The organism is Stenotrophomonas sp. K-6, from assembly GCF_056861555.1.
Map to the genome: position 1 here is coordinate 914254 of NZ_JBSPUC010000001.1, position 57671 is coordinate 971924.

Below are 57671 nucleotides of genomic sequence, written 5' to 3' on the forward strand. Positions count from 1 at the left end.
GGCGGGGGGGGGGGCGGGGGGCCGGCGCGTGTGGCCCTGGGGGGGCGCGGCGCCGGCCAGCGGCCGGCACTACCGGGGCGCGGATCGCGCCCTTTTTGCCGCATAATCGCGGGATGACCGACGACCGCATCATCGCTGCCGGTGCCACCCGCGAAGACGAGGGCACCGACGCCAGCATCCGCCCCAAGCGCATGGCCGATTACCTCGGTCAGGCCCCTGTGCGCGAGCAGTTGTCGATCTACATCGAGGCGACCAAGGCCCGTGGCGATGCGCTGGACCACGTATTGATCTTCGGGCCGCCGGGCCTGGGCAAGACCACGTTGAGCCATGTGATCGCCAATGAGCTGGGGGTCGCGCTGCGCGTCACCTCCGGCCCGGTGATCGAAAAGGCCGGTGATCTGGCCGCGCTGCTGACCAATCTGCAGCCGCACGATGTGCTGTTCATCGATGAAATCCACCGCCTGTCGCCGGTCGTGGAAGAGGTGCTGTACCCGGCGATGGAAGATTTCCAGATCGACATCATGATCGGCGAGGGCCCGGCGGCCCGCTCGATCAAGATCGACCTGCCGCCGTTCACCCTGATCGGCGCGACCACCCGCGCGGGCCTGCTGACCGCGCCGCTGCGCGACCGCTTCGGCATCGTGCACCGGCTGGAGTTCTATACGCCGGAAGAGCTCACCAAGATCGTCCGGCGCTCGGCCAGCATCCTCAATATCGACTGCACTGCCGAAGGCGCCGCCGAGATCGCACGGCGCTCGCGTGGCACCCCGCGTATCGCCAACCGGCTGCTGCGCCGCGTGCGCGACTTCGCCCAGGTGAAGGCCGCCGGCCACATCGACCAGGATGTCGCCCAGGCGGCGATGCAGATGCTGAAGGTCGATCCGGAGGGCTTCGACGAGCTCGATCGTCGCCTGCTGCGGACCATGGTCGACTATTTCGACGGTGGTCCGGTCGGCATCGAGTCGCTGGCGGCCGCGCTGTCCGAGGAGCGCGGCACGCTGGAAGACGTGGTCGAGCCGTATCTGATCCAGCAGGGCTTCCTGATCCGCACCGCGCGGGGCCGCATGTGCACGCACAAGGCCTACCGGCACATGGGGTTGAAGCCGAAAAACCCGCCGGCCGACCTGTTCGCGGAGATTCCGGATGTCGGTTGATCCCCGATTCAGTTGGCCGACACGCATTTACTGGGAAGATACCGACGCTGGCGGGGTCGTGTACCACGCTCGCTACGTCGCCTTCATGGAGCGGGCGCGCACCGAATGGATGCGGGCATTGGGGTATGGTCAGGAGCGCATGCGCTGCGACCACGGCCTGGTGTTCGCGGTGCGCAGCATGACCATGGATTTCCTCAAGCCGGCGCGCCTGGATGATGCGTTGGCGGTCACCGCCACGCTGGTGCAGTGCAAGCGCGCCAGCATGGTGTTCGCCCAGGCGGTCCATCGGGGCGATCAGACACTGCTGACGGCGCAGGTGAAGATCGCCGCGCTCGATGCAACCACCTTCAAACCGCGTGGCATGGACGATGCACTGCATGCCGCGCTGAAACACCTCGAATTTCCAGAATCCGCATACTGAGGAACAACGGATGATCGCAATGCTCCTGGCCCTGCAGGCCACGGTGACCGAAGCGCTGCCGCAGGAAGTCACCAGCGCCGCGGCACAGACTGTCGCCCAAGCCGCGCATGGCGGTGGCATCAATTACCTGGACCTGATGATCAAGGCCAGCATCCCGGTGAAGATCATCGTGCTGCTGTTGCTGGCCGGCTCGTTCATCAGCTGGGTGATCATCTTCCGCAAGGCGCGCGTGTTCAACGCCGCCAACCGTGAGGCCGATGAGTTCGAAAGCCGCTTCTGGTCCGGCGCGGACCTGGGCAAGCTGTACAGCTCGGCGACCGATCGCAACCGCAAGGTCGGCGGCCTGGAGGCCATCTTCGAAGCCGGCTTCCGCGAGTTCACCCGCCTGCGCGACAAGCGCCGCCTGGATGGCCGCGCCCAGCTGGAAGGTGCCCAGCGCGCCATGCGCACCACCTATACCCGTGAAGTGGACCAGATGGAGCGCAGCCTGGAGCTGCTGGCCAATATCGGCTCGACCGCCCCGTACGTGGGCCTGGTCGGTACCGTGTTCGGCATCATGGTGACCATGCACGACATGATCAACAGCGGTGAGCAGGCCGGTATCGCCTCGGTCGCCCCGGGTATCTCCGAAGCCCTGTTCGCCACCGCGATCGGCCTGTTCGTGGCGATTCCGGCGGTGTGGGCCTACAACCGCTTCACCACCCGCGTGGAGCGCATGTCGGTGCGCTTTGAAACCTTCGCAGAAGAGTTCAGCTCGATCCTGCAGCGTCAGACCGCGGGCGACGAGTAAGCGCCCAGCACAGGAGTCCTGCCATGACCGCAGCCATTGGCCGCCGCAAGCGCCGAAAGCTCAAATCCGAAATCAACGTCGTGCCGTACATCGACGTCATGCTGGTGCTGCTCATCATCTTCATGGTGACCGCGCCGCTGCTCACGCTGAGCTTTGAAGTGGATCTGCCGACCTCCCAGGCCAAGGCGCTGGAGAGCAAGCAGGATCCGGTGATCGTGTCCGTCCGCCTGGATGGCCAGCTCAGCCTCAAGCTGCCCGAGGCCAAGGACCCCGAACCGATGGATGCCGCCCGGCTGCAGGCGCAGTTGTCCGCACTGGCCTCGCAGGACAAGAACCTGCGCGTGATCGTGGCGGCCGACAAGGCCGTCGCCTATGAAAAGGTGGTCGCGGCCATGGACGTGATCAAGCGCGCCAACGTGGAAAAGGTGGGCCTGGCGACCGATGCACACTGAAGCCCTGCCACCGCAGCGCGCACGGGATGAGGAGTGGGGCCTGCCGGTCGCGTTGGCGCTCGGCGTCCACCTGCTGCTGGCACTGATCTTCATCGCCGCCTGGTTGTGGTCGCCGCAGCGCACGACGGAAGCGGCCGCCGGCGATCCGGCCATCGAAGCCAGCCTGGAATTGTCCGCGTCCGAAGCCTCGGCCGCGCGCCAGGCGCTGCGTGCCTCCGAATCGCTGCCGGACCTGCCCGAGCCGGTCGCCGAGCCCGAGCCCATTCCGGAAGACACCGTGCCGCCGCCCCAGCCGTTGCCGGAGCCGCGTCCCCAGGACGCGCCGACGCCGCAGCAATCGCAGGCCCAGGAGCGTATCGCCCAGCCCGACACGGTCGACCAGGAAGCGGTCAACGCGATGTCGATTTCGGCGGAAAAAGCCAAGCAGGAACAGGAAGCCAAGCGCCGCCAGGAACAGATCGACCTGACCGAGCGCAAGCGCCAGGAACAGGCCGAACAGAAGCTGCGCCTGGCCAAGCAGCAGGAAGAAGCCGAGAAGAAGAAGCTGGCCGAGCAGGAACAGAAGGCCAACGACGCCAAGGCCGACGCCGAGCGTGACAAGAAGCTCGCTGAAATCCGCCGCAAGCGCGCCCAGGCCGAGAACGAAGCCAAGCTGGCGGAGCAGAAGCTGCGCCAGGTATCGGCTGCGCGCGCGGCCAACGCGTCGGCATCGACCTCCGGCGCCACCGGTGCAGCCAAGCCGGCCGCCGGCGCTGGCGGCACCAGTGACGATCTCAGCGCCAAGTACGCCGCGGCCATCCAGCAGAAGGTCTCGGCGCAGTGGACCCGTCCGGATTCGGTCCCGCTGGGCCAGCGCTGCCAGGTCTCAATCACCCAGATCCCGGGTGGGCAGGTGATCCAGGCCAAGGTCAGCGGGAGCTGCCCGTTCGATGAGGCCGGCCGCCGCTCGATCGAAGCCGCGGTCCTGAACGCCCAGCCGTTGCCGTACCGCGGCTTCGAGTCGGTGTTCGCGCGCACGATCAACTTCACCTTTACCGCCCAGGACTGATCCCGGGCGGCTCGGCGACGCGGGTTCAGCACCATCCGAGGATGGGACAGGCGCATCGCGCGCCTGGAAATGGGGCCTCGTCGTTAACGGCCTGTGAGTTTTGCGCAGTCAGTGACTCGGAATTCACACGGCCTTGGTTCATGATTGCGAAACTGTTCACCGCCATCCTGTTATCCCTCGTTCCGGTTTCCCCCCTATTGAGCGCTCCATGAAAAAAATGCCTCGCTGGCTTGCCGTTGTTGCGGCCCTGTTGTTGCCCTTCGCTGCCGTGGCGCAGCAGAAGGGGCTGGATATCGACATCATCGGCGGCAACGCCTCCGCCACGCCGATCACCGTTGTTCCCATGCCGTACCAGGGCTCGGCCGGCGCACCGCAGACCGATGTGGCCGCCGTGGTTCGTGCCGATCTGGACCGCTCGGGCCAGTTCCGCAATCTGCCCGAAGCCCAGATCGTCGAAAAGCCGACCCGTGGCAGCGAGATCCAGTTCGCGACCTGGCGTGCGCTGAAGCAGAATTACATCGTGGTCGGCCGGGTCATGGACGCCGGTGCCGGCGCTTACCGGGTGGAGTACGAGCTGTATGACGTGCCCAAGGGCGAGCGCCTGCTCGGCCTGGCGATGACCGCCCGTGGCAACGCCATGCGCGATGTCGCCCACCAGATGGCCGATGCCATTTACGAGAAGATCACCGGTGTGCGCGGCGCCTTCTGGACCCGCATCGCCTATGTCACCGCCAGCGGCAAGGGCGATGCTATGCGCTATGCGCTGATGGTGGCCGATTCGGACGGCTTCAACCCGCAGACCATCGTGCGCTCTGCCGAGCCGTTGCTGTCGCCGAGCTGGAGCCCGGACGGCAACAAGCTGGCGTATGTCAGCTTCGAGCGTGGCAATTCGGCGATCTACATCCAGAACATCTCCAGCGGTGCCCGTGAGCTGGTGACCAGCTTCCGCGGCATCAACAGCGCGCCCTCGTTCTCCCCGGACGGTCGTCGCCTGGCCCTGTCGCTGTCGCGCAGCGGCAATCCGGAAATCTACGTGATGGACCTGGGCAGCAAGCAGCTGACCCAGCTGACCAACCACTTCGCCATCGATACCGAGCCGACCTGGAGTGCGGACGGTTCCAGCGTGTACTTCACCTCCGACCGTGGTGGCCGCCCGCAGATCTACCAGGTCGCCTCCAGTGGTGGCAGCGCCTCGCGTGTAACCTTCCAGGGCAACTACAACGCCACCCCGAGCCTGTCCTACGACGGCAAGAAGCTGGTGGTCGCCCAGGGCAGCGGCAACACCTACAAGATCGCGATGATGGACAGCAGCACGGGTTCGGCCCGCTGGAGCACGCTGTCGCCAGGGTCGCTGGATGAATCGCCGAGCTTCGCGCCCAACGCAAGCATGGTGTTGTACGCCGCCCGTGAGGGTGGTCGTGGCGTGTTGTATGCCGTATCGGCCGATGCGCGCGTGCGCCAGCGGCTGGTTCTGGCCGACGGTGATGTTCGTGAGCCTTCTTGGTCGCCATACCGTACAAAGCGCTAACAGAGTGTTAAGATTTCTCCGTATTCATCCCTCATCCGGCTTTAGGAGCCTCAAAGGTATCGCCATGAACAAGACCACCCGCGTTCTGCTTGTCTCCCTGTTGTCCGTGGCCGCCCTGGCCGGTTGTTCCAAGAAGGTCAAGGAAGTGCCGGCTGCCCCGGTTGATACCGGCAGCACCACCGCTCCGACCGGCCCGTCCACCTCGGGTCTGTATGGTCCGGGTGATCTGGATACCGATTCCTGCCTGCGCCAGCGCGTGGTGTACTTCGATCTGGACCAGGACAGCGTCAAGCCGGAGTTCCAGGCCATCATGGCGTGCCACGCCAAGTACCTGCGTGACCGTCCGTCCTCGCGCATGACCCTGCAGGGCCACACCGATGAGCGCGGTTCGCGCGCTTACAACCAGGCCCTGGGCGAGCGTCGTGGCAACGGCGTGTCCTCGGCACTGCAGGCCAACGGTGGCTCGGCTTCGCAGCTGACCGTCGTCTCCTACGGTGAAGAGCGTCCGGTCTGCACCGAGTCGGGCGAGTCCTGCTGGTCGCAGAACCGTCGCGTCGAGATCGTGTACACGGCTCAGTAATAGATGCGCTTTCGATTTCTATCGATGATCGTTGCGGCAGCCCTCGTGGCTGCCGCACCGGCCAATGCGCAGCGGCAGAGTCTGGCCGACCGCGTCGGCGCGCTTGAGCAGCAGGCCAACAACAACCAGTCCAACATGGACATGCTCAACCAGCTGAATCAGCTGCGTACCCAGTTGCAGGCCCTGCAGTCGCAGGTCGAGCAGCTGCAGCACGACAATGAGCAGCTCAAGCAGTCCGCTAAAGACCAGTATCTGGATCTGGACAGCCGCCTGAACCGCCTGGAAGGTGGAGCCCCCGTGCTTCCCGCCGCCCCGGCCGCCGCCGCGCCTGCCCCCGCAGCACCCCCGAAACCGGCAACGGCCGCTTCCGAGCGGCCGCCTACCGTGCACGGCGATGCCGGCAGCCTGGCTGCCAGTGGCGACGAACGCACCGCCTACAACGTCGCTTTCGATTCGCTCAAGGCCGGCAAGTACGACGACTCGGCGCAGCTGTTCCTGAGCTTCCTCGAGTTGTACCCCAACGGCGTCTATACCCCCAACGCGCTGTACTGGTTGGGCGAGAGCTATTACGCCACCCGCAATTTCCCGCTGGCTGAGGCGCAGTTCCGCGACCTCATCTCGCGCTACCCGACCCACGACAAGGCGTCCGGTGGCCTGCTCAAGATCGGCCTTTCCCAGTATGGCGAAGGCAAGGTCGACCAGGCCCAGGCGACCCTCGAACAGGTCGTGTCCACGTATCCCGGCTCCGACGCCGCGCGCACCGCGCAGGACCGTCTGCAGTCGATCCGGCTGGGTCAGCAGATCCGCTGAACCCGCCCCCGGCCGCTGTCGCGGCCGGGCCCGGTATACTGATGGATTGCCAACCGGGCGCAGCCCGGTCCTCCGTGCCGGGCCATGCCCGGCTGTTGTCGTTTCCGAAGCCGTCCCCCAAGAATCACCGCCATGACCACGACCCTGTCCGCTGCCGCCGCACTCCCCAGTGAGATCGTGCAGTCCCCGCTGCCGCGACTGAAGATCACCGAGATCTTCCTGTCCCTGCAGGGCGAAGCCGATACCGCCGGCTGGCCGACCGTGTTCGTACGCCTGACCGGCTGCCCGCTGCGCTGCACCTATTGCGATACCGCCTACGCGTTCCACGGCGGCACCTGGTGGGACATCGACGCGATTGTGGACGAGGTGCTTGCCCAGGGCGTCCACCACGTCTGCGTGACCGGTGGCGAGCCGCTGGCGCAGAAACGCTGCCTGGTGCTGTTGGAGAAGCTCTGCGACGCGGGCCTGGACGTCTCGCTGGAAACCTCCGGCGCGCTGGATGTCAGCGCGGTCGATCCGCGTGTGTCGCGCGTGGTCGACCTGAAAACGCCCGGCTCCGGCGAAATGGCCCGCAACCGCCTGGAGAACCTGCCGCTGCTGACCAAGCGCGACCAGATCAAGTTCGTCCTGTGCAGCCGCGAGGATTACGAATGGGCCCGTGGCATGGTCCGCGAGCACCGGCTCAACGAGCGCAGCATGGTGCTGTTCTCGCCGAGCAAGAGCGAGGTCAGCCCGCGTGAGTTGGCCGACTGGATCGTGGCCGATCGGCTGCCGGTGCGCTTCCAGATGCAGCTGCACAAGCTGTTGTGGAATGACGAACCCGGGCGGTAACGCCGGCCGCAGTGCTACGGCGCTGCGCTTGCCATCGACCTCGCCTCACCATCAGTAAAGACGTCCGGCGCGGGACAGCGTGCTGGTTCCCCGTAAACCACCGGAAACACCCCCATGAAAAAAGCAGTCGTCCTCCTGTCCGGCGGCATGGACTCCGCCGCCGTCGTTGCCATCGCCCGCGAGCAGGGGTTTGCCGTCCACGCCCTGAGCGTGCGCTACGGCCAGCGCCACACCTCCGAACTCGATGCCGCTGCCGCCGTCGCCAGCGCGCTGGGTGCGGTCGCCCACAAGACCGCCAATGTCGACCTGCGCAGTATCGGCGGCTCGGCCCTGACCGATGACATCGACGTCCCGGAAGCGGGCGGCGAGGGCATCCCGGTCACGTACGTGCCGGCACGCAACACGATCATGCTGTCCGTCGCGCTGGGCTGGGCCGAAGTGCTGGGCGCCAACGACATCTTCTGCGGCGTCAACGCGGTGGACTACTCCGGCTACCCGGATTGCCGCCCCGAGTTCATCCAGGCCTTCCAGGCGCTGGCCAACCTGGCCACCAAGGCTGGCGTGGAAGGGGCGGGGATCCAGGTCCATGCACCGCTGCAGTTCCTGAGCAAAGCCGACATCGTGCGTGAAGGCGTCCGCCTGGGCGTGGACTTCGGTCTGACCGTGTCCTGCTACAACGCCGATGACCAGGGCCGCGCCTGCGGCCACTGCGATGCCTGCCGCCTGCGTGCGCAGGGCTTCACCGATGCCGGCGTGCCGGACCCGACCCATTACGTGTAATGCCGGACGGGTACGCATGAGCGCCAAGATGCGTTAGAATGCGCACCCCCGGCGTCATGTCGGGGATGCAATGGGCCGTTAGCTCAGTTGGTAGAGCAGAAGACTTTTAATCTTTTGGTCGATGGTTCGAATCCATCACGGCCCACCATTTGCATCATGATCGAGGCGACCGCGAGGTCGCCTTTTTCATGTCTCCGGCGCTGCCCGGATTGCATGATTGCCCGCCCCTTCCGCGTGGAACGCGCCATGAGCAAGAACGTCTCCCCTCCACAACCTGCACCGCGAAGCCGCGCGATCGTGCGTGGCGGTGCATTGGCCCTTGCCCTGATCGCCCTGGATGCGGGCGCCGCGCAGGATCTGACGATCACCTACTACGACGTGCAGGGCGGCAACCTGCAGGAGCTGCGCACGTCATTGACCGCGCACGGGCCCGTCGGCAAGGACGGCGCGCGCCATCATGGCCACGTGGACTGGCACGTTGGCTGGAACTACGACTACGCCCCGCGAGGGGTCGGCTGCAGAATCGGCAAACTGCGCGTGGACGTGAAAGCCACCATGGTGCTGCCGCGCTGGACCGGCCTAGATACAGCGCCTGCGTCGCTGCAACAGGAGTGGGCGCGCTACAGCCAGGCGCTGCGGGTGCACGAAGACGGCCATGCAGCGCATGCCGACCAAGCTGCCGAGGAAATCCAGCGACGGTTTGCGGCTGTTGGCGGCGGGATGCGCTGCACGCAGTTCGGTGAGGAACTCAACCGCATCGGGCAAGCGGTTCTCGACGAATACGCCGCACGCGACAAACAATACGACGACACCACCGAGCATGGTGCCACGCAGGGTGCGCGTCTCTAGCCCGTAGGAGTTCTCACAGCCTCATGCGCGTTTCCCCGATGCGCAGCGAGGAAGTGACCGATGTCCGAGGATGGCACCCACGCGCACTCTACCCCTCCAGACCTTGAGCGCCGCAGGCCCGTTCCCGTGTGACGCGGTGGGCACACGGCGGGTCGATGCGGGGCGGCGGCATGGCACTGGTAATGGATGTTCTGCAGACGGCACTCGTCTTCGCGACGGTGCTGACCGCTTTCACCGGGTTGCAGTCCGCGTGGCGGTACGTATCGAGCGCAGCAACCAAACCGCCGAGACCAGACAGGCGAGAATGACCGCCATCTGCACGGCGTTGCGTTGAAGGGATCAGTGCCGCGTGATGTCCTCGGCAACGGTCTCCATCAGTCGCTGCGCACGTGCGCGTGTTCCTTCGCCGGCGCGTGGTGTGAGCGGCAGATCCGGGGTGATGCCGGCGACTTCATCGGTACCGTCGGCACGCAACCGGACGCAGTCCGGAATGCGCATGCGCAGGTGTGAATGGGGCAGCTGGCGCAGTGGCCCGGCACTCATGAAGCCGCAGCCGTAGCCACCACTCGGGGTGCCGATGATGCGCGCGATGTGGTTGTCCTGCATGCGCGCGGCAAACATCTCGGCCGAGGACGCGGTGTTGCTGTTGGTGAGGACATACACCGGGCCGCGCCAGGCGCCCCAGTGGTGACGAAAATCCTGTGCCCAGTCGAGACGGTGGGCGATCAGGAAATCGTCCAGCGTGTCCACGGCCGGGCTTGGCAGTGGGCCACCCGAGGTGCCCGCCGGGACCAGACGCCGGCATTGGCCGCCGTTCCATGCCTGCTGTGTCTGCCATACCCAGGACAGGTCGCAGGCCGGAAGGCTCAGGGCACGGCGCGATGCCTCAAACCTGGCGCGCTCCGCGGCAAGCAGGCGGTGGGCAGTGGCGGCAGGATGATGGTGGCGCAAGGCATCGTCGAGTCGCTCGAACTGTTCGTCGAGATAGGGCCTGCCTGCGGCGGACTGACTGACCAGCAGCGCGGCCGAGGTGACCGGCCGCAGGGTGAACAGTCGCGAAAGCGTGTCGCCGCTGTCATCCCCACCGGGGTTGTCGCCAACATCCACCAGCACGGCATCGACCCCATCCTGCTGGAACCGGCGCAGGCTGCCGGCGATCACGGCCACCCAGCCGTTCACCAGCAGGGCGCGCATGTCATCGATGGAATCGGCATGGCGGAGCTGGGGCCACAGCGCGTGACACAGGCCGGGGTAGCGCAGCGCGTCGAACTCGTGCAGCCGAAGCACGCCCACCTTGCGCCCCTCCGGCAATGCGAGGATGCCGGCGCGCAGTGCAGGGTCTGCTTCGCTGTTCAATGGCGTATAGCCGGGCAGGGTTTCCAGCGGGAGGCTGAAGTCATGTCTGCCTTCATCCGCGACACCGAGCGCGCTGCACCCGGCGCCCGGCCCCAGCGCGCGCGGATCAGCAGCCGGCGGCGGCGGGGCAGTGCCGCCTGCATCCAGCCGGTCGAGCAGGGCAAGGTGGCCATCATGGAAGCCCGCCAGAAAGCTGCGCAGCGCCTGGGTGGCCTGGGCATCATTGCGTGCCTCGGCAAGGTCGCGCTGCGCCCGAGCATCAAGGGCTGGCAGATCCACGCCACTCCCGTGCGAGGCCATCCAGGCCAGGTGCGCGTAGTCGTCCTGCAAGGCTGCTTTGAGCACGGCGTAGTCTGCCTGCCAGGCGTCCCGGTCCACCGCCGCCGCCGCGCTTGTGCTACCGGCCCAGAGCATGCCCGTCGCCATCAGCAGGCCCGCCATCCATCGCATCGTTGCCACCACGTCCTCCCTGAGTCGGGCCGGAACATCCGGCTTCCGCGTGACTGTTCATTCCGATCGTAGTCAATGGGACGCGTCGGAGATAGTGGCCGCGGCCGTCGATGTATCAGGATTGGCAGAGTGTCCCGCAATGGTCGCTGATGAACCCGGCAATGGCCTGCTGCAGGAGCGGAACGTCGCTTGGGTCCACCTCTTCCAGCGCTTCCTTCAACGCGTCGCGCACCGGCTGCCGTTGCGCGGGCTGCAGCATCTGCGCGTAAGGCGCTGCCGTCTCCGCCAGCGCACGGACCAGGGTCCGCTTCAGCGTGCTGCCCGCCGGCTGGGCACGCATCACCTCCAGCATCTCCAGATACTGGCGCTGCGCATTGCTGCGAAGGGTGTCGGTGCCGCCCGGTCCCAGACCGGCGAGCTCTGCGGGCGTTGCAACGGTCAGCCACGCATCCACCAGTGGCTGCATCCGTGCACCGCACTGCAGCAGGTACGGCAGCAGCAGGCCCAGCTGTGCCTGGAAGCGCTCGGCGTTGTGGTGGCCTTGGCGGGCCTGCTCGCCGGAATGGAGAAGCACGGCGGCTGGCATCGCACCCATGCCGAACTGCATCAACCGGGTGGACAGCGTTACGCCGTACTGGCACGCGTTGGTCAGCAGACCCAGGTCCGCCGTCGCGTAGTCCGGGGCCAGGACGTCGGTCCTGTTGGTCACCGCCGCCAGCAGTTGCATGGCGCGTGGGCTGTCGAGCTGCTCCGGTGCCTTGTCGGCGTCGGCTTGCTGCAGCAGTTGCAGGTAGTCGCGGGTGGCTTCGTACTGCGCCATGAACTGCGGCGGTATGTCATCGGCACGTGCGGGTGAGGCGACCAGCCACATCACGAGGAGGGCCGCGCCCAGCGGTGTGTGGGCAGGCGCACGCGCCGGCCATGCCAGTCGTCGCGTGAGAGAAGAAAACGGGCTGCCACTCATCCGGGGCATGGTCCTTGGATCGAATCGGGCATGGAGCGTAGGTGACCCGGGGCAGGGCGGCAACCCGGTGCGCAGCATGCATCGCCGGGCATCCTGCGGGTGCCCGGCGATCGGTTTTCCTCGAATCACGGTGAGCGGAGATACAGGCGTGGCCCAACAGCGATCTGCCTGTGCACACCTCAGAACCGCTTGCGGGGGCACAATAGCCAGTCATTCGTTGATCGATGTTGGAGGTGCCATGAACCGTTTCGTCCTGCTGGGTGTGGGGGCGCTTGCGCTCGCGGCCTGTTCCAAACCGGCGCCGTCCGATACCGCGACTCCGGCGGAGCCTGCCGCGCCGGCCACGTCGGCCCCCGCTGCCAGCGCGCCCGCCGCCTCCGCCAGCCCGACCCTGCAGCCGCCCTCGTTCGATTGCGCCAAGGCGCAGTCCCAGGCGGAGACGCTGGTGTGTGGCGACGCGCGCCTGGCCGCGCTGGACCGCCAGCTTGCCGCGCTCTACAAGCGGGTGCAGACCAGCCCGGATGAGCTGGACATCGCGGCCGAGCAGCGCGGCTGGATCAAGGGCCGCGATGCCTGTTCGCGCGCCGTGGATCCGCATCGCTGCCTGGTGGAGTCCTACCAGACGCGGCTGGTCGAGCTGACCATCAATGGCGGCGGCATCCCGGTGCCGGCGACCGTCGAGTACCGCTGCGACGACAACAGCAAGCCGGTGACGGCCGTGTTCTACAACGACATCGACCCGACCGCCGCCGTAGTCAGCTGGGGCAGGGATCAGGCCATCGTCTTCCCGGTGCCGGTCACCAAGGACGACAACAACGGCGGCCGCTGGGGGCGCGAAGGCGTCGACCTTCGGACCCACAACGACCAGACCACGCTGGAGTTCTACGGCACCACCCTGCAGTGCCAAGTTGCCAGCTAAGAGCAGCCACCGCCGCGTCGCTCAGCGCACGCGGCGGTAGCGCACCTCGTTCTGCCGGTCGCCTACCTCAGTGGTGACGAAGCCGTCGCGGCTCTGGCTGATGTCGAACACGCTGCTGCCGACGTTGAGCTGCCCGCCGTTGACCCAGCCGTTCAATGTCTGCCCGCGGGCCTGCGCGCTCATGCGACCGTCGCTGTCGATCCGCATGCGGATGTCGGCGTTGAAGTTGGGGTTGTAGCCCTCGAACTCGCCGATCATCCAGCCGGGCACATAGGAAGTGTGCCGGGCTCCCTGGTAGTTGTCATCGTCGTAGCGCGCGTCATCCTTGTTGGCGTTGTGCGCCAATGCGCCGAGGAGGGCAGCCCCGATCAGTACGCCGGCGGCGACCTTGGCGTCATGATTGTCATTGTCATGGCGGTCATCGCGATCGCTGCCGCCATGCACGCGGAACGAGGCGCGGCAGCCATCATCGACCCAGACCTCACGACGGTCGTAGTCCCAATTGCGCCCTTGGCGGCAGTCCGCCCCGGACAGCTTGCGGTCCAGCGTGACGTAGCCAGCGCGGGGCAGTGAACAGGATTGGTAGCGGTTGTCCCGGCTTTCGCAGGTGACGAAGTCATCGGCACGCGCGTCATCGAACGGGAGCAGCAACAGCAACGGCGTGGACAGCAGCATACGGAAGAGCATGGCGTCGATTCCGGCAAGGAAAGGAGAGCGTTGCATCGTCGTCCGGGCAGCGGGAAACTCCCGTTCCCTGGCGCCGACGATGGGCACGCTGACATGAAATCCGGATGAAGATCGCTGAGCTGCGTCTACTGTCAGGTGCGACGGCGTGGTGTCGTGGTCCGCAGGCGATCAGACAGCCGCCGCTCGCCGCAGGTGCTTCGCCTCAGGCGCAGGCGGCCAGCGGTTGCTGGAAGCAGGCGCGGATGGCGTCGAGCAGCTCGCTCATGGTGTAGGGCTTGGGCAGGAAATGCATGCCCGGCCCGAGCTGCGGCACCACCACGGAGGGCTCCAGGCCCGAGGTGACCAGCACCGGCAGCCCCGGCTGTTCCTGCTTGACCCGGTGCGCCGCTTCGATGCCACTCACAGCACCAAGGCAGACATCGGTGAACACCAGATCGAATCGCTCGCCGGCCTGCAGCAGGCCCAGCGCGGCTTCGGCGGAACTGACCGCGACGACTTCGCACGCCTGGCTTTCCAGCGCCATGCGACTCAGTTCACGGGTGTCCTCGGTGTCTTCGATCAACAGCACGCGGGGTTCGGGATGGTGCTTGGACAACAACATGGAGCGTGGTTCCTGCTTACCCCCGGACAGGGGCGCGCAAGTATCGCGAGGCGCTGGTGAGGACATCGTCGACGCCGCCGAAATCCCGGGTGAAGCCGCCGTGGCGCCTGCGTTCGCGCAGCTCAGGCAAAGGCCAGGGACCGCCTGCGGCGGCGGCGCCAGACCCACAGCAGGGTGACCGCCAGGCCTGCCGCAGACAGCCGTAGGATCGTCGCCGGCCAACCGACGGCAGTCGCCTCGCTGATGACGAAGACGTTCCAGGCCAGGTTGAGCGAGACGTGCAGGGCCAACCCGCTCCACAGGGTGTAATCGTCCAGCGTGTTGAGCCCGGCGAACACCAGGCCACCGATGCCGGTGAAGGCGAAGACCTGCAGCGCCATGCCGCCGCCGCCGCCGAACGACCACCAGTGGACCGCGCCAAAGATCACCGCCTGTACGAGCGCAGCGGCCAGCCAGGGCCAGCGCTGCTGGCGGTGCGCGAAGATGAAGCCGAAGCCGCGGAAGGTGATTTCCTCGGCCAACGGAAACAGCACGCCGAGCATCAGCAGGGCCAGCAGATCCTGGCTGGGGTTGAACCCGCCCAGCCACCACAGGCCGAGCCAGCAGGGCAGTGTGGCCAACAGCGCCAGCGCGGGCCCCTGCCAGCCGTTCCAACGTAGTCCGAGCAGCGCGGGCAGGCGCTGCCCGGGGCGCAGCAGCAGTGCGGCCACGGCCAGCACCAGCATCACGCCCAGGCCGTTATCGAGGATGGCGCCGCCATAGGGGATCGGCAGCTTCGGAATCGGGCTGCCCAGCCACGCGGCGATGTCGCGCAGATTGATCGACGCGGCCAAGGTCAGCACGACCACGCAGGCGGCCAGCCAGCCGGGCAGGCGAAGGGACGGCATGGAGCGCTCCACATCCAGGGACTGTGCGCAGTGTCGGGCGGGACCGTGGCGCCGGCATGGGGCATTGGTCGGGGGGCCATCGGTCATGGCTGTGTTGCACCACGGTCAGGTGGGACCGGCTAGAGTGCGGCTTTGCCCCTTGGAAGACCGCCCATGCAATGCCCCGTATGCAAGACCCAAGCGCTGCAGATGTCCGAGCGCCAGGGCATCGAGATCGACTATTGCCCGCAGTGCCGTGGCGTGTGGCTGGACCGTGGTGAACTGGACAAGATCATCGAGCGCTCGGCCGGTGCAGCAGCGCCTGCGCCCGCGCCGGTACGCGCCGCCGCACCGCCGCCGGCTGCCGTGCAGCACCGTGATACCCGTCATCTGGGCCAGCAGCAGTACAGCGACCAGCACGGCTACCGCAAGAAGAAGAAAGAGAGCTTCCTGTCGGACCTGTTCGACTTCTGATGCATGTCTGCGCTGCGCTCAGGCGCGGCGCAGGATGAATTCCCGGTCGACGCTGTCGCCGACCGGGAAATCGTATTCGCCCACCTTGCTGCAGCCATACCGTGCGTAGAAGCGTTGCGCGCCGAGGTTCTCCGACCACACGCCGACCCACAGCGTGCGCCGCTGCGGTTGATCGAGCCACGCCAGGAATGCATCCATCAGGCGCGCCCCGTGTCCGCCACGCTGGTGGCTGGCGAGCAGGTACAGCCGCTTGAGTTCGATATCGCCCTCGCTGGCCTCGGCATGGGGCAGGCTGTTCGGGCCTGCGGCGAGATAGCCCACCACACGTTCGCCGTCGTCCAGCAGCCACGCCGCGTTGCGGGGATCGGCGAGCTCGCGCTGTTGCGGCTCGAACGAGTAATGGCTGTCCAGAAAATCGCGCAGGTCCTGCGGCGGGTAGGAATCTCCGAAGGTTTCGGTATAGGTGGCGATGGCGATCGCCGACAGCACAGCGGCATCGGCAACGGTGGCACGGCGGACGGTAGACATCAGGGGGCAAGGCAGCCAGGTGAGGCCCGCAGCTTACGCCATCGCCCAGGCCAGCCGGGTTCCGGGTACGTCGGTACCCGGAACCCGTCATCGCCGCGGGATCAGAACCAGAAGCGCACGCCCGCCACCCAGCGGGTATCGCGTGCGTGTTCGCCGGCCGCTTCGTGGTAGTCGGCGGTATCGCCGAACAGTCGCTCGTGACTGATGCCGATATACGGTGCGAAGCGGCGGCTGAACTCGTAGCGCAGGCGCAGCCCGGCCTCGAGTTTGTTGAGGCCGGCGCCGTTGCCATATTCGGGCTCATCCTTGGCCGAGAAGGTGGCTTCCACCAGCGGCTGCAGGATCAAGCGGTTGGTCAGCAGCAGCTCGTACTCCACTTCCACCGTGGCCGCGAGCTGGCCGCCTTCGCCGACATAGGCCGTGGCCGAGGTTTCGAACTTGTACGGCGCCAGCCCCTGGATGCCGAACGCCGCCCAGGTGCGCGAATCGGCCGGCCGGAAATCCTGCTTCACGCCAACCAGTACGTCCCACCACGGTGACACGCTGCGGCCGTACATCACTTCCAGATCGGCCGAGCCGGTGCGGCCGTCACTGCGCTCGCCTTCGCTGCGCAGCCACAGCCGGTTGATGTTGCCACCCACCCAGCCGCTGGCCTCCCAGGCCTGGCCCGTACCGTGCTGGCCGTCCCAGTGCTCAAGGCGGTTGACCAGCAGCAGGCTGTGAATCTCCGGCGCATGCTCCATCGCGCCGTGGTCGATCGGCGGAAACGCGGCAAGCCGGTCGGCGGCGGTCACAGCCGGAATCGGTTCGAGCGGCTCGGTGGGCGCAGGCGGCTTCGGTGGGACATGGCCCATCGCGGCGTGGTCCATCGTTGGATGGTCCATCGTTGAATGGTCCATCGTCGAGTGGTCCATCTTGGTGTGATCCATGCTGCCGTGATCCATGCTGCAGTGATCCATCGGGCGGTCATCCACCGGTGGTGCATCGGTCGTGGTCGTGGTCGTGGCCGGCGCCGTGACATGGCCGGCATGCGACTGCGCCCAGGCGGGCGCGGCCAGCGCCAGCAGTAGGCCAGCACTCAGTGCGGACAGCATGGTGAAAGGCGAGCGGCTCATTCTTCGATCCTCACTTCGCGCATCATCCCTGCTTCCATGTGGTACAGCAGGTGGCAGTGGTACGCCCATCGGCCAAGGGCGTCGGCACGGACGCGGTAGGTGCGGCGGGTGCCGGGCGGCATGTCGACGGTGTGCTTGCGCAGGTGGAACTCGCCGTCCGCGTTTTCCAGGTCGCTCCACACGCCGTGCAGATGGATCGGGTGCTGCATCATCGTGTCGTTGACCAGCACGATGCGCATGCGCTCACCGTAGGTCAGGCGCAGCGGTTCGGCGCTGGCAAAGGGGATGCCGTCGAAGGACCAGCTGAATTTCTCCATGTGTCCGGTCAGGTGCAGCTCCACCTCGCGGCCCGGATCACGCCCATCCGGATCATCGAACAGGCTGCGCATCGCGCCGTAGGTGAGCACGTGGCGGCCGTTGTCGCGCAGGCCGATACCGGGGTCATCCAGCTTGGGCTCGGTCGCCATGCTCTGCATGTCCACCAGTGGATTGCCCTTCTCGCTGGCGGGGTGGCGCGGCGCCTTGGGATCGGCACCGTGCGCGCCATGGCCCATGCTGGCACCGCAGCCGCCCTCCATGCCCTTCATGTCATGGCCCGCCATCCCGTTGGCGGCATGGCCCATGTCGTGGCCCATGTCACTCATGGTCAGCAGTGGGCGCGGGTCGCGCGCGGGAATCGGCGCCTGCAGGCCGTGGCGCACCGCCAGGGTGCCGGCAGCGTAGCCGGTACGGCCCATGTCCTGGCAGAAGATCGTGTAGGCGTCCTGGCCGCTGGGTTCGACGATCACATCGAAGGTCTCGGCCGGCGCGATGCGGAATTCATCGATGCTGACCGGGTGGATGTACTGGCCATCGGCGGCGACCACGGTCATCTTCAGGCCGGGGATGCGCACGTCGAAGTAGGTCATCGAGCCGCCGTTGATGAAGCGCAGCAGCACTTTCTCGCCGCTGCGGAACAGCCCGGTCCAGTTGCCGGCCGGGGCGGTGCCGTTGAGCAGGTAGGTATAGGTGTGGGCGTTGATGTCGGAGATGTCGGTTGGCGTCATCCGCATCCGGCCCCACATGCCGCGGTCGGCGGTGGCCGCGGCCCAGCCGTCCTTGCGCACATCGCGCAGGAAGTCGGGCAGGGTGCGCTTGTAGTAGTTGTCGTGCTCGGCCAGCTTCTTCATGCGCCGGAACAGCGCGCCGGGGTCCAGGTCGGTCCAGTCCGAGAGCAGGATCACGTGCTCGCGATCGGCGTGATACGGCGCCGGTTCCAGCGGGTCGATGATCAGCGCGCCGTACAGGCCGGCCTGTTCCTGGAACATGGAATGGCTGTGGTACCAGTACGTGCCGGACTGCTTGAGGGTGAAGCGGTACTGGTAGGCCTCGCCTGGGGCGATGCCGTTGAAGCTCAGGCCGGGCACGCCGTCCATGTTGGCCGGCAGCAGCAGGCCGTGCCAGTGGATGGAGGTGGGGTGGGCCTGCAGCGTATTGGCTACGCGGATGTTGACCGTCTGACCTTCGCGCCAGCGCAGGATCGGCGCGGGCAGGCTGCCGTTGACGGTGATGGCCGGGCGGGTGCGGCCGGTGAAATTGGCCAGCGATTCGCCGATGCTCAGCTGCACGTCCTGGCTGCTCAGGACCTGCGGGGCACCGGCAAGGCCGGGGCCGGCGGCGGCGAACGCACGCGGACTGAGGCCGGTGGCGGCCAGGCTGGCGACCACGCCGCCGGCAGCCACGCCCTGCACGAACAGGCGGCGTGACGGCATGGGCGGGGCGCCCGTGCCGGGTGTTTTAAGGAAAGACATTGCAACTCCGAATCCGATTCGAATGGCACACGGGGTGCCGTCATCGCACACGCGCCGGGGCGCATGCGCAGAGCCTCAGGCCGGCGCTCGCAGCGCGCGGCGGATCAGGCGATCGGAGGACGGGTGATGCGGTCCAGCGGGGGCATCGGCTGGGAGGGATGCGCGGTCAGGACCGGTGCCAGCGACAACGGCGGCGGCGTGGCGATCCACGCGATCTGGACGGTCAGGCTGGGCTGCTGGGCGCAGTTGCGCAGGCAGTCCTTGAGCTTGCAATGGTCGCCATCGTGCGGAGCCTGGACGCCGGTGTCGGCGGACCCGGCAGCGGCCATGGCATGGTGATCGTGTGCGGCAGGCATCGGTGCATCGCCATGGCAGGGCGGCGCAGGGGTGCTGGTGCGGCTCGACTCGGCCATGGCCAACGCCATGGGACCGGCCATGGCGACATTCAGCCCGTTGAGCAACAGGCTGAGCATCAATACCACTCGCAGGAGCAGGCCACTGGCGGACATGGGGCTCACCTTACTGCCAAATCCGGGCGGTCGCACCTGCGGCTGAACACGTGGTTCAACTCTGGAGGCCGGTCCGTGCGGGCTTGGCCGGGCATCAGCCTTCTTCGCGCACGATCTCGACCAGACGGTCGCCATAGCGGGCCAGCTTGGTGCCGCCGATGCCGCCGACCCGGCCGAGCGCATCGACGCTGGTAGGGCGCTGTTCGGCGATGTTGCGCAGCGTGCTGTCGTGGAAGATCACGAAGGCCGGCACGTTCTGCTCGCGCGCGAGTTCGGCACGCAGACCGCGCAGGGCATTGAACAGGGCCAGGTCCTGCGGCAGCACCGACAGGCCGGTGCGCTGGCCGCTGCGGTCGCGCTCGCGGGCGGCCTTGGGGGTCTCGCGGCGCATCATGACCTTGCGCTGGCCCTTGAGCACGTCACGGCTGCCATCGGTCAGGCGCAGGCCGCCGTAGGCACTGCTGTCCACCTCGAGCAGGCTGGAGGCGACCAGTTGGCGGAACACGCTGCGCCAGGTGCGGGCGTCCAGATCCTTGCCGATGCCGTAGGTGCTCAGTTCGGTATGCCCGAACTGGCGGACTTTCTCGTTGTCGCCGCCGCGCAGGATGTCGATCAGGTGGCCCACGCCGAAGCGCTGGCCGCTGCGGTAGACGCAGCTCAGCGCCTTCTGGGCGGCGATGCTGGCATCCCAGGCATCGGGCGGCAGCAGGCAGTTATCGCAGTTGCCGCAGGGCTGGGGGTAGGTTTCCCCGAACCCGGCCAGCAGGACCTGACGGCGGCACTGCATGGATTCGCAGTAGCCGAGCAGGTGATCGAGTTTGGACCGTTCGAGCGTTTTGCGGTCTTCGCCGGCTTCGGACTGCTCGATCATCTGCTTGAGCAGCACCACGTCGCCCAGGCCGTAGCAAAGCCACGCTTCGGCGGCTTCGCCATCGCGGCCGGCGCGGCCGGTTTCCTGGTAATACCCTTCCATCGATTTGGGCAGGTCGGTGTGCGCGACGAAGCGTACGTCCGGCTTGTCGATGCCCATGCCGAAGGCGATGGTGGCGCACATCACGATGCCGTCCTCGCGCAGGAAGCGGCGCTGGTTGGCGGCACGTACCTCCGCCGGCAGGCCAGCGTGGTAGGGCAGGGCGTTCATGCCCTCCTTGCACAGGAACTCGGCGGTTTCTTCCACCTTGCGCCGCGACATGCAGTACACGATGCCGGCTTCCTGGCGGTGGACCTTGAGGAAGTCCAGCAGCTGGCGCTTGGCGTTGTCTTTCTGGACGACGGTGTAGCGGATGTTGGGCCGGTCGAACGAACTGACGAAGTGCTGGGCGTTGGTGAGGTCCAGGCGTTCGGCGATTTCGCGCTGGGTCGGCGGATCGGCGGTGGCGGTCAGCGCGATGCGCGGGACGTCGGGCCAGCGTTCGTGCAGGACGGTGAGCTGGCGATATTCCGGGCGGAAGTCGTGGCCCCATTGCGAGACGCAGTGCGCCTCGTCGATCGCGAACAGGGCGATCCGGCTGCGCGAGAGCAGCGAGAGGAACCGGCCGGTCAGCAGTCGCTCGGGGGCGACGTAGAGCATGTCCAGTTCGCCGGCGAGCAGTTCGCGCTCAACCCGGGCGGCGGTGTCGCCATCCAGGGTGGAGTTGAGGTATTCGGCGCGGACGCCGAGCTGGCGCAGGGCTTCGACCTGGTCCTGCATCAAGGCGATCAGCGGCGAGATGACGATGCCGGTGCCGTCGCGGAGCAGGGAGGGGACCTGGTAGCAGAGCGATTTGCCGCCGCCGGTGGGCATGAGGACGAGCGCGTCATTGCCGGCGGCGACATGCTCGACGATCGCCTGCTGCGGACCGCGGAATTCGTCGTAACCAAAAATGCGGCTGAGCAGGTCGTGCGCGGGGCGGGAAGACATCGCGCTAGTTTACCTTGCCCAGGCTACGGGTCGTGTCCTCTGATGCCGGATATCCCTGTAAGAAAGCCGAAGCCAGAGCGGAAGTCAGAGCCAGAGCTGAAGGCGCAAGCGCCGGGCGTGGCCTCCTACGGGGTTGGCGCGGTGTGGGTGGGCCTGCTGGACCCGCCGTGAACCCGTCCATGGGGGCTCGATGTGCGCCATCCATGGCGCACAACGGTCCTGCAGACCCACCCACACCGCGCCGTCGACACTTGGCTGGTCTTCAAAGGAGAGCAGTCGAGAGCCAGTCCAGAGCCAGTCACGAGCCAGTCAAACGCAGACAGGCGCCAATCGGCGCCTGTCTGCTGTTGCTTGCCGTTGACCTTTTGACCTTTGACCTTTGACCTTTGACCTTTGACCTGTGGCCCGAGGCCCGAGGCTTGTTACCGCTTGCCGAAGAGGCCGCTCTGGCTTTCCCAACCGTCCATCCAGATCTGTCTGGCGAGTGGGGGCCAGGCCCTGACGGGACCGTCGTGCGCCATGGATGGCGCACGTCGAGCCCCCAAGGATGGGTTTACGGCGCGTCCCGGCAGGGCCTGGCCCCCGCTCGCCAACACGGAGACCCCCTCAGCCAACGCCTCTGCCTCTGCCGTTGCGTTCAGTAAGCCAAGCCAGCCAAAAAACAACCCCTTACTGCAGCAGCGACCGCAGCATCCAGGCGTACTTTTCGTGGGTCTGCAGACGCTGGGTCATCAGATCCTCGGTCGGTGCGTCGTCCGCATCATCGGCCACGTCCAGCACCTTGCGGGCCGTGCGGCACACTGCCTCGTTGGCGGTGACCAACTGGCGTACCATCTCACGCCAGTCCGCGCTGTCGGTCAGGCCCGGCTCCTCGGCGATCGAGGTCAGGGCCGCGAACTCGCGGTAGGAGCCCGGGGCATTGAAGCCCAGTGCACGGATGCGTTCAGCCACGTCATCCAGGGCCGCCCACTGTTCGGTGTACTGGGTTTCGAACATCGTGTGCAGCGAGTTGAACATCGACCCGGTCACGTTCCAATGGAAATTGTGGGTCTTCAGGTAGAGCGTGAACGCATCAGCCTGGAAGGCCGACAGCCCATCGGCGATCTTCTTGCGATCGCCCTCCTTGATCCCGATATCAATGTTCGGGGCCGACGGGGCCGCCGCGCCGAGCTTCTGCTTGGCCGTCTTGGGCTTTGCCGGGGTCTTGGTCGTCTTCGCCATGGGAGAACTCCTTATGGATGGGATGAATCGGATGGCCTTCACAATAGATCAGACTACCCTTTCAGTAGTAAACAAAAGTTCTAAACGAATCGATTGATGAGCGCTATCGAAAAACCACATGCAGCACGCTTGGCCCAGCAGCAGGCCGCCATCAACGGGGCCATGAGCCGCGACCGCGGTCGTTTGCTGGGGATGCTCTCGCGTTGGCGGGCCAAACCGGCGGATGCGGGGCTGGCGGCGGCGTTCGAGCAGGCCTTGCAGGCATCCGTGCAGCGCCGTGAAGCGCGTGTGCTGAACCAGCCGGCCATCACGCTGGACGAGCAGTTGCCGATTGCGCGTGAAGCCGAGGCCATCACCGCCCTGATCCGCGACCATCAGGTCGTGGTGATCGCCGGTGAAACCGGCTCGGGCAAAACCACCCAGCTGCCCAAATTGTGCCTGGCTGCCGGCCGTGGCACCGCCGGCATGATCGGCTGCACCCAGCCGCGACGGATCGCTGCCCGCGCGGTGGCGACCCGGGTCGCGCAGGAACTTCGCTCCGAGCTGGGCACCACCGTCGGCTACCAGGTGCGCTTCACCGACCGTGTTGGTGACGATACCCGCATCAAGTTCATGACCGACGGCATTCTGCTGGCCGAGATCAGCAGTGACCGCTGGCTGTCCAACTACGACACGATCATCGTCGACGAGGCACACGAACGCAGCCTCAACATCGATTTCCTGCTGGGCTATCTGAAGCAGTTGCTGAAGAAGCGCCCGGACCTCAAGTTGATCGTCACCTCGGCGACCATCGATACCTCACGCTTTGCCCAGCACTTCGATGATGCCCCGGTGATCAGCGTGGAAGGCCGTACCTTCCCGGTGGAGGTGCGCTACCGCCCGTTGGAAGGCGAGGGCGGTGGCGAGGCCGACGGTGGGCGCGATGGCGAGCGCACCGTGAATGATGCGGTGGTCGCGGCGGTGGATGAAATCACCCGGGTCGACCCGCGTGGCGACATCCTGCTGTTCTTCCCGGGCGAGCGCGAGATCCGCGACGCGCACCAGTCGCTGGAGCGACGCAAGTACCGGGGGACTGATGTGCTGCCGCTGTATGCGCGGCTGTCGGTCAAGGACCAGGACCTGGTCTTCAACCCGGGCGCCAACCGGCGCATCGTGCTGGCCACCAACGTCGCCGAAACGTCGCTGACGGTGCCGCGCATCCGCTATGTGATCGACCCGGGTTTCGCCCGCATCAAGCGTTACAGCCCGCGCCAGAAACTGGACCGTCTGCACATCGAAGCGGTCTCGCAGGCCAGCGCCAACCAGCGCAAGGGCCGTTGCGGTCGCGTGTCCGAAGGCATCTGCTATCGGCTGTATTCCGAAGCGGATTTCCAGTCGCGCCCGGAGTTCACTGATCCGGAAATCCGCCGCTCCAGCCTGTCCGGGGTGATCCTGCGGATGCTGCAACTGGGCCTGGGCAAGATCGAGGATTTCCCGTTCCTGGAGGCGCCGGATGAGCGTGCCATTGCCGACGGGTGGCAGCAGCTGGGTGAGCTGGGCGCAGTCGATGCCGAGCGTCGCCTGACCCCGATCGGCCGCCAGATGGCGCGCCTGCCGGTGGACGTCAAGCTGGCCCGCATGCTGGTCGCCGCACAGGCGCAGAGTTGCCTGCGGCCGATGCTGGTGATCGCCTCGTTCCTGGGCATCCAGGACCCGCGCGAACGCCCGCCGGAAGCGCGTGCCGCGGCCGACAACGCGCATGCGCTGTTCGCCGATGGGCGTTCGGAATTCGTCGGTGTGCTGCGGCTGTGGGACGGCCACCGCCAAGCCCATGAAGACCTGACCCAGTCCAAGCTGCGCGACTGGTGTGGGCGGCATTTCCTCGGCTTCCTGCGCATGCGCGAATGGCGTGAGCTGCATCGCCAACTGCGCGTGCTGTGCGAGGAGCTGGGCTGGAGCGAGGAGCCCGCCGAGACCTCGCTGGCACCCTTGCTGGCCGGTTCTTCCGCACCGGCACCGGCACGCGATGACGAGGCGAAGATCAAGGCGACGCGCGGCCAGCAGCACCGGGCCGCGCGCCTGGCCCGCGAAGGAAAATCCGAGCCGACGCCGGTCGAAAACAAGGCCGCGCCCGTCAAGGGTGTCGACCCGCAGGCGCGCAACGCCTTCACCGACAAGGTACGCGCCGCTGCCTACCAGACGCTCCACCGCGCGCTGATCGCCGGCCTGCCCACGCAGATCGGCCACCGCAGCGACAAGGGCGACTTCCTGGCACCGCGCCAGCGCCGCTTCCTGCCGTTCCCGGGTTCGACCCTGGCCAAGCGGCCGCCGCCGTGGCTGCTGACCGCCACGCTGCTGGATACCCAGAAAATCTGGGGCCTGACCAACGCGGCGATCGAGCCGGACTGGGTCATCAACGAGCTGCCCCACCTGTTACTGCGCAAGCACTTCGACCCGCACTGGTCGCGCGCGCAGGGCCAGGTACTGGCCTCGGAGCAGATCAGTCTGTTCGGGCTGGTGCTGGCGCCAAAAAAGCCGGTGCATTACGGCCGGATCGCGCCGGGCGAGGCGCACGACATCTTCGTGCGCCAGGCCTTGGTGACCGGCGAAATCAACACCCGTGCCGCCTTCGTCGCCGACAACCTCAAGGTGCTGGAGCAGGCGCGCGAAGAAGAGGCCAAGCTGCGCCGTGCGGGCATCGTGGCCGATGAAGGCTGGCAGGCGCGCTGGTACCTGGACCGCATTCCGGCCGAGGTCCATTCGGCGATGGGTCTGGATACCTGGTGGAAGGCGCTGGCACCGGAGAAACGCCGCGCGCTGTCGTGGACACTGGCCGATCTGCTGCCGGGCGAGGGCAGCGATGCCGAACGGTACCCGGCGTATCTGCCCCTGGGCGATGCACGGCTGCCGCTGCATTACACCTTCGAGCCGGGTGCCGACGAAGACGGTGTGACGCTGGAGGTGCCGCTGCACCTGCTCAACGCACTCGATCCGGCGCGGTTGTCGTGGCTGGCGCCGGGCTTCGTAGCCGACAAGGCCGCGGCCCTGATCCGCAGCCTGCCCAAGGCGATGCGCCGCAACTATGTGCCGGCCCCGGACTTTGGCCGCGCCTTCGCCGAAGCGTTTGCCGAGCCGACCGCCGATGACATCCGTGGCGAGCTGGCCCGGTTCCTGTCGCGTGCGACCGGTGCCAAGGTGGCCGCGACCGATTTCGATGACGCCGCGCTGGACGCCCATCTGCGCATGAACCTGCGGCTGCGCGATGCCGATGGCAAGGTGCTGGCCACCTCGCGTGATCTGGATGCACTGCGCGCCCGCTTCGGTGACAAGGCCGGTGATGCCTTTGCCGCACGCGCCGGCCGGGCGCTGGCGGCCGACGGCCTTCGCGATTTCCCGGCCAGCGCGATCCCGTTGCAGGTGCCTGGCGAAGCCGGCGTGCCGGCCTACCCGGCGCTGGTCGACCAGGGCGAGACCGCCGCGTTGAAGATCTTTGCCGATCGCAGCGAGGCGCTGGAGCAGCATCCGCTCGGCGTGCGTCGATTGCTGGAGATCGCGCTGGCCGACAAGGCCAAGCAGGCGCGCAAACAGCTGCCGGTTCCGCCCAAGACCGGGTTGTTGTACGCCGCGATCGAATCGCAGGAGCGCCTGCGTGGCGATCTGGTCGATGCGGCGATGAATGCCGTGCTCGCCGATGGCCTGGGGGATATCCGCGACCCGGCTGCGTTCGCCAAGCGCAGTGCCGAGGCGGGCAAGGCGTTGTTCGGCGAGGCGATGACGCGGCTGAAGCTGGCCGAAAACATCCTGGCGCACGTAGCCGAGCTCAAGCCGCAGCTGGAAGCGCCGCTGATGGGCTGGGCACGTGGCAACCTCGATGACATGGAGCAGCAGTTGGCGGCGCTGGTCCATCCCGGCTTCCTGCGCGAGACCCCGGCCGATGCCCTGGCACAGTTGCCGCGCTACCTGCGGGCGATGATTCTGCGCACCGAGCGTGCCAAGCGCGATCCGCCGCGCGATCAGGCGCGGATGCTGGAACTGCGGCCGTTCGTCGACGCCTTGGCCCAGGCCGAGGCGCGCGGCCTGCGGGCGCGACCGCAATGGCAGGACCTGCGCTGGGATCTGGAAGAGTTGCGGGTGTCGTTGTTTGCCCAGGAGCTGGGGGCGAAGACCGGGATATCGGCCAAGAAACTGGCCCAGCGCGTGGCCGCATTGCAGGGCGCCTGATCCGGCGAGCGCCCCGTGCCGTTGCGGTACGGGGCGTGGTGATTACTTGACGCGGCGGACCTTGGCGCGGGTGTTGTAGCCGTCCACCTTCATGTACCAGACCCCGACCAGGCCGGGATTGATCGTGACCTTGGGGGCGTTCCTGCGCACGCCGCTCAACGTCGCCTCATCGGTCTGCTCCCATTCCTGCTTGTTGGCCAGCACATACCGGCGGCCCTTGGCAAAGCCGCGGAACTCATCGGTGATGTTGGTTTCGATCGGATCGTTGCTGCCGAAATCGTGGAAGCCGCGGTTCTTGACGATGACTTCCTGGCGGCCTTCTTCACGCGCTTCTTCGCGCGCATTCGCTGCCAGCGCAGCGACCTCGCCCTGCAGCCAGTTGTTGAGCTGGGACAGTTCCTGCGGTGAAAGTTTCTCCAGCCCGGCTGCTTTAAACTCGGCAGGCGACATCTGCTGCTGGAGATCGCCACCCACCACTCGCTGGGCCAGGGCCGGCAGCGAAAGACTCATCAGAACGGCCGTGCAGGCCAACAACCGCAGACGGGAATAGCGCATGGCAGGGTCTCTCCTAGGAATGGCCGCAGTGTAGTGCCAGCGCCCCGGCATGTGCACATGCAGGCGACGGCGATTGTAGGGGGGGCGCAGCGGCGCTAGTGTAGGTGGCCTCCGTCTTGTCTGTACGATGCTGTGAACCGCGCTTCTGCCCCCGGCCTGGATGCCTTGTTGAACCGTCCCTCGGTGGCCTCGCTGCCGCCCGAACTGCGCGAGGCGTTGCTGCAGCGCTGGCAGTTGCCCGAGGCTGACCAGGAAATGCGTGTCGGTTGGCCGGTCCTGGCCGACACACTCGATGCCCTTTCGCTGCTGTCGGCCGACGAGTCAGCGTTGTTGGCCACGCTGTTGTTCGATCTGCCGTGGCTGCGTGCGGGCATGGATGCGTTGCCGCTGGGAGCGCTCAAGCCGGTGATCGTCGGTCTGCTCGACGGCCAGGATGCGGCCGATCAGGTCTGGGCACTGCATGCCGGGCGTGAGGCCGGGCGCAACAGTGAGGGCCTGCGTCGCCTGCTGCTGTCGATCATCCGCGATCTGCGCGTGGTGCCGATCCTGCTCGCCCGCCAGCTGGCCCGCATGCGCGGTGCCGATCGGCTGCCCGAAGAAGAGCGCCGCGCGCTGGCCCAGCTCACCCGCGACATCCACGCGCCGTTGGCCAACCGGCTGGGCATCTGGCAGCTGAAGTGGGAGCTGGAAGATCTGGCGTTCCGCCATCTGGAGCCGGAAACCTACCGTCGCATCGCGCGTGAGGTCGATGAAACCCGTCTGGCCCGCGAGCGCTATGTCGAGGGCGTCAAGAAGGCGCTCTCGCGGGAGTTGTCGGCGCAGGGCATCCGCGCCGAGGTCAGCGGCCGCCCGAAGCATATCTACAGCATCTGGCGGAAGATGCAGAAGAAGCGACTGGCGTTCGAACAGTTGTACGACATCCGCGCCGTGCGCGTGATGGTGGACGATGTGGCCGCCTGCTACGCCGCACTGGGCGTGGTGCATGCACTGTGGGCGCCGGTGCCCAGCGAATTTGACGACTACATCGCGCGCCCGAAGGCCAATGATTACCGCTCGCTGCATACCGCCGTGGTCGGCCCGGAAGGGCGCACCATCGAAGTGCAGATCCGTACCCATGACATGCATGCCCAGGCCGAGCTGGGTGTCGCTGCGCATTGGCGCTACAAGGAAGGCAGCAAGGGCGCGGAGAAGGCGTTCGATCGCAAGATCACCTGGATGCGCCAGTTGCTGGAGCAGTCCCAGGAGGGCCATGCCGGTGAACTGGCCGGCGCGCTGGATGCTGAACTGACCGAAGACCGGGTCTACGCGCTCAGCCCCAAGGACGAGGTGATGGACCTGCCGCAGGGCGCCACCCCGCTGGATTTTGCTTACCACGTGCATACGATGGTCGGGCATCGCTGCCGCGGGGCGAAGGTCAATGGCCGCATCGTGCCGCTGACCTACCGCCTGCGCAGCGGCGACCGCGTCGAGATCCTGACCGGCAAAGAAGCCGATCCACGCCGCGACTGGCTGCTCGCCTCTGGCGGTTTCCTGGCCAGCAACCGGTCGCGGGACAAGGTGCGCGGCTGGTTCCACAAGCTGGACCGCGCGCGAAACGTGCAGGCCGGCCGCGAACTGCTTGAACGCGAGCTCAAGCGCCTGGGCCTGCAGCACGCCGATCTGACCATCGCGGTAAAGAAGTTTCATGCCGACAGCGTTGATGATCTCTACATCCAGGTCGCCTTGGGCGACACCGGGCCGAACCAGGTCAGCCGCACGCTGCTGGAAGCCGAGCGGGCCGCCAGCCAGCCGGCGGTGCCCGCCCTGCCGCGCCCGACCGCGCGGCGTGACAGCGTGCGCAGCGCCAACTTCACCGTCCAGGGCGTCGGCAATCTGCTCGTGCAGCTCGCCCGGTGCTGCCAGCCCGTGGCTGGTGAGCCGATCGTGGGCTACCTGACCCGCGCCCGTGGCGTCACCGTGCATCGCACCGATTGCGCCGCGCTGGCAAGGCTGGCGGCCGCCAGTCCACAGCGCATCCTGCCGGTGGAGTGGGGCCAGGCCGGCGGTGGCTACGAAGTGGACGTCGTGGTTGATGCGGTCGACCGGCGCTGGCTGCTCAAGGACATCACCAACCTGATCGCGCAGGAGGATGCCTACGTGCTGGACATCCACAGCGACAACGTCCGCAACAGCGGGCGGGCGCATCTGCGCCTGCGCCTGAAGGTCAGTGACTACGGGCAGCTGTCCACCCTGCTGGGCAAGCTGGATGCGCTGCCCGGCGTCAGCGAAGCGCGGCGTCTAGGCTGACCTCACGTGCCCCACGCTAGGCTCGCGGCATGAGCCGGGACGATGACAGGCATGACGCCGCGCACGGGGCGCTGCGGCGGGTACGCCGCGAGGGACGCTGGTGGTGGCTGCAGGCGCGCCATGCCCGGCGCATCTGGCGTTGGGCGGCGCTGGTGGCGGTACTCGTGTTCGTCAGCCTGGCGTTGCTGCGGCGGCCGTTGGCCAACTGGTTCTGGAACGAGCCGCAGATCGAACAACTGCTGGACCAGGGCGATCGTGCGTTGGCCGCTGGCCGGTTGAGTACGGCCGACGGCAGTGGCGCGCGTGAGTCCTATCAAGCGGCATTGGCGCTGGACAATGACCGGCTGCAGGCCCGTACCGGGCTCGCCCGGACCGGCCAGGCCGCGCTGCAGCAGGCACGCGATGCGCTGGAGCGGGGCGATCATGCCGCAGCGACCGCCGCCTTGGCGCTGGCCCGCGACCTGCAGGTACCGCAACGCGATGCCGATGCGCTGGCCCAGCAGCTTCGCACGCGCGACCAGGCCCGCGCCGGGATCGGTGCGTTGCTCGGCCGTGCTGAAGCGGCCTTGCAGGCGCAACGACTCGATGGCAGCCCGGACAGCGCCTTGCCGCTGTTCCAGCAGGTGCTGGCGCTGATGCCCAACCAGCTGCGCGCGCTGGAAGGACGTGAGGATGCACTGTCTGATCTCCTGCAGCAGGCACGTACTGCGGCGGACCGCGGCGATGTCGCACGCGCGGCGGCGCTGGTGCGCAGCGCGCGAGGTTTCGATGCGGGGCATGTGGACCTGCCGGCGACCCAGGAGGCGGTGAACAACGCGCTGGAACGCCGGCAGCGTGAGGGCGAGGCCGCGCTGCGTCGGCAGAAGCTGGATGCCGCGGCGGAGGCCTTCGCTGCGGTGCTCTCGGCACTGCCCGATGACCCTGCCGCGCATCGTGGTCAGTTGCAGGTGGCCGACGCGCAGTTGATGCGGGCGACCCGCCAGGCCGGCAACTTCCGTTTCGACGAGGCCACCGGGTCGCTGCAGGCTGCCGAAGCGTTGGGGGCGTCCACGCGTGCGCTCGAGACGGTGCGGCATACGATCGAGCAGGCCCGCCGTTCCCAGGCAGCCTTGACGACCCCGGTGGTGCCACGTGCCCAGCGCGAACGCACCCTTCAGCGTCTGCTCGCGCGCCTGGACGATGCGGAGGACGCCGGGCAGTTCCTTGAGCCCCCCGGGCGCAGTGCCTACGACGCCCTGCGCGAAGCCCAGGGGGTTGCACCACAGGATCCGCGCGTGCGGGCGGCCGCACAGCGCCTGCTGCCGGCGAGCCGGCAGTGCTTCGAGGATCGGCTGCGCGAGAACCGTGTGCTGGCCGCCGGTGCGTGCCTGGATGCCTGGCAGGCGCTGGGCCCTGGATCACAGGGCGTTGCGCAGGCCCGGCAGCGACTTGCCCAGCGCTGGCTCGCCATCGGCAGCGAACGGCTGGGGCGGGGCGATGCTGCATTTGCCAGAATGGCCTTGCAGCAGGCCGCGCAGCTCGGGAGCGAAACGGGCAGTGGAGACTATCAATCGCTGGATCGCCGGCTTCGGGATCTGGAATCTTCGCGCTGAGCCCCAGCCTGCGCCTCAGCTATAGTACGGGCCCTTCTTCAAGACCGGCGTTTGCATGACCCTCTTCGTTTCCGGCGCGACCAGCCAGATCGGCCGGTATCTGCTGCCCCGGCTGATCGCTGCCGGAACGCCCGTGGTTGCGGCCAGTCGTACGCCACAACCCGCTCAGCCGGGTGTGACATGGTTGACCGGTGATCTGGGGAGCGTCCTGCCAACCGCAGCGGACCGGCCGTGGGATGCTATTGCCAGTTTCAGCCCGCTCGAAGCATGGGGGCACTGGTTGTCCCAGCAGACTGTTGCGCCGGCGGCAAAGATCATTGCGACCAGTTCGATGAGCGTTGTGACCAAGCAGGGGTCGGCCCAGTCGGACGAGCAAGCGGTGGTTGCGCGTCTGCAGCAAGGTGAGCAGGGAGTGGCGCGGCAGGCGGACCGCCTGGGTATGCAGTGGACCATCCTGCGACCGACGCTGATCTACGGTGCTGGCATTGACCGCAGCCTGACGCCCATTGTGAAGCGGGCACGAATGCTGCGTGTGTTCCCGATTCCCATGGCTCACGGCATGCGTCAGCCCGTGCATGCCGATGATATAGCCCTTGCCGTGATTGCAGCAATGTCCACGGATGCCGCTGCCGGGCAGGTCATCGAGATCGGTGGCGGCGAGCGCCTTGATTATCAGCATATGTTCCAGCGGGTACACGCGAGTCTGGATGAGCGGATTGTGCCGTTCTATCTGCCCTCGTTGACATTGCGACTGCTCGCAGCATGTAGTGCGCGCGCGCGTGGACCCGTGTCTCGTCTGGAGCAGGACCTGATCGCTGACAATGGCCCCCTGCAGTCGAGGCTTGGCGTGCATCCCCGGGCATTCACGCCACAGGCTGCGATGTGGAGCCCGATGAGCCCGGCCCAGGCGATGGAACGCATCGCAGGCTCAGTCCGTTGACTCCGTCTCTGCGCTTCGCGGCTGGGCGCCGCCGTCACCGTGCGCGCTGCTATTGTTGCGGTGTCCAAACGCAGCAGGGTTGCGTCTGATGTGCAGCATGACGTCCAGCGCAGTTCCACGCGTCGCCGTGGCGATGTGCACTTACAACGGTGCGGCCTATCTGCAGACGCAGTTGGACAGTCTTCTGGTTCAGACCGTCCCTGTGGACGAGGTGGTGATCGGCGATGACGGTTCATCCGATGCAACACTGTCGCTGCTGAATGACTTTGCACACCACGCCGCCACTCGCGGCATTCGCGTTGATATTGTCCAGCGTCCCCGTAATCTGGGGTATGTACTCAATTTCGCCGATGTGTTGCAGCGTTGCACGGCAGACATTGTGTTTTTGTGTGATCAGGATGATGTGTGGTATCCGGATCGTGTCGAGACGTACCTGGAAAAGTTCGATTCGGATCCCTCTTTGATGCTTCTGCACAGTGATGCGCGGCTGGTCGACGGAGTGGGTGAACCTCTTGGGGCGATGCTGTTCGGCATGTTGCGCGTCCATCCAGCAGAGCTGGAACTGGAGCGATCCGGGCTGGTGTTGGATGCCGTATTGATGCGCAACTTTGTCACGGGGGCAACGTGTGCGCTGAGGCGCGTGCTGCTTGAAAACGGTTTGCCGATTGGATCCAAGTGGAGTCACGACGAATGGTTGGCGGTGGTCGCCTCACTTGAGGGAGGCCTGGATGTTCTGCCGCAGGCGACGATCGACTATCGCCAGCATGCTGGCAATCAGATCGGCGCATCCCGGCGCTCGATCCGGGATCGTTTGAGGAACCTGGCGTTGCTTAATGAGCGGCAGCGGATGTGCACCGCGCATCGTCTGCAGGCGCTGCTGGCGTTGTTGTCGGCGCGCGGGGTTCAAGTTGCGCCTGCGCGGCTGAAGGGTCTTGGCGCACTGACGTGGCGGATGGCCTGGTCCCGACTTCAGCTCTATCGCCGCCCCGACGTGCAGTGGGCCTGGATTGTCCATGATGTTCCGCGCCTGCTGGCCCGCCTTGCCAACGCATGTCTGGCCGGCGGCGGCTGGCGAGCCGCGATTGCCGCGTGCCAGGGCGCCTGGGCCGGGCTGCGCGGCCGACCCCTGATGTGAATTGAACTGCACTGAAACGCGGATCTGGTGGCGACCTGCTCTCGCAGCGGCTGCGTTAGACTCGCCAGACTCCATATTCTCGCATCCCCGTGCCCCGACGCTACGATTCCGACGACATCGACGAGTTCGACGACGACACCGAAAGCCGCGGCCCGCTGTGGCGGCGCCGGTTGATCACCTGGGGCATGGCGGCCGTCGCGCTGGGGCTGGGCTTCCTGATCCCCTATACGGTGTACCTGAACCAACAGGTCACCCAGCGCTTCGGTGAGCTGCGCTGGCAGATACCTACGCGCGTCTATGCCCGGCCGCTGGCGCTTGCGCCGGGCGTGGCGATGGATGCGGCCACGCTCAAGACAGAGCTGGCGGCGTCCGCGTACCGCGATGACGGGATCGGTAAATCGCCGGCGACGTATTCGCAGGACGGTGGCCGCTTCGTCATTGCCAGCCGCGGTTACAACGACGTTGATGGGCGGGTTGCACCGCGCCGCGTGGAGCTGAGCCTGTCCGGCGGATCGATCGCGTCGCTGCGTGATCCCGACACCCGAAAGGCCCTGAAGGCCGCACGCCTGGATCCGGCCCGTATCGCCACGCTGTACGGCCAGAAACAGGAAGAGCGCCGGCTGGTGCGGATCGAAGAGACGCCCGAACTGCTGGTGACCGGCCTGCAGGCCGTGGAAGACAAGGACTTCAACCGCCATCACGGCATCGACCTGAGCGGCATCGCCCGCGCGATCTGGGTGACGGTGCGTTCCGGTGGCCAGAGCCGCCAGGGCGCCTCGACGTTGACCCAGCAGCTGGCCCGCAGCGGCCTGCTGGGGATCGGCAAAGAACAGACCGTCACCCGCAAGTTCAACGAGGTGCTGTACGCGCTGATCATGGAGGCGCGTTACGACAAGCGCACCATCCTGGAGGCGTATCTCAACCAGGTGTACCTGGGCCAGCGCGGCAGCCAGGCGATCCACGGCATGTCCTCCGGTGCGGAGTTCTGGTTTGGTCGCGACCTGGCCTCGCTCAATACCGAACACGTCGCGCTGCTGATCGGCCTGGTCAAGGGACCGTCCTATTACGATCCGCGCCGCAATCCCGAGCGCGCGCTGGACCGCCGCAACTTCGTGCTGGGCAAGCTGCGCGAAGCGAACCTGATCGACGATGCCGAGTACAAGCGCGCCGTCGATGCACCGCTGGGCGTGCCCAAGACCCCAGGCCTGATCGCGGCCAACCGCTTCCCGGCCTATGTGGATCTGGTCCGTCGCCAGCTCGGCCACGATTACCCCGAGTCGGTACTGCAGGGCGCAGGCCTGAGCGTGATGACGGGCATGGCACCGTCGGCGCAGGCCTATGCCGAAGGTGCCGTCACCAAGACGATCAAATCGCTGGAGAGCAAGCGCCGCCCCGAGCTGCAGGCCGGCCTGGTGCTGACCGACGTGCACAACGGTGATGTGCTGGCGGTGGTCGGCAGCCGTGAAGTCTCCGAGCCGGGCTTCAACCGGGCCATTGAGGCGCAGCGCCCGGTCGGCTCGCTGCTCAAGCCGTTCGTGTATCTGCTGGCCCTGGCGCAGCCGGACCGCTATTCGCTGTCCAGCTGGGTCGACGATTCACCGGTGACGGTGCAGCTCAGCCGCGGCAAGCAGTGGTCCCCCGGCAACGCGGACAACCGCAGCCACGGCACGGTCCGGTTGATCGATGCACTGGCCCATTCCTACAACCAGGCCACGGTGCGGGTGGGCATGCAGGTCGGTCCGGAGCGGGTCACGCAGTTGATCCACGTGCTGGCCGGAATCAAGGCCGACCCCAACCCGGCGGTGATCCTGGGCTCCACGGATCAAAGCCCGTACGCGATGGCGCAGCTGTATCAGTTCCTGGCGTCCGGGGGCGAAATCCAGCCGCTGCATGCGGTGCGCGGCGTGCTCGATCCGCAGGGCAAGTTGATGAAGCGCTACGACAAGACTCCGGCGCCTGCGCAGGAAGGTGACTCGATCGCCGCCAACCTGATCAGCATCGGTCTGCAGCAGGTCGTGGCCAGCGGCACCGCGCAGCGCCTCAACGCCGATGGGCTGGGACGCCTGCAACCGGCGGGCAAGACCGGCACCACCAACGATGGCCGCGACAGCTGGTACGCGGGCTACACCGGTGACCACCTGGCCGTGATCTGGATGGGTAACGACCAGAACGAACAGGCCGGGCTGTATGGTGCGACCGGGTCGATGCGGGTCTGGTCGGGCATCTTCCAGCGTCTGCCGAGTGCGCCGCTGAAGGTCAGCAACAAGGGCCTGGACTGGCAATACGTGGAGGCCAGCGGTACGGCCACGACCGATGAAGCCTGCCCCGGCGCGCGTCGCTTCCCGTTCGTGGTGGGGTACACCCCGGCCTACGTCCCGTGCGCGGCGCCGAGCGCGCTGCCCGAAGGCGAGGGTAGCGAGCAGAGCGGAGGCGGTGGCTGGCGCAGCTGGTTCGGCCTGGAGAAAAAGCCCGAGCCTGCCCCCGAACCGGCGCAGAATGCACCGGCCGCTACCCCCGCGCGTCAACCCTGATCGAGGCCTGCCCACATGACCACCCGTTTGCTGATCCGTTCCGCCTCGCTCGCCACGCTGTGTCTGGCGTTGGCCGCCTGCGTCACACCGCCGCCCGCAGTGAAGGCACCGGTCGACACCACCACGCCGGCCCAGCGCCTGGCGGCCGTCGATGCTGCTGCGGGCAATGACGACAAAGAGCTGGCCGTGCAGCCGTTGCGCGACAGCGAAGTGGAAGATCTGCGTCAGGCCGCGCATGCCCGTCGCCAGGCCAACGACTTGACCGGCGCGGCCGCCGCGCTCGATCAGGCACTGGCGATCATGGCGTCGGATCCGTCGGTGCTGCAGGACCGCGCCGAAATCGCGCTGCTGCAGGGCGACTGGGCTGCGGCGGAAACCTTCGCCCGCAAGTCGGTTGAACTGGGCTCCAGGACCGGCCCGCTGTGCCGCCGTCATTGGGCGACGATCGAACAGTCGCGCCTGGCCCGCGGTGAAAAAGAAAACGCAGCCTCTGCCCATGCCCAGCTGGACGGCTGCACGGTGCCGGGGATCATGCGCTACTGAGGCAGGGATACAGGCGGATGCGTGACGGCGTAGCGCCGGGCATCGGCCGGCACCCTTTATCATTGCGTCATGTCCCAACTTGCCCACGCCAGCCGCGATGCCCTCAGTGAGGGCGGGGCGCTCGCCAGCCAGCTCGATGCCTTCGTACCGCGCCCGGCCCAGCTGTGCCTGACCGCGGCGATCGCCGAAGCGTTCGACCAGCGCGACGTGCTGCTGGCCGAAGCCGGGACTGGCACCGGCAAGACCTACGCGTATCTGGTGCCCGCGCTGCTGTCGGGGCTGAAGACCATCATTTCCACCGGCACCCGCGCGCTGCAGGATCAGCTGTATCACCGCGATCTGCCGCGCGTGCGGGCCGCGCTCGGCGTGGGGCACAGCAGTGCCCTGCTGAAGGGGCGCGCGAATTACCTGTGCCGCTATCGGCTGCAGCAGGCCCGGGGCGAACCCCGTTTCAGTTCTCCGGAGCAGGTGGCGCAGTTCCAGCGCATCCTGGCGTGGTCCGGACGTACCAAGTACGGTGACATGGCCGAGCTGGAGGCCTTGCCGGAGGACTCGCCGCTGTACCCGATGGTGACCTCCACCGTCGATAACTGCCTGGGCACCGAATGCCCGTTCTGGGATGACTGCTTTGTCGTGCAGGCACGGCAGCGGGCGCAGGCGGCCGACGTGGTAGTGGTCAACCACCACCTGCTGCTGGCCGATCTGGCGCTCAAGCAGGAAGGTTTCGGCGAGATCCTGCCGGGCGCGCAGGCGTTCGTGATCGACGAGGCGCATCAGCTGCCGGAGCTGGCGGCCAACTTCTTCGGCGAGGGCTTCGGCATGCGCCCGTGGCAGGAGCTGGCACGCGACTGCCTGGCCGAGAGCCGCAGCGTGGCCGGTGCGCAGGCCGCCCTGCAGGAGCCTGCGGCCGCGCTGGAGCAGACCCTGCGCGACCTGCGCGTGGCGATGGAGGGCCTTCCACCGCGCGGCACACAGTGGCGTGCGCTGACCGTGCCACAGGTCCGCGACGGCTTCGATACGGCGATGAGCACGCTGGTGCAGCTGCGCGATGCACTGGCCGGGGTGCGGGAGGCGTCCCCCGGTCTGGATGCCTGCCATGCGCGCGCGATGGAGGCGGTCTCGCGGCTGTCGCGTTGGCTGGGCGACGACGCGCCGATGCTGGATTTCGACACCGATCCGGACGAGGCGCCGCCGCCAGCGGAGGTGCTCTGGTACGAGCTGACCCCGCGTGGCTTCCGGTGCCAGCGCACGCCGATGGATGTGTCCGGTCCCTTGCGCGAGCACCGCCAGCGCTCGATGGCGGCCTGGGTGTTCACCTCGGCCACGCTGACCGTGGATGGCGGTTTCGAGCATATTTCCCAGCGGCTGGGCCTGGAGGATCCGGTCAGCCTGCTGCAGCCCAGCCCGTTCGACTGGGCTCACCAGGCGCTGTGCTATCTGCCGACGGATCTGCCCGATCCGGCCGCACGTGGCTTCGGTACCGCGTTGATCCGTGCGTTGACCCCGGTGCTGGAGGCCTCGCACGGCCGCGCGTTCCTGCTGTTCGCTTCCCACCGCGCGCTGCGCGAAGCGGCCGAGGCGCTGCGCGATGCGCCGTGGCCGCTGTTCGTGCAGGGCGAGGCACCGCGCGCGACCCTGCTGCAGCGGTTCCGCGAATCGGGCAACGGCGTTCTGTTGGGCTCGGCGAGCTTCCGCGAGGGCGTGGATGTGGTCGGCGATGCGCTGAGCGTGGTGGTGATCGACAAGCTGCCCTTCGCCGCGCTGGACGATCCGGTCTTCGAAGCGCGGCTGGATGCGATCCGCCGCGACGGCGGCAATCCGTTCCGCGATGAGCAGCTGCCGCAGGCGGTGATCGCGCTCAAGCAGGGCGTGGGCCGCCTGATCCGCAGCGAGACCGATCGCGGTGTTCTGGTGCTGTGCGACCCGCGCCTGCTCAGCCGCGGCTACGGCCGGATCTTCCTGGACTCGCTGCCACCGTTCCGGCGTACCCGCTCGCTGACCGATGTGCAGAGCTTCTTTGCGCCACAATGGCCTGTCGCGGGCCCCACGCCTGCAGCCGGGCCCGTCTCTGCGGAGCCCGTGCAGGCTGTGCTGTCCACCGATGACTTTCCCACTTCCCTGTTCTGACCGCCATGAAACTGCTCGCCTTTGAAACCGCCACCGAAGCCTGCTCCGTTGCCCTGTATGTGGATGGGCAGGTCAGTGAGCGCTTCGAGATCGCCCCGCGCCGCCACGCCGAACTGAGCCTGCCCTGGGCCGAGGCGCTGCTGGCCGAGGCCGGGGTGGCCCGTTCGCAGCTGGACGCGATCGCGTTGGGCCGTGGCCCGGGCGCGTTCACCGGCGTGCGGTTGGCCATTGCCATCGCCCAGGGCATCGCATTGGCGCTGGACCGCCCGCTGATCCCGGTCTCCACCCTGCAGGCGCTGGCGCTGCGTGCCCCGGCGGACGCCGATCATGTGCTGGCCAGCATCGACGCGCGCATGGGCGAGGTCTACGCCGCCCGTCACATCCGCGTGGACGGGCAGTGGCAGCTGCAGGGCGAGGAGAGCGTGTGTGCGCCGGAGCAGGTCGTGTTGCCTGAGGGCACGCGCTGGTTCGGCGTCGGCACCGGTTTCGGCGCGGCCGACGGCGTGCTGGCCACGCGATTGGCCGATCAACTGACCGGCGTGGACGCGCTGGCATTGCCGCGTGCGTCGGACGTGTTGGCGTTGGCGGTGCCCGCGTTCCAGCGCGGCGAGGGCGTGGCACCGGAGCTGGTGGAGCCGGCGTATCTGCGCAACAACGTGGCACTGACCCTGGTGGAACAGCAGGCCGCACGGGCGGCGAAGCAGGCGGCTTCGTAACGCAGGCGGCCTCGCAGCGCCCAGCTGCGCATCGCAGCGTAAGCCCCAGCCACGCATGGCGTGGCACTACCTGCGCGGCGTTTTCCTAGAGCCACGCCATGCGTGGCTGGACCCCGCGCGATCAGCGGTCGTCGCGCAGCTCGCCGCCAGGCAGGAACACCCAGGTGCGGGTTACCTGGAGGATGTCGATCGCATCCTCGGTCTTGGGCAGCGGCGGGAACGGCTGTGCCAGGGTGATCACGCGCAGCGCGGTTTCATCCAGCAACGGCGTGCCGCTGGACTGCAGGATGCGGGCACTTTCCACTGTGCCATCGCGGCGCACACCGACGGTGATCACCACCTGGCCGCCGAGCCGGCGGGCGCGTGCCTCATCGGGGTAGTTCAGATTGCCGACGCGCTCGGCGCGGTCGACCCACGCGCGCAGATAATTGGCATAGGCGTATTCGCGGGTACTGGCCGAGACGAACTTGCGGTTCGGGCGTTTGGCGTACTGGGCCGAGCGCAGGTGCACTTCGGCGGCCAGCCGTGCCATCTCCACATCGCGCTGCTCTCGGGCCGTCATCGGTGCATCCGGGCGGGGTTGCTCGGGCAGCGGCTGTGGCTGCGCCTCGGCGATGGTGTCGGTGCCATTGCGGCTGTTGACCACGCGGGTCTGCGGCGGCGGCACGCTGGCCGCCTCCTGGCGCTGCTGCGGGACCGGTGACAGCCCTGCCTGCGCCTGCGGCACGATCCCGGCCTGGTTGTCGCGCGGGCGCTGGGCCTTGTCGTGGTCGCCGCCGCCTTGCTGATTGGCCTGGGCCAGGAAATCGGCCTGCTTGGGCGTCAGCGGGGTTTGCGTCTGGCTGAAGATCACATCCAGGGTCGGCACCAGTGGCGCGTTGTCGCTCACCGCGAACCCGACCCCAAGAATCAACAGCGCATGCACGAGCACCGACAGCGTCAGGGTCGCGCCCAGGCGCTGGGATTCGCGCGCCTGCCACGTCGGGGCCGGGACGACGCTGGCACTCATCGCGGCAGGCCGGCCTCGATCGCGTCGAACAGGGTGCCGGCGATGTTCAGCCCGAACTGGGCGTCGAGCTCGCGCACGCAGGTGGGGCTGGTGACGTTCACTTCGGTCAGGTAGTCACCGATCACGTCCAGGCCGACGAAGCGCATGCCGCGGCGCTTCATCTCCGGCCCGACCTGGGCGGCGATCCAGCGGTCGCGTTCGCTCAGCGGGCGGCCTTCGCCGCGGCCGCCGGCCGCCAGGTTGCCGCGGAACTCATCGCCCTGCGGAATGCGCGCCAGGCAGTAATCGACCGGCTCGCCATCGACCAGCAGGATGCGCTTGTCGCCGGCGGTGATGTCCGGGATGAACTTCTGCGCCAGAGCCAGCGTGCGCTCGCCGTTGGTCAGGGTTTCCAGGATCACGTTGAGGTTGGGGTCGCCGGTGCCGCTGCGGAAGATCGAGCGCCCGCCCATGCCATCGAGGGGCTTGAGCACCGCCTGGCCGTGTTCGAGCACGAAGGCCTTCAGGTCGGCGTTGCGGCGGCTGACCAGGGTCGGCGGGCAGCACTGCGGGAACAGCAGGGCGGCCAGCTTTTCGTTGTAGTCCCGCAGGCCCTGCGGGTCATTGACCACCATTGCACCGGCCTGCTGGGCGACGCTGAGCACGTGGGTGTCGTAGATGAATTCAGCATCCACCGGTGGGTCCTTACGCATCAGCACGACCTGGCCGGGGCCGAACACCGTCTGGCTGAACTCGCCCAGGGTGAACCAGTCGTTCTTGTCCTCGCGCACCTGCAGCGGTGCCGTGCGGGCGATGGCCTGGCCGTCGCGCAGGGCCAGCCCGCCGGGGCTGACGTAGTGCAGGGCATGGCCGCGGCGCTGGGCTTCGAGCAGCATCGCGAAGGTGGTGTCCTTGGCAATCTTGATATGGGCGATGGGGTCCATCACCACGATGACATTCAACGGCATGGTCGCAACCTGGCGGGCAGGCCGATGATGGTAGCGACAATGGCCGCCCAATGCCTGCCCCGGGCAGCGCAACGCAGTGTCCGGCCGGGCGGCGGGCTGCCCCGGGGTTTGCGCAGAATGCCCGGCGCCGGGCCGGCGGGAGGCGCTCGCGGCGGGGCCGGGATGGGGATGCTTGAAGCGCGCGCCGGTATTGGGATATAGATACGCTTTCGCAGCGACGCCGGATCAGTGCACGCGTCGCGCGCTTGGGGAAAGGTAATGACTGAATACATGGCTGCGGGTGGGGAACTCGCAGGGTTACGCGTGATGGTCATCGATGATTCGAAGACCATACGCAGGACGGCGGAAACACTGCTCAAGCGCGAAGGCTGCGAGGTGGTGACCGCGACCGATGGTTTCGAGGCGTTGGCCAAGATCGCCGACCAACAGCCGCAGATCATCTTCGTCGACATCATGATGCCGCGCTTGGATGGGTACCAGACCTGTGCGCTCATCAAGGGCAACCAGCTGTTCAAGTCGACGCCGGTGATCATGCTGTCGTCCAAGGACGGCCTGTTCGACAAGGCGCGGGGGCGCATCGTCGGCTCGGAGCAGTACCTGACCAAGCCATTCACGCGTGAAGAACTGCTGGGTGCCATCCGCACATACGTCAACGCCTGACCAGGGGGGAAAGGCACAATGGCTCGAATCGTACTGATCGAGGATTCACCGACCGACCGTGCGGTGTTCACGCAGTGGTTGATCAAGGCCGGTCATGAAGTCCTGGAAGCGGACAACGCCGAGGACGGGCTCAAGCTCGTTCGCGAGCAGTCGCCGCAGCTGGTGCTGATGGACGTGGTGCTGCCGGGCATGAGTGGCTTCCAGGCCACCCGCGCGATGGCGCGCGATGCGGCGATCAAGCACATCCCGGTCGTCATCGTCAGCACCAAGGCGATGGAAACCGACAAGGCGTGGGGGCTGCGCCAGGGGGCGGCCGACTACATCGTCAAGCCGCCGCGCGAGGAGGAACTGATCGCGCGGATCAACCAGTTGGTGGTCTGATGCGTTCTCCTTTCGACATCCTCGAGGCTTACGAGCGGCGCAGTCTGGCCCATGCGGTGCAGCTGCCCGAGCGGCAGTTCTCGCAGGATCTGTGGCGTGGCGTGGGTTACCGCGTGGGCAAGCGGCGGCTGGTCTCGGACTTCCGTGAAGTGGTGGAAATCGTGCCGATGCCGCCGATCACCCCGGTGCCGGGCGCACAGCCGTGGCTGCTGGGCGTGGGCAACCTGCGCGGCAACCTGTTCCCGGTGGTGGACCTGAAGTACTTCCTGGAAGGCGAGCGCACCGTGCAGCAGGAAGGCCAGCGCGTGCTGATCATGCGCCAGGCCGGCGGCGACGTCGCGCTGACCATCGATGAACTGTTCGGCCAGCGCAGCTTCGAGCAGGACCAGGACACCGCTGCAGGCGATCTGGCGACCGGCCGCTATGCGCACTTCGTCGACCGCGCCTTCCACGGCGACGGTCATGACTGGGGCGTGTTCTCACTGTCGCTGCTGTCGCGTACCCCCGAATTCAGGCAGGCCGCGGCCTGACCGCAGGCGCCTGTCTCTCCGTATTGAAGATCGAGGTTGAACGATGAGTACTGCTTCGGAATCCGCCAAGGCCGGCAAGCTCGGCTCGGTGGGCACCAATTTCTGGCTCGGCCTGCTGGCCGTGTCGATGATCGTGTTCGGCGTCAACACCGGCGTGGCCACCTGGCAGGGCAGCCGCCTGGCCAGTGCAAGCACCGATGCGGCGAACCTGCAGGTGCTCTCGCAGCAGCTGGCCAACCAGGGTCGTGAAGCGGTCTCTGGCAACGCCCAGGCGTTCACCGCGTTCAAGCTGACCAAGACCGACATCGAAACCACCGTCAGCGCGCTGCAGGGCCGCTACGGTACCGAAACCAATGTCGCCGGCCCGCTCAATGCGCTGATCCAGACCTGGGAGCCGCTCGGCAAGAGCGCCGGGCAGCTGGTCGCCAGTGAACCGGCGGTGCTGGCCCTGGCGGGCAACGCCAACAACTTCGTCAACGGCGTGCCGGCACTGCAGGCGCAGCTGAACGAAGTGGTCCGCGCGATGTCGGCCAGTGGCGCGCCGTCCTCGCAGGTCTACAACGCCCTGCAGCAGGTCGTGGTGGTCGGGTCCATGGCCCGCCGCGTGACGGAAATGCGCGCCGGTGGTGCCAACGCCGCTGCCGCGGGCGATGCACTGGCCCGCGACTCGGTCGTGTTCACCCAGGTGCTGGACGCGCTGCGCAACGGCAACGAAGAACTGGGCATCGCCCCGGTGCGCAACGGCCCGGCGCTGGCCGCGCTGGAGCAGTCGCAGAAGCAGTGGGACACCATGAAGCAGGACGCCGATGCGATCCTGGCCAGTTCGCGCCAGCTGTTTGCGGCGCAGTCCTCGGCCGCGGCGCTGACCGGCGGCTCGGCTGACATGCTGCGCGACAGCAAGAAGCTGTTCGAAGCGTTCTCCTCCTTCGGCTCGCTGCGTGATACCCGCCTGTTCCCGAACTTCTGGCTGGGTGTGGTGTCCGGTGCGCTCTCGTTGATCGCCATCGTCGGCTTCGTCGGCAGCACCGTGCGCAGCCGCTCGCGCGAGCAGGAACTGCGTTACCAGACCCAGGTGGAGTACAACAGCCGCAACCAGCAGGCCATCATGCGGCTGCTGGACGAAATCAGCTCGCTGGGCGAAGGCGATCTGACGGTGAAGGCTTCGGTGACCGAGGACATGACCGGCGCCATCGCCGACGCCATCAACTACGCCGTGGACGAGCTGCGCCACCTGGTGACCACGATCAACGACACCTCGGCCAAGGTCGCCGTGTCGACCCAGGAAACCCAGGCCACGGCAATGCAGCTGGCCGAAGCGGCCGGCCACCAGGCCAACCAGATCACCTCGGCCTCCGACCGCATCGGCGAAATCGCCTCGAGCATCGAGCAGGTGTCGCGCAACTCGGCTGAATCGGCCGACGTGGCGCAACGCTCGGTGATCATCGCCGCCGAAGGTGCCGGCGTGGTGCGCGAGACGATCCAGGGCATGGACCAGATCCGCGACCAGATCCAGGAGACTTCCAAGCGCATCAAGCGGCTGGGTGAATCCTCGCAGGAGATCGGCTCGATCGTGGAACTGATCAACGACATTTCCGAGCAGACCAACATCCTGGCATTGAACGCTGCGGTGCAGGCCGCCTCGGCCGGTGAGGCCGGTCGCGGTTTCGCGGTCGTGGCCGACGAAGTGCAGCGCCTGGCAGAACGTACCTCCGGTGCGACACGACGGATCGAGAACCTAGTGCAGGCCATTCAGGCCGATACCAATGAAGCGGTCAGCTCGATGGAGCAGACCACGGCCGAAGTGGTCTCCGGCGCACGCCTGGCAGAAGACGCCGGTACCGCGCTGACCGAAATCGAGCGCGTCTCCAACGCACTGAACAACCTCATCAAGAACATCTCGATCGCTGCCCAGCAGCAGTCGGCCGCGGCATCGGACATCACCCGCACGATGGGCGTGATTCGTCAGATTACCGGCCAGACCTCGCAGGGCGCGGGACAGACCGCCGAGTCGATCGGCCACCTGGCACAGCTGGCGGCCGACCTGCGCCGCTCGGTTGCCGACTTCAAGCTGCCGGCGTGAGCCACGGGCAGGGCGGAGAGGGAAGGAACAAGCAGATGATGCATCGCGAGAAATCACCGCACGCCATGTGCGCCGAGCTGCCGGGAGACCTGGCATGAGCACGCTGCGCGATGCCATGAGCCACGCTGCGCTGGGCTGGGTCAAGCCGGAGCTGGACGAGACCCTGCGCCAGGTGCGCAACGAGGTCGAGTACTACGTGGACGATCCTGCCGACGGCAGCCGCATGCGCTTCTGCGCCGGGTACCTGCACCAGGTGCAGGGCACGCTGCGGATGGTCGAGCTGTACGCCCCGGCGATGGTGGCCGAGGAGCTGGAGCAGCTGGCCAACGCGATCGGTGCCGGTGAAGTGCCCGACCGCGACGAAGCCTGCGCCACGCTGATGCGTGGCAGCGTGCTGCTGCCCGACTATCTGGAACGCCTGCAGAACGGTCACCGTGATATTCCGATCGTGCTGCTGCCGCTGCTCAACGATATCCGGTCGGCGCGCGCGGCGCCGGGTATCAATGAAAGCGTGCTGTTCGCCTTCGCGCCGGACAGCGCGAGCGCCACCGAAGCCGAACTCGACCATGCCCGCGGCAGCCTGAGCGGGCGCAACCGCGAGCTCCTCGACACCGTCGGCAACGCAGTCAAGGAAGAGCTGCTGCGGATCAAGGACGCGCTGGACCTGCACCTGCGCACCGGCGGTGAGCCGGTGCAACTGCAGACCCAGGTCAACGAACTGGGTGCCGTGGCCGATACACTGGGCATGATGGGCCTGGGCGTGGCCCGCGGCGTGGTCGTGCAGCAGCGTGACGCACTGCGCGATGTGGTCGAGGGCGTGCAGCAGATCGATGAAACGCTGCTGCTGGATATCGCCGGCGCGCTGCTGTACGTGGATGCCTCGCTGGATGACCAGGTCGCCCATCTGGGCGCCGGCGGCAGCGGCGAAGATGACCCGAGCGCCGCCGAAAACCGGCGCACGGTGGAAGTGTTGGCCCATGAGGCGATCGCCAACTTCGCGGCCGCCCGCGAGCACTTCGTGGCCTTCATCGAAACGAACTGGAACCATCAGCAGCTGCAGGAAGTGCCGCGCCTGCTCGGCGAGGTCGCCGGTGCGCTGCGCATGCTCGATCTGACGGTGCCGGCCGACTACCTGCAGGGGGTGCGCCAGTACATCAGCGTGGAACTGCTGGGCAAGCAGCGTGTGCCGAGTGGTCGCCAGCTCGACACCCTGGCCGACGCCATGGCCAGCCTGGAGTACTACCTCGAGGCCCTGCGCGAAGGCCGCGCGGGCCGCGACGAGATTCTGGACATCACCCGCAGCAGCCTGGAGACCCTGCGTTACTGGCCGCTGCCGGATGCCAACCAGCCCTCGGCCGATACCGGGCCGGATGCACTGCCGGTGGCACCGGAACACATTGCGCTGACCCCGTGGGACGCGCCGGCCGCCGAGCCGATCGCGCTGGGCGTCACCGCCGGGATACCGCGCCCGGCCAACCTGCCGCCGCCGCTGCCGGACTTCACCTTCGATCCGCCGCCGCAGCCGGCCACGACGCCTGTGGCCCCGCCGGCTGCGCTGGTGTTCGATGCGTCGACCGCGCCCGTTGCGGCCGATGCGCCGCAGTGGACCTTGGCCGGCAACAACGATGTGGACGAGCTGCCGACTTTCGCGCATTTCGATCCGATCATCGCCGAGGCCCCGGCAGGTGCCGGGTGGGGCGTGCCACCAGTGGTGCCCATGCCGGTGGCGGACGCCGCCGGGACTGAGTTTGATGCGACGCCGTCGGAACGCACCGACGATACCGACCTGGCCTTCCTGGAGATGCCTGCATTCGTGGCGGACGGGACCGGGTTCGATCCGGTCGCAGCCGAGCACGAGGCGCTTCAGCTGAGCGACGAGCCGATCGAATTCACCTTCGATGAGCGGCTGGACAACGCCGATGACGTGTTGTCGCTGCAGATCGACGATGCCGACTCGGTGGCAGCCGACGCGGAGCCTGTCGCCGGAACTGCCGCCGAATCCGCCTCCGAATCGGCGCATGACGACGCAGACGCCCACGCGCCGCCTACCTTCCTGCAGGACATTCCGGTCGCATCGGCGGACGAGAGTGACGACGTGTTGGCCGCGCCAGTTCCGACCTCGGGCGTGCAGGACGCGGTCATCCGCAAGATTGAGCTGGATGACGAATCGGTGCGGTTCCTGGCCGAGCTGGATGCTGCCGCCGCGCAGTTCCGCACGGAGGGTGTCGATCCTGTTGCCGCACCGATCACCGGCCTGACGACCGAGGTCGCGGCCATGACGGCCGACGAGACCAGCATCGAGGCCGGGTTCGAGGACGATGGCGAGAACATCGACCAGGACATCCGCGAGGTCTTCATCGAAGAGTTCGACGAAGAGCTGGTGAATCTGGGCAATCTGCTCCCGGCCTGGCGCATCGCGCCGGACAACATGGACCGGCTGCGTCCGATCCGCCGGGTGTTCCACACCCTCAAGGGCAGCGGTCGCCTGGTGGGTGCACGCACCCTGGGAGAATTCAGCTGGAAGATCGAGGGCATGCTCAACCGCGTGCTCGATGGCAGCCGTCCGGCCTCGCCGGCGGTGGTGGCGCTGATCGGCCAGGCTTACGACGTCCTGCCGCAGCTCAACGCCGCGCTGCGTGATGGCAGCCGCGTGACCGCCGATCTGCAGGCCATGCAGGCGATCGCCGATCGCGTGGCGGCAGGCGAGGAGACCTTCCACGTGCCGCTGCAGCGCCCGGCCGTGGCACCGGTTGCCACCCTGCCGGATCCGGTGGCAGTCGATACGACGCCCGCGCCCGCGCCGGTGGTGGAGAGCACCCCGGCCAACATCGACAGCGTGCTGCGCGAGATCCTGGAAGCCGAGGTCGAGGTGCACCAGGCGACGCTGCAGGCCTGGCTGGACAGCGCGGCCGAGGTGCCGCAGCCGGTCACCGATGGCCTGCTGCGCGCCGTGCACACCATGAATGGCGCCTTCGCCATGACCGACGTGCCCGAGATCACCGCAGTCACCGGTGCGGCGGAAAGCTACATCAAGCGCTCGCTGGCTGCCGATGCGCTGCCCAGCGATGCAGGTCTGCAGGCACTGGTGGAGACCTGCGCTGCCATCACCACCACGATGGAGGCCCTGCAGGACGAGGCGCCCCGCGTCCCGGTCCAGCAGGCGCTCGCCGCCCGCCTGATCGCGCTGGCCGATACGCTGCCCGAAGCGCGCTGGCCGGCGCTGGTCGATGATGAGCAGGACCTGGAGGAGGAGGCCTCGGCGCTGGACGTGACCGATGCCGATCACCTGGCGGAATGGGATGCCGACGCGGCGGATGAGGGCAGCGACACCGACGAGGCCATCGTTGTTGAAGACGCCGCCGTCATTGACGAGCCAATCGTCGTTGAAGCGGCCATCGCTGACCACGCGCCGGCGTATGTGGAGGCGCCGGCTCTGGCAAGCATCGATGATGCGGCCGACGCGGACGCGCAGCAGGCGCTGATCGAAGCCGACGGTCTGACCCTGCTCGACACGGGGGATACCGCCGATGTCGAGACCACGGCGGACGACGCGCTGGTCGCGGCGGAGCTGACCGCAACCGATGACCTGTCCGCCTACTTCGATGCCGAGCTGCCGACCTCGCCGGTGATCCGCGAGGTTCACGCCACGCCGGACACCACTGCCGAAGCGACCGATCTGGACTCGGTGCCTGCCGGTCTGGATGCCGTGGAACTCACCTCGGCCGACGACCTGTCGCGGTACTTCGATCGCCCTGCGCCCTCCGGACTGGCCGCCGATCCGGCGCCAAGCGCCAGCGACGCCGGAACCGTGCCAGCAGACGCCGTTGCGGTCGCCGTCGAAGAGACCGTCGAAGAGGCCGCCAATGATGTCGCCAATGACGGCTGGCGCGAGACCGACGAGACCGACGAGACCGACGACAACGCGCAGGCCCTGGACGACGTCCTGCCGCCGCCGCCGGCCTTCGGCGAGGTGGTGGATGCCCAGCAGGCCATTGACGATGGTCTGACCGTGTTGGACGCACCGGACGCCGAGGCGGCCGAGGACCTCGGCGTGCTCGGGCTGGATGCGGCTGCCGAGGCGCCGGTGGAACGGGATGCCTTTGCTGAGGCATTCGAAACCGCCCTGGCCGACAGCACCGATGCAGATGCGGATACGATCGACGAAGACACGACGGCACCCGCGCGCTTCTTCGAGCTCGAAGAGTCTCCGGCGCCGGCGCACGTCGTTCCGCAGCCTGCCAGCACCGTATTCGCGGCGGCAGCATCGGACGATGACGTTGAACTCGATGCAGGTGACGCCCTCGATTTCACCCAGCTCGATCAGGAACTGGTCGACATCTTCGTGGAAGAAGGCAAGGACCTGCTCGACCACTGCGATGGGCTGATCAGCGAGCTCCGCGCCGCCCCACAGGACCGCGACGTGATCGCCGGCCTGCAGCGCGATCTGCACACCCTCAAGGGTGGCGCGCGCATGGCCGGCATCAATCCCATCGGTGATCTTGGCCACGGGATCGAGTCGTTGCTGGAGGCCGTTGCGGCCAACCGTACCGATATCGAGCGCAGCGATGTGCACCTGCTGGAGCGCGGTTTCGACCGTCTGCACCAGTTGCTGACCCGGACCGGCCAGCACCGTACCGTGGCCATGCCCGACGACCTGATCGCCGCCTTCGAGCGGCGCACCCAGGGCCGTGCCGAGCCGGAACAGATCGCGCCCGCCGAGCCGGCCCTTGCCGTCGGCGATGCCAAGGTTGAAGCGGCGATCGCCGCGCTCGTCGCCGCCCCGTTGTCCGCACCGGTACCGCTGGAGACCGCCAGTGAAGACGACGGTCTGCCGCGTCCGCAGCAGGAACAGGTGCGTGTGCGCGCCGACCTGCTCGACCGCCTGGTCAACCATGCCGGTGAAGTGGCGATCTACCGTTCGCGCCTGGAACAGCAGCTCGGCGCCTTCCGTGGGGCCATGGGCGAACTGGATCGCACCAACGCCCGTCTGCGCGATCAGCTGCGCCGACTGGACCTGGAAACCGAAGCGCAGATCGTGGCCCGATACCAGCGTGAGCAGGACCAGGCCGATCACAAGTTCGATCCGCTGGAACTGGACCGCTTCTCCACGCTGCAGCAGCTCAGCCGCGCGCTGAATGAATCGGCGGCCGATCTGGGCGGTCTGCAGGGTGTACTGGACGATCTTTCGCGTCAGTACGACGTGCTGCTGCAACAGCAGTCGCGCGTCAGTTCGGAACTGCAGGACGGCCTGATGCGCGCGCGCATGGTGCCCTTCGACGGCCTTGTGCCGCGTCTGCGCCGGGTCGTGCGCCAGGCCGGCCAGGACACCGGCAAGCAGGTCCACGTCACCCTGGAAGGCACCCACGGCGAACTGGACCGCAACGTCCTGGACCGCATGGTCGCACCGCTGGAACACATGCTGCGCAACTCGGTGGCCCATGGTCTGGAAACCCCGGAGCAGCGTCGCGCCGCCGGCAAGCCGGAGGAAGGCGAGATTGCCATCCGGCTGCGACGCGAAGGCTCGGAAATCGTGCTGGAAGTGGCCGACGATGGTGCCGGGCTGGACCGCGAGGCGATCCGTCGCCGTGCCGAACAGCGTGGTCTGATCGCCGCCGATGCCGTGCTGGGCGATGCCGAGCTGGATGCGATGATCTTCTCGCCCGGCTTCAGCACCGCCGACCAGGTCAGCCAGCTGGCCGGCCGTGGCGTGGGCATGGACGTGGTGCACAACGAAGTACGCCAGCTCGGCGGTTCGGTGGACATCCACTCCGTGCGCGGGCAGGGCGTTACTTTCACCCTGCGCCTGCCGCAGACGCTGGCCGTCACCCAGGCCGTGTTCGTGCAGATCGGTGAGACCACCTTCGCCGTACCGGTCGCCTCGGTCAGTGGTATCGGCCGGATCTCGCGCGAGCGCTTTGAAACCGCCAACGGTGGGTACCACTACGGCGGCGAAGAATTCGCCCTGCATGATCTGGGAACGTTGATCGGCCAGGCCCAGGCCCGCGCCGAAGGCCAGGCACAGGTGCCGCTGCTGCTCGTCCGCGCGGGCGACCTGCGGGTAGCCGTGGCGATCGACCAGGTGCTGGGCAACCGCGAAATCGTGGTCAAGCCGGTCGGCCTGCAGATCGCCTCGGTGCCGGGTATCTATGGTGCGACGATCACCGGCGATGGCCGCGTGGTGGTCATCCTCGACGTCGCCCCGCTGGTACGCCGTTACATCGCCAATCCGCACAAGCCGATTGCCGCGACCACCCAGGTCAGCGACCGTGATGCACCGCTGGTGATGGTGGTCGACGACTCGCTGACCATGCGCAAGGTCACCGGCCGCATCCTGGAGCGCCACAACTTCGAGGTGACCGTTGCGCGCGATGGCATCGAAGCCCTGGAGCGCCTGGAAGAACGCGTGCCCGATCTGATGCTGCTGGATATCGAAATGCCACGCATGGACGGCTATGAGCTGGCCAGCGTGATGCGCGCGGACCCGCGCTACCAAGGGGTGCCGATCGTGATGATCACCTCGCGCAGCGGCGACAAGCATCGCCAACGTGCCTTCGAAATCGGTGTCCAGCGCTACCTGGGCAAGCCGTACCAGGAGCTGGATCTGATGCGCAACGTTTACGACCTGCTGGGGATCGCCCGTGTCCGCGAGTGACGGCCACGCCCTGTTGACGATCGCATTGCTGGCCCGCCCCGGTGCGGCCCGCGAGCGCCTGCGCGAGGCGCTGGATCATGCCGGCGCGCGCGTGGTCTTCGAAGACGATCCCTCGACGCTGGAGCTGCAGGCGCTGCGCGATGCTGATCCCGGTGCCGTGCTGATTGCACTGGAGCCGGCCATCGAGGACGCGCTGGAGCGGCTGGACCCGGTGCTGGCCTCGCCTTCGCTGACCCTGATCTTCGACGAAGCCGAGCTGGCTGCGCGTCGGGATGGTTGGGAAGCACAGCGCTGGGCACGCCACCTGGTGGCCAAGCTGCACGGCCATCAGGATGTGCTGCCGCCGGGATCGGAGCAGGATCAGCAGTTGCAGCCCGAGCCGGGGCTGCCGACCACGCCGGCCGAGCTGCATGCGGACGCGCCGCTGGAGTTCCACCTGCGCGAAGCCGCCGATGCGGCACCCGAGGTCCCGTCAGACGGCCTGTACCAGGCACCGCAGGACCTGAGCGAGCCAGTCTCGCTGGAGGAGGCGCTGGCTGCGTTGCAGCCCGCCCAGGACGAACCGGACCCACCTGCGATGCCCGCTGCGGCACCGCCCGCCGACGTCGCCCCGGCAGTCGCGCCGATCACCGCGATCGGAGATCACAGCCGCTGGTCGCTGGTGGAGGAGCACGTCGTAACGTCGCCCGCTGCATCCACGGCCGAGGCCGTGCAGGAGCGCTTCGATATCGACCGGCTGTCGCTGGTCGAGCTTGAGCCCGATACGGGCATCGAGGGCGGCTGCCGCGGTGCCGTGCTGGTCCTGGCCGGTATCGGTGGGCCGGACGCGCTGCGTCGTCTGCTCGCTGCGCTGCCTGAAGCCCTGAGCACGGCGATCCTGGTGCACATGCGCCTGGATGGCGGTCGCTACGGCAATCTGGTCAAGCAGATGGCGCGCGTGTCTGCGTTGCCGGTGGTGCTCGCCGAGGTGGCACAGCCGGTGGACGCCGGACAGGTCTACATCCTGCCGGACGACGTCGGCGTCGTCGCCGGCCAGGGTGGCCTGCAGTTCATGGCCGACACCGCCGGGATCCAGATCGATGCCTTGCCGGCGGCCCACAGTGGCGTGGTGCTGCTCAGTGGCGCGGACGCCGCCCAGCTGGATGCCGTGCTTGCGCTGGCGGCTGCGGGGGCCTGGGTTGCCGGTCAGGTGGGCGAAGGCTGCTACGACCCGACGGCGGCCAGTGCCGTGGTGGTCGCAGGGCAGGACGCCGGTGAACCGCCGCAGCTTGCCGCCACCATCGCCGAACGCTGGGGCGTGGACGCGTAAGCGCGTCACGCTCCTTTAAAGGAAGACCCATGAGCTACGCCAGCAACGACGAAATCCGCGGTGTTCTGATCCAGGCCGGGCACGAACGCGTGCTGCTGCCCAACGCCACCGTCGCCGAGATGATGTCCAAGGTGCCGGTCGAGACGGTACCCGACGCACCGGCCTGGCTGGTCGGTCAGATCGCCTGGCACGGCTGGGACGTGCCGCTGCTGTCGTTCGCCCGGTTGTCCGGGCAGGGCGACGAACCGGTCGTGACCAACAACAAGGTGGTGGTGCTCAAGGCGCTGGGCGGCAATGCCCGCCGCCCGTACTTCGCGCTGCTGACCCAGACGTTCCCGCAGCTGATCGCCGTGCCGCGCGACGGTCTGCTGGCCGATGCCTCCGAGGAAACCCTGCCACAGGGCGTGCACATGCGTGTACTGCTGGGCGAGCAGAGCGCGCTGCTGCCGGACCTGGATGCACTGGAAGCAGCGCTGGACGAATCCTTCCCCGTGGCGGGGTGAAAAAAATAGGGACGGAGGTAGTTAATCGTGCCGATTAACTCCCTCCGTCCCCGTTTCTGCTTCAGCCCAGATCGCCGAGCCGCGCCTGCACGGCAGCGATCGCCGCCAGGCCGGCCGTCTCGGTGCGGAGCACGCGCGGCCCCAGCTGCAAGCCTTGGAAGCCTGCTGCGGCCAAGGCCTGACGGTCGCGCGGCGACCAGCCGCCTTCCGGGCCGATCGCAATCACGACGCCGCCCGGTGCGGCGGACAGGGTGGACAAGCGGTGCTCGCCCTGCGGATCCAGGGTCAACTTCAATGCTTCGGCCGGCACGGCGTTGGCGGCGACCTGCAGCGATTGTGGTGCGGCCACGCTGGGGACGCAGGCGCGGCCGGATTGGCCACATGCCGAGACCACCACGCTGTGCCAGTGCGCCAGGCGCTTCTCGGCACGGGCCGCATCCAGCTTCACTTCCGTGCGCTCGGCGTTGACCGGCACGAAAGCCTGCACCCCCAGCTCAGTGGCCTTCTGCAGGATCAGGTCCATCTTCTCGCCACGGGCAATGCCCTGCAGCAGCGTGATGTGCAAGGGCGACTCGTTGCCCAGCGCGGTGGCGCTCTCGATCCGTACCTGCGCGTCGCGCTTGCCGACCGTCACCAGGGTGGCGCTGTAATCGTGGCCATCGCCATTGAACAGCACGCAGCCATCGCCCTCGCGCAGGCGCATCACGCGGACCAGATGATTGGCCGCATCCTCGGGCAGCGCCAGGGTCTGGCCGACCGCCAGCGGTTGATCGACATGGCTTCGGGTCACGCGCATGCGACGGCCTCGTCGATGGCGGCCAGGGTGGTCAACGCAAGCAGATCCAAGTGTTCATCCTCCACGCAGTACGGCGGCATCCAATACAGCACATTGCCCAGCGGGCGCAGCACCACGCCGCGTTTGAGCGCGGCTTTATAGGCGTGCAACCCGATCCGGGCCTCGGCCGGGAACGGCGTGCGCTTGTCGCCGTTGCGGGTCAACTCGAAGGCCACCACCATCCCGGCCTGGCGCACATCGGCGACATGCGCGTGGTCGGCGAACGGCGCGGCCAGGGTGCGCATCACCTCGGCGGTACTGCGGTTGCGCGCGATGACGTCTTCACTGGCGAAGATGTCCAGGGTCGCCAGCGCGGCGGCGCAGGCCAGCGGGTTGCCGGTGTAACTGTGCGAATGCAGGAAGGCGCGCTCGCGCGAATCATCCAGGAAGGCGTCGTACAGCGCCTGCGTGGCCAGCACCGCCGACAGCGGCAGGAATCCACCGGTCAGGCCCTTGGACAGGCACAGCAGGTCCGGCATCACCCCGGCCTGTTCGCAGGCGAACATCGTGCCGGTGCGGCCGAAGCCGGTCGCGATCTCATCGGCGATCAGGAACGCGCCGTTGGCATCGCACAGCTCACGTGCACGCTGCAGATAGACCGGGTCGTACATGCGCATGCCACCGGCACATTGCAGGCGCGGCTCGAGAATCACCGCGCAGATCTCCCCCGGGTGCTGGTCAAACAGCGTGGCCAGCGCATCGGCGGCCTGGTGCGCGCGCTGTGCGGCACTCTGGCCCGGCTCGGCCAGGTAGGCATCGGGCGAGGGGGCGAACAGCGCCTCGGTCAGCAGCGGGGCATACACCCGCCGATACAACGGAATATCGCCGACCGACAGCGCCCCCAGGGTTTCGCCGTGATAGCCGTTCTCCAGCGCGACGAACCGGGTGCGGTGGTTCTCGCCCCGATTGCGGAAATAGTGGAACGCCATCTTCAGCGCCACTTCCACCCCGGCCGAGCCGTTGTCGGCATAGAACACCTTGGCCAGCGGGGCGCGCCCGGCCTGGCGTGGGGCGATCGCCAGCAGGCGCTCGGCCAGCCGTACCGCCGGCTCATGACTGAAGCCGGCCAGCATCACTTGTTCCAGCTGGGTGGCCTGCTGGGCAATGGCCGCACCGATGCGCGGTTGCGCATGGCCGAACAGATTGGTCCACCAACTGCTCACCGCGTCCAGATAGCGATGCCCGTCATGGTCGATCAACCACGGGCCTTCGCCACGGGCGATCGGCAGCAGGGGCAGGGTGTCCGGGTGCTCGCGCATCTGTGTGCACGGGTGCCACAGCACGGCCAGATCGCGTTGCCGCCACTGATCGGCCAGCGTGAGGGGGGCTGGGTCTGCTAGCATTTCGGGCTCATGAACACGTTTTCACCAGTACCCATTCTAGAGATGCTCGCATGAGCCGTCGCCTGCCCATCATCCACCAGATCACGGACGAGGAAAGCGGGCCGTTCCAGCGCCAGCACCTGGATCTGGAGTTCTCCAATGGCGAACGCCGCCGCTTCGAACGGCTGGTGACCCGTGGCCATGGGGCCGTGGTGGTAGTGCCGATGCTCGATGAAGAGACCGTGCTGCTGGTGCGTGAGTACGCCGCCGGCATGCACCGCTACGAGCTGGGCCTGGTGAAGGGCCGCATCGATGCCGGGGAAACCCCCGAACAGGCGGCCGACCGCGAATTGAAGGAAGAGGCCGGTTACGGTGCGCGCCGGGTCGACGTGCTGCGCGCGATGACCCTGGCCCCCACCTATATGAGTCATCAGTCCTGGCTGGTGGTCGCGCGCGATCTGTACCCCGAGCGCCTGGTCGGTGATGAGCCGGAGGAACTGGAGGTCGTGCCGTGGAAGCTGGCCGATCTGGACCAGTTGATGCTGCGCGAGGATTTCTCCGAAGGCCGATCGCTGGCGGCGCTGTTCATTGCCCGCGAGTGGCTGGGACGGAAGGAATGATCAAACTCACGACGGATCTGCGCGAAACCGTCATCGCCATCGCCCAGGACGCGGCCGCCGCCATCATGGCGGTGTATGCCACGCCGTTCGATGTGGAAATCAAATCCGATCGCAGCCCGGTCACGGCCGCCGACCTCGGCGCCAACCAGGTGATCGAGCGTGGGCTGGCGCAGCTCACCCCCGAGCTGCCCATCCTCTCGGAGGAATCGGCGCAGGTGCCGTGGGAGATCCGCCAGCACTGGGGCGCCTACTGGCTGGTCGATCCGCTGGATGGCACCCGCGAATTCGTGAAACGCAACGACGAGTTCAGCGTCAACATCGCGCTGATCTACCAGGGCGCGCCCGCGTTCGGCGTGGTGCTGGCCCCGGCCACCGGCCAGGTCTGGCATGCGATGCGCGGCGAGCTGGCCTACCGCCGCGACGGCATGCGTGATTCGGTACTGCGCACCCGCACGCCGGCCACGGCACCGTTGCGGGTGGCCGCCAGCCGCTCGCACCGCAGCGAGCAGACACAGGCATTGCTGGACCGGATGGGCGATATCGAGGTGCTCGCACAGGGTTCCTCGCTCAAATTCTGCCGCTTGGCCGAAGGCACGCTGGACGTGTACCCGCGGCTGGGCCCGACCTCCGAATGGGACACCGCCGCGGGGCAGTGCGTGCTGCATGCTGCCGGCGGCGCGGTGCTCTCGGCCGAGACCGGCAAACCGTTCCGTTACAACCGCCGCGAAAGCCTCTTGAACGGCGACTTCATTGCGCTGGGCGATACCCGCCTGCCGTGGCGCGAGTGGTTGCCTGCCTGACCTGACTGGAGCAACGATGCCTGCCACCCCCGAACTGGACCGCCTGCTGGGCATCATGGCGCGCCTGCGCGACCCGTTGCGGGGCTGCCCCTGGGACCTGCAGCAGGACTTCGCCAGCATCGCCCCGTACACCATCGAGGAAGCCTACGAGGTCGCAGACGCGATCGACCGCGGCGACCTGGACGACCTCAAGGATGAACTCGGCGATCTGCTGCTGCAGGTGGTGTTCCACGCGCAGATGGCACAGGAGCAGGGCGCCTTTGCGTTCGCCGATGTCGCCCGCGCGATCAGCGACAAGATGGAGCGTCGCCACCCGCACGTGTTCGCCCAGGTCCAGGTCGAGGGGGCCGAAGACGTCAACAGCAACTGGGAGGCGATCAAACGCGCCGAACGCGCCGCCAAGGGGCACACCGATACCTCGGCGCTGGCCGGCATCACGCGCGGCCTGCCGGAGTGGCAGCGAGCGGTGAAGCTGCAGGCCCGCGCGGCACGGGTCGGTTTCGACTGGCCGGGCCCTGCGCCGGTGATGGACAAGGTGCGCGAAGAGCTGGACGAAGTCGCCGCGGAATTCGCGCGTGGTCCTGTCGAGGAAAATCAGGCGCGCCTGCAGGAAGAACTCGGTGATCTGCTGTTCGTCTGCGCCAATCTGGCCCGGCACGCCAAGGTCGACGTCGGTGCCGCCCTGCGGCTGGCCAACCAGAAATTCGAACGTCGCTTCCGGGCGATGGAAGCCCAGGCCGAGGCGGCAGGGCAATCGATGGGTGCCCTCGATCTG

Annotated in this window: 48 protein-coding genes and 1 tRNA gene (1 of these 49 running past the window's edge); 33 read left to right on the top strand and 16 right to left on the bottom strand. The window is 67.4% G+C overall.

Annotated features, from left to right (window positions below):
* Nucleotides 1-113: 113 nt before the first annotated feature.
* The 12 genes from ruvB (at nt 114) to AC13F7_RS04125 (ending at nt 9243) form a co-directional block, all read left to right on the top strand.
* The gene (gene ruvB, locus AC13F7_RS04070) at nt 114-1154 is read left to right on the top strand and encodes a Holliday junction branch migration DNA helicase RuvB (protein WP_123730394.1); all 1041 of its coding nucleotides are present in this window, start codon (nt 114-116) and stop codon (nt 1152-1154) included.
* Entirely contained in the window at nt 1144-1575 is a 432-nt protein-coding gene (ybgC, locus tag AC13F7_RS04075) for a tol-pal system-associated acyl-CoA thioesterase (RefSeq protein ID WP_482999329.1), read from the top strand. The genes ruvB and ybgC overlap by 11 nt, the downstream gene beginning before the upstream one ends.
* Nucleotides 1576-1585: 10 nt before the next feature.
* Entirely contained in the window at nt 1586-2365 is a 780-nt protein-coding gene (gene tolQ, locus AC13F7_RS04080; protein WP_121039143.1) for a protein TolQ, read from the top strand.
* A 23-nt stretch (nt 2366-2388) separates the two neighbouring features.
* Nucleotides 2389-2817: a protein TolR gene (tolR, locus tag AC13F7_RS04085; protein WP_346473162.1), complete on the top strand. Its 429-nt coding sequence runs from the start codon at nt 2389-2391 to the stop codon at nt 2815-2817.
* Nucleotides 2807-3865, top strand: a complete 1059-nt coding sequence (gene tolA / locus AC13F7_RS04090) for a cell envelope integrity protein TolA (RefSeq protein WP_482999330.1) — start codon at nt 2807-2809, stop codon at nt 3863-3865. The genes tolR and tolA overlap by 11 nt, the downstream gene beginning before the upstream one ends.
* Before the next feature lie 208 nt (nt 3866-4073).
* Nucleotides 4074-5393, top strand: coding sequence for a Tol-Pal system beta propeller repeat protein TolB (gene tolB, locus AC13F7_RS04095; RefSeq protein ID WP_346473164.1), 1320 nt, complete (start codon nt 4074-4076; stop codon nt 5391-5393).
* 64 nt (nt 5394-5457) lie between these two features.
* Complete coding sequence (pal, locus tag AC13F7_RS04100) at nt 5458-5973, top strand: peptidoglycan-associated lipoprotein Pal (protein ID WP_121039134.1); 516 nt, start codon at nt 5458-5460, stop codon at nt 5971-5973.
* Between the two features lie 3 nt (nt 5974-5976).
* Entirely contained in the window at nt 5977-6783 is an 807-nt protein-coding gene (gene ybgF / locus AC13F7_RS04105) for a tol-pal system protein YbgF (protein ID WP_482999331.1), read from the top strand.
* 132 nt (nt 6784-6915) lie between these two features.
* Nucleotides 6916-7614 carry a 7-carboxy-7-deazaguanine synthase QueE gene (gene queE / locus AC13F7_RS04110; RefSeq protein WP_259259409.1) on the top strand — a complete coding sequence of 233 codons (699 nt, stop codon included), beginning with the start codon at nt 6916-6918 and terminating at the stop codon, nt 7612-7614.
* Nucleotides 7615-7728: 114 nt separating this feature from the next.
* A complete protein-coding gene (queC, locus tag AC13F7_RS04115; protein WP_482999332.1) occupies nt 7729-8394 on the top strand; it encodes a 7-cyano-7-deazaguanine synthase QueC in 666 nt (221 codons plus the stop codon).
* A 72-nt stretch (nt 8395-8466) separates the two neighbouring features.
* Nucleotides 8467-8542 (top strand) — tRNA-Lys (locus tag AC13F7_RS04120).
* An 8-nt stretch (nt 8543-8550) separates the two neighbouring features.
* A complete protein-coding gene (locus AC13F7_RS04125; protein ID WP_482999333.1) occupies nt 8551-9243 on the top strand; it encodes a DUF922 domain-containing protein in 693 nt (230 codons plus the stop codon).
* 339 nt (nt 9244-9582) lie between these two features.
* Here the strand turns inward: AC13F7_RS04125 and AC13F7_RS04130 are convergent, their stop codons facing one another.
* Nucleotides 9583-11049 carry a S41 family peptidase gene (locus tag AC13F7_RS04130; RefSeq protein ID WP_482999493.1) on the bottom strand — a complete coding sequence of 489 codons (1467 nt, stop codon included), beginning with the start codon at nt 11047-11049 and terminating at the stop codon, nt 9583-9585.
* A gap of 115 nt (nt 11050-11164) precedes the next feature.
* Complete coding sequence (locus tag AC13F7_RS04135; RefSeq protein WP_482999334.1) at nt 11165-12013, bottom strand: hypothetical protein; 849 nt, start codon at nt 12011-12013, stop codon at nt 11165-11167.
* Between the two features lie 238 nt (nt 12014-12251).
* Between AC13F7_RS04135 and AC13F7_RS04140 the strand changes: the two genes are divergently transcribed.
* The gene (locus AC13F7_RS04140; protein WP_482999335.1) at nt 12252-12932 is read left to right on the top strand and encodes a lysozyme inhibitor LprI family protein; all 681 of its coding nucleotides are present in this window, start codon (nt 12252-12254) and stop codon (nt 12930-12932) included.
* A 21-nt stretch (nt 12933-12953) separates the two neighbouring features.
* On the opposite strand, the gene AC13F7_RS04145 is transcribed toward AC13F7_RS04140, so the two are convergent.
* The 3 genes from AC13F7_RS04145 to AC13F7_RS04155 form a co-directional block, all read right to left on the bottom strand.
* Nucleotides 12954-13619, bottom strand: a complete 666-nt coding sequence (locus AC13F7_RS04145; RefSeq protein ID WP_481469964.1) for a DUF3011 domain-containing protein — start codon at nt 13617-13619, stop codon at nt 12954-12956.
* Between the two features lie 202 nt (nt 13620-13821).
* A complete protein-coding gene (locus AC13F7_RS04150; RefSeq protein WP_346473174.1) occupies nt 13822-14220 on the bottom strand; it encodes a response regulator in 399 nt (132 codons plus the stop codon).
* Between the two features lie 122 nt (nt 14221-14342).
* On the bottom strand, nt 14343-15107 hold the full coding sequence (locus AC13F7_RS04155; RefSeq protein ID WP_482999336.1) for a CPBP family glutamic-type intramembrane protease: 765 nt from the start codon (nt 15105-15107) through the stop codon (nt 14343-14345).
* 153 nt (nt 15108-15260) lie between these two features.
* Between AC13F7_RS04155 and AC13F7_RS04160 the strand changes: the two genes are divergently transcribed.
* Nucleotides 15261-15560: a TFIIB-type zinc ribbon-containing protein gene (locus AC13F7_RS04160; RefSeq protein ID WP_346473176.1), complete on the top strand. Its 300-nt coding sequence runs from the start codon at nt 15261-15263 to the stop codon at nt 15558-15560.
* 18 nt (nt 15561-15578) lie between these two features.
* On the opposite strand, the gene AC13F7_RS04165 is transcribed toward AC13F7_RS04160, so the two are convergent.
* The 6 genes from AC13F7_RS04165 to AC13F7_RS04190 form a co-directional block, all read right to left on the bottom strand.
* The gene (locus AC13F7_RS04165; RefSeq protein WP_482999337.1) at nt 15579-16088 is read right to left on the bottom strand and encodes a GNAT family N-acetyltransferase; all 510 of its coding nucleotides are present in this window, start codon (nt 16086-16088) and stop codon (nt 15579-15581) included.
* A 101-nt stretch (nt 16089-16189) separates the two neighbouring features.
* Nucleotides 16190-17203: a copper resistance protein B gene (locus AC13F7_RS04170; protein ID WP_482999338.1), complete on the bottom strand. Its 1014-nt coding sequence runs from the start codon at nt 17201-17203 to the stop codon at nt 16190-16192.
* Nucleotides 17200-18993 carry a copper resistance system multicopper oxidase gene (locus AC13F7_RS04175; RefSeq protein WP_482999339.1) on the bottom strand — a complete coding sequence of 598 codons (1794 nt, stop codon included), beginning with the start codon at nt 18991-18993 and terminating at the stop codon, nt 17200-17202. The genes AC13F7_RS04170 and AC13F7_RS04175 overlap by 4 nt, the downstream gene beginning before the upstream one ends.
* Before the next feature lie 104 nt (nt 18994-19097).
* Complete coding sequence (locus AC13F7_RS04180; protein ID WP_481469973.1) at nt 19098-19502, bottom strand: CopL family metal-binding regulatory protein; 405 nt, start codon at nt 19500-19502, stop codon at nt 19098-19100.
* 94 nt (nt 19503-19596) lie between these two features.
* The gene (recQ, locus tag AC13F7_RS04185) at nt 19597-21402 is read right to left on the bottom strand and encodes a DNA helicase RecQ (RefSeq protein ID WP_482999340.1); all 1806 of its coding nucleotides are present in this window, start codon (nt 21400-21402) and stop codon (nt 19597-19599) included.
* A gap of 669 nt (nt 21403-22071) precedes the next feature.
* On the bottom strand, nt 22072-22623 hold the full coding sequence (locus AC13F7_RS04190) for a Dps family protein (RefSeq protein ID WP_019185151.1): 552 nt from the start codon (nt 22621-22623) through the stop codon (nt 22072-22074).
* A 96-nt stretch (nt 22624-22719) separates the two neighbouring features.
* Here AC13F7_RS04190 and hrpA point away from each other — a divergent pair, with 96 nt between their 5' ends.
* On the top strand, nt 22720-26823 hold the full coding sequence (gene hrpA / locus AC13F7_RS04195) for an ATP-dependent RNA helicase HrpA (protein WP_482999341.1): 4104 nt from the start codon (nt 22720-22722) through the stop codon (nt 26821-26823).
* Between the two features lie 42 nt (nt 26824-26865).
* Here the strand turns inward: hrpA and AC13F7_RS04200 are convergent, their stop codons facing one another.
* Nucleotides 26866-27378, bottom strand: coding sequence for a hypothetical protein (locus tag AC13F7_RS04200; protein WP_482999342.1), 513 nt, complete (start codon nt 27376-27378; stop codon nt 26866-26868).
* A gap of 132 nt (nt 27379-27510) precedes the next feature.
* Between AC13F7_RS04200 and AC13F7_RS04205 the strand changes: the two genes are divergently transcribed.
* From AC13F7_RS04205 to tsaB, 8 genes are all read left to right on the top strand, one after another.
* Nucleotides 27511-29664: a RelA/SpoT family protein gene (locus AC13F7_RS04205; protein ID WP_481469739.1), complete on the top strand. Its 2154-nt coding sequence runs from the start codon at nt 27511-27513 to the stop codon at nt 29662-29664.
* A 29-nt stretch (nt 29665-29693) separates the two neighbouring features.
* Entirely contained in the window at nt 29694-31256 is a 1563-nt protein-coding gene (locus AC13F7_RS04210; protein ID WP_482999343.1) for a hypothetical protein, read from the top strand.
* A 55-nt stretch (nt 31257-31311) separates the two neighbouring features.
* Nucleotides 31312-32196 (top strand): SDR family oxidoreductase, encoded by an 885-nt coding sequence (locus AC13F7_RS04215; RefSeq protein WP_482999344.1) that lies wholly within the window; start codon nt 31312-31314, stop codon nt 32194-32196.
* 97 nt (nt 32197-32293) lie between these two features.
* The gene (locus AC13F7_RS04220) at nt 32294-33331 is read left to right on the top strand and encodes a glycosyltransferase family 2 protein (RefSeq protein ID WP_482999345.1); all 1038 of its coding nucleotides are present in this window, start codon (nt 32294-32296) and stop codon (nt 33329-33331) included.
* A gap of 89 nt (nt 33332-33420) precedes the next feature.
* Nucleotides 33421-35862 carry a penicillin-binding protein 1B gene (mrcB, locus tag AC13F7_RS04225; RefSeq protein WP_481469734.1) on the top strand — a complete coding sequence of 814 codons (2442 nt, stop codon included), beginning with the start codon at nt 33421-33423 and terminating at the stop codon, nt 35860-35862.
* Nucleotides 35863-35877: 15 nt separating this feature from the next.
* Nucleotides 35878-36405 carry a hypothetical protein gene (locus tag AC13F7_RS04230; protein WP_482999346.1) on the top strand — a complete coding sequence of 176 codons (528 nt, stop codon included), beginning with the start codon at nt 35878-35880 and terminating at the stop codon, nt 36403-36405.
* Between the two features lie 69 nt (nt 36406-36474).
* A complete protein-coding gene (gene yoaA / locus AC13F7_RS04235) occupies nt 36475-38532 on the top strand; it encodes a DNA repair helicase YoaA (RefSeq protein ID WP_482999347.1) in 2058 nt (685 codons plus the stop codon).
* 5 nt (nt 38533-38537) lie between these two features.
* Nucleotides 38538-39248 carry a tRNA (adenosine(37)-N6)-threonylcarbamoyltransferase complex dimerization subunit type 1 TsaB gene (gene tsaB / locus AC13F7_RS04240; RefSeq protein WP_481469728.1) on the top strand — a complete coding sequence of 237 codons (711 nt, stop codon included), beginning with the start codon at nt 38538-38540 and terminating at the stop codon, nt 39246-39248.
* Between the two features lie 121 nt (nt 39249-39369).
* On the opposite strand, the gene AC13F7_RS04245 is transcribed toward tsaB, so the two are convergent.
* Both AC13F7_RS04245 and gshB read right to left on the bottom strand, forming a co-directional pair.
* A complete protein-coding gene (locus AC13F7_RS04245) occupies nt 39370-40257 on the bottom strand; it encodes an energy transducer TonB family protein (RefSeq protein WP_481469727.1) in 888 nt (295 codons plus the stop codon).
* On the bottom strand, nt 40254-41204 hold the full coding sequence (gene gshB, locus AC13F7_RS04250) for a glutathione synthase (RefSeq protein WP_346478804.1): 951 nt from the start codon (nt 41202-41204) through the stop codon (nt 40254-40256). Before gshB ends, AC13F7_RS04245 begins: the two co-directional genes overlap by 4 nt.
* Before the next feature lie 258 nt (nt 41205-41462).
* Here gshB and pilG point away from each other — a divergent pair, with 258 nt between their 5' ends.
* The 7 genes from pilG to AC13F7_RS04285 all read left to right on the top strand — a co-directional run bounded on the left by pilG (nt 41463) and on the right by AC13F7_RS04285 (nt 53319).
* Entirely contained in the window at nt 41463-41864 is a 402-nt protein-coding gene (gene pilG / locus AC13F7_RS04255; RefSeq protein WP_121039045.1) for a twitching motility response regulator PilG, read from the top strand.
* 18 nt (nt 41865-41882) lie between these two features.
* Nucleotides 41883-42245: a response regulator gene (locus AC13F7_RS04260; RefSeq protein ID WP_481469725.1), complete on the top strand. Its 363-nt coding sequence runs from the start codon at nt 41883-41885 to the stop codon at nt 42243-42245.
* Complete coding sequence (locus AC13F7_RS04265) at nt 42245-42775, top strand: chemotaxis protein CheW (RefSeq protein ID WP_259259436.1); 531 nt, start codon at nt 42245-42247, stop codon at nt 42773-42775. Before AC13F7_RS04260 ends, AC13F7_RS04265 begins: the two co-directional genes overlap by 1 nt.
* 43 nt (nt 42776-42818) lie before the next feature.
* Entirely contained in the window at nt 42819-44855 is a 2037-nt protein-coding gene (locus AC13F7_RS04270; protein WP_353086008.1) for a methyl-accepting chemotaxis protein, read from the top strand.
* Between the two features lie 94 nt (nt 44856-44949).
* Nucleotides 44950-51507 (top strand): Hpt domain-containing protein, encoded by a 6558-nt coding sequence (locus AC13F7_RS04275; RefSeq protein WP_482999348.1) that lies wholly within the window; start codon nt 44950-44952, stop codon nt 51505-51507.
* Nucleotides 51494-52816, top strand: a complete 1323-nt coding sequence (locus tag AC13F7_RS04280) for a chemotaxis protein CheB (protein ID WP_482999349.1) — start codon at nt 51494-51496, stop codon at nt 52814-52816. Before AC13F7_RS04275 ends, AC13F7_RS04280 begins: the two co-directional genes overlap by 14 nt.
* A 29-nt stretch (nt 52817-52845) precedes the next feature.
* On the top strand, nt 52846-53319 hold the full coding sequence (locus AC13F7_RS04285; protein ID WP_265309177.1) for a chemotaxis protein CheW: 474 nt from the start codon (nt 52846-52848) through the stop codon (nt 53317-53319).
* Between the two features lie 61 nt (nt 53320-53380).
* Here AC13F7_RS04285 and AC13F7_RS04290 read toward each other — a convergent pair whose 3' ends face one another.
* Entirely contained in the window at nt 53381-54115 is a 735-nt protein-coding gene (locus tag AC13F7_RS04290) for a 16S rRNA (uracil(1498)-N(3))-methyltransferase (protein ID WP_481469717.1), read from the bottom strand.
* A complete protein-coding gene (bioA, locus tag AC13F7_RS04295; protein ID WP_482999350.1) occupies nt 54106-55497 on the bottom strand; it encodes an adenosylmethionine--8-amino-7-oxononanoate transaminase in 1392 nt (463 codons plus the stop codon). Before bioA ends, AC13F7_RS04290 begins: the two co-directional genes overlap by 10 nt.
* 50 nt (nt 55498-55547) lie before the next feature.
* On the opposite strand from bioA, the gene nudE reads away from it, so the two are divergent.
* The 3 genes in view from nudE to mazG are tightly spaced (at most 16 nt apart) and all read left to right on the top strand, a layout consistent with a single transcriptional unit that may run on beyond the window.
* Complete coding sequence (nudE, locus tag AC13F7_RS04300; RefSeq protein ID WP_482999351.1) at nt 55548-56096, top strand: ADP compounds hydrolase NudE; 549 nt, start codon at nt 55548-55550, stop codon at nt 56094-56096.
* Nucleotides 56093-56896, top strand: a complete 804-nt coding sequence (gene cysQ / locus AC13F7_RS04305) for a 3'(2'),5'-bisphosphate nucleotidase CysQ (protein WP_346473063.1) — start codon at nt 56093-56095, stop codon at nt 56894-56896. The genes nudE and cysQ overlap by 4 nt, the downstream gene beginning before the upstream one ends.
* A 16-nt stretch (nt 56897-56912) precedes the next feature.
* A protein-coding gene (gene mazG / locus AC13F7_RS04310; protein WP_482999352.1) for a nucleoside triphosphate pyrophosphohydrolase crosses the window boundary here: on the top strand, nt 56913-57671 show its 5' portion. Its footprint extends 54 nt past the window's final position; 759 of the gene's 813 nt are visible here — the first part of the coding sequence; its start codon is at nt 56913-56915; the stop codon falls past the right edge of the window.

Bases quoted from the DNA above. Each gene is read 5' to 3' on its own strand.
- ruvB (WP_123730394.1), top strand. From the start codon at position 114: ATGACCGACGACCGCATCATCGCTGCCGGTGCCACCCGCGAAGACGAG.
- ybgC (WP_482999329.1), top strand. From the start codon at position 1,144: ATGTCGGTTGATCCCCGATTCAGTTGGCCGACACGCATTTACTGGGAA.
- tolQ (WP_121039143.1), top strand. From the start codon at position 1,586: ATGATCGCAATGCTCCTGGCCCTGCAGGCCACGGTGACCGAAGCGCTG.
- tolR (WP_346473162.1), top strand. From the start codon at position 2,389: ATGACCGCAGCCATTGGCCGCCGCAAGCGCCGAAAGCTCAAATCCGAA.
- tolA (WP_482999330.1), top strand. From the start codon at position 2,807: ATGCACACTGAAGCCCTGCCACCGCAGCGCGCACGGGATGAGGAGTGG.
- tolB (WP_346473164.1), top strand. From the start codon at position 4,074: ATGAAAAAAATGCCTCGCTGGCTTGCCGTTGTTGCGGCCCTGTTGTTG.
- pal (WP_121039134.1), top strand. From the start codon at position 5,458: ATGAACAAGACCACCCGCGTTCTGCTTGTCTCCCTGTTGTCCGTGGCC.
- ybgF (WP_482999331.1), top strand. From the start codon at position 5,977: ATGCGCTTTCGATTTCTATCGATGATCGTTGCGGCAGCCCTCGTGGCT.
- queE (WP_259259409.1), top strand. From the start codon at position 6,916: ATGACCACGACCCTGTCCGCTGCCGCCGCACTCCCCAGTGAGATCGTG.
- queC (WP_482999332.1), top strand. From the start codon at position 7,729: ATGAAAAAAGCAGTCGTCCTCCTGTCCGGCGGCATGGACTCCGCCGCC.
- AC13F7_RS04125 (WP_482999333.1), top strand. From the start codon at position 8,551: ATGATCGAGGCGACCGCGAGGTCGCCTTTTTCATGTCTCCGGCGCTGC.
- AC13F7_RS04130 (WP_482999493.1), bottom strand. From the start codon at position 11,049: ATGCGATGGATGGCGGGCCTGCTGATGGCGACGGGCATGCTCTGGGCC.
- AC13F7_RS04135 (WP_482999334.1), bottom strand. From the start codon at position 12,013: ATGAGTGGCAGCCCGTTTTCTTCTCTCACGCGACGACTGGCATGGCCG.
- AC13F7_RS04140 (WP_482999335.1), top strand. From the start codon at position 12,252: ATGAACCGTTTCGTCCTGCTGGGTGTGGGGGCGCTTGCGCTCGCGGCC.
- AC13F7_RS04145 (WP_481469964.1), bottom strand. From the start codon at position 13,619: ATGCTCTTCCGTATGCTGCTGTCCACGCCGTTGCTGTTGCTGCTCCCG.
- AC13F7_RS04150 (WP_346473174.1), bottom strand. From the start codon at position 14,220: ATGTTGTTGTCCAAGCACCATCCCGAACCCCGCGTGCTGTTGATCGAA.
- AC13F7_RS04155 (WP_482999336.1), bottom strand. From the start codon at position 15,107: ATGCCGTCCCTTCGCCTGCCCGGCTGGCTGGCCGCCTGCGTGGTCGTG.
- AC13F7_RS04160 (WP_346473176.1), top strand. From the start codon at position 15,261: ATGCAATGCCCCGTATGCAAGACCCAAGCGCTGCAGATGTCCGAGCGC.
- AC13F7_RS04165 (WP_482999337.1), bottom strand. From the start codon at position 16,088: ATGTCTACCGTCCGCCGTGCCACCGTTGCCGATGCCGCTGTGCTGTCG.
- AC13F7_RS04170 (WP_482999338.1), bottom strand. From the start codon at position 17,203: ATGAGCCGCTCGCCTTTCACCATGCTGTCCGCACTGAGTGCTGGCCTA.
- AC13F7_RS04175 (WP_482999339.1), bottom strand. From the start codon at position 18,993: ATGTCTTTCCTTAAAACACCCGGCACGGGCGCCCCGCCCATGCCGTCA.
- AC13F7_RS04180 (WP_481469973.1), bottom strand. From the start codon at position 19,502: ATGTCCGCCAGTGGCCTGCTCCTGCGAGTGGTATTGATGCTCAGCCTG.
- recQ (WP_482999340.1), bottom strand. From the start codon at position 21,402: ATGTCTTCCCGCCCCGCGCACGACCTGCTCAGCCGCATTTTTGGTTAC.
- AC13F7_RS04190 (WP_019185151.1), bottom strand. From the start codon at position 22,623: ATGGCGAAGACGACCAAGACCCCGGCAAAGCCCAAGACGGCCAAGCAG.
- hrpA (WP_482999341.1), top strand. From the start codon at position 22,720: ATGAGCGCTATCGAAAAACCACATGCAGCACGCTTGGCCCAGCAGCAG.
- AC13F7_RS04200 (WP_482999342.1), bottom strand. From the start codon at position 27,378: ATGCGCTATTCCCGTCTGCGGTTGTTGGCCTGCACGGCCGTTCTGATG.
- AC13F7_RS04210 (WP_482999343.1), top strand. From the start codon at position 29,694: ATGAGCCGGGACGATGACAGGCATGACGCCGCGCACGGGGCGCTGCGG.
- AC13F7_RS04215 (WP_482999344.1), top strand. From the start codon at position 31,312: ATGACCCTCTTCGTTTCCGGCGCGACCAGCCAGATCGGCCGGTATCTG.
- AC13F7_RS04220 (WP_482999345.1), top strand. From the start codon at position 32,294: ATGACGTCCAGCGCAGTTCCACGCGTCGCCGTGGCGATGTGCACTTAC.
- AC13F7_RS04230 (WP_482999346.1), top strand. From the start codon at position 35,878: ATGACCACCCGTTTGCTGATCCGTTCCGCCTCGCTCGCCACGCTGTGT.
- yoaA (WP_482999347.1), top strand. From the start codon at position 36,475: ATGTCCCAACTTGCCCACGCCAGCCGCGATGCCCTCAGTGAGGGCGGG.
- tsaB (WP_481469728.1), top strand. From the start codon at position 38,538: ATGAAACTGCTCGCCTTTGAAACCGCCACCGAAGCCTGCTCCGTTGCC.
- AC13F7_RS04245 (WP_481469727.1), bottom strand. From the start codon at position 40,257: ATGAGTGCCAGCGTCGTCCCGGCCCCGACGTGGCAGGCGCGCGAATCC.
- gshB (WP_346478804.1), bottom strand. From the start codon at position 41,204: ATGCCGTTGAATGTCATCGTGGTGATGGACCCCATCGCCCATATCAAG.
- pilG (WP_121039045.1), top strand. From the start codon at position 41,463: ATGACTGAATACATGGCTGCGGGTGGGGAACTCGCAGGGTTACGCGTG.
- AC13F7_RS04260 (WP_481469725.1), top strand. From the start codon at position 41,883: ATGGCTCGAATCGTACTGATCGAGGATTCACCGACCGACCGTGCGGTG.
- AC13F7_RS04265 (WP_259259436.1), top strand. From the start codon at position 42,245: ATGCGTTCTCCTTTCGACATCCTCGAGGCTTACGAGCGGCGCAGTCTG.
- AC13F7_RS04270 (WP_353086008.1), top strand. From the start codon at position 42,819: ATGAGTACTGCTTCGGAATCCGCCAAGGCCGGCAAGCTCGGCTCGGTG.
- AC13F7_RS04275 (WP_482999348.1), top strand. From the start codon at position 44,950: ATGAGCACGCTGCGCGATGCCATGAGCCACGCTGCGCTGGGCTGGGTC.
- AC13F7_RS04285 (WP_265309177.1), top strand. From the start codon at position 52,846: ATGAGCTACGCCAGCAACGACGAAATCCGCGGTGTTCTGATCCAGGCC.
- AC13F7_RS04290 (WP_481469717.1), bottom strand. From the start codon at position 54,115: ATGCGCGTGACCCGAAGCCATGTCGATCAACCGCTGGCGGTCGGCCAG.
- bioA (WP_482999350.1), bottom strand. From the start codon at position 55,497: ATGCTAGCAGACCCAGCCCCCCTCACGCTGGCCGATCAGTGGCGGCAA.
- nudE (WP_482999351.1), top strand. From the start codon at position 55,548: ATGAGCCGTCGCCTGCCCATCATCCACCAGATCACGGACGAGGAAAGC.
- cysQ (WP_346473063.1), top strand. From the start codon at position 56,093: ATGATCAAACTCACGACGGATCTGCGCGAAACCGTCATCGCCATCGCC.